Annotated in this window: 56 protein-coding genes, 2 pseudogenes and 1 riboswitch (1 of these 59 running past the window's edge); of the genes and pseudogenes, 50 read left to right on the top strand and 8 right to left on the bottom strand. The window is 41.4% G+C overall.

The window, feature by feature from the left end; all coding sequences use genetic code 11:
• Positions 1-84 precede the first annotated feature (84 nt).
• Positions 85-1458, bottom strand: coding sequence for a branched-chain amino acid transport system II carrier protein (gene brnQ, locus B3R79_RS00225; protein ID WP_293693118.1), 1374 nt, complete (start codon positions 1456-1458; stop codon positions 85-87).
• A 207-nt stretch (positions 1459-1665) separates the two neighbouring features.
• Here brnQ and sstT point away from each other — a divergent pair, with 207 nt between their 5' ends.
• The 6 genes and pseudogenes from sstT (at position 1666) to B3R79_RS00250 (ending at position 7033) form a co-directional block, all read left to right on the top strand.
• Positions 1666-2886, top strand: a complete 1221-nt coding sequence (gene sstT / locus B3R79_RS00230) for a serine/threonine transporter SstT (RefSeq protein ID WP_168260404.1) — start codon at positions 1666-1668, stop codon at positions 2884-2886.
• A 153-nt stretch (positions 2887-3039) separates the two neighbouring features.
• Positions 3040-3877: pseudogene (locus tag B3R79_RS00235) on the top strand (SAM hydrolase/SAM-dependent halogenase family protein).
• A 3-nt stretch (positions 3878-3880) separates the two neighbouring features.
• Entirely contained in the window at positions 3881-4429 is a 549-nt protein-coding gene (locus B3R79_RS00240) for an ECF-type riboflavin transporter substrate-binding protein (protein WP_154454773.1), read from the top strand.
• 100 nt (positions 4430-4529) lie between these two features.
• Positions 4530-5310 (top strand): annotated as a pseudogene (locus B3R79_RS07455) (DUF3744 domain-containing protein); the annotation flags it as partial.
• Complete coding sequence (locus tag B3R79_RS07460; RefSeq protein WP_414717721.1) at positions 5295-6206, top strand: ATP-binding cassette domain-containing protein; 912 nt, start codon at positions 5295-5297, stop codon at positions 6204-6206. The pseudogene B3R79_RS07455 and the gene B3R79_RS07460, both read left to right, overlap by 16 nt.
• Positions 6203-7033 (top strand): energy-coupling factor transporter transmembrane component T family protein, encoded by an 831-nt coding sequence (locus tag B3R79_RS00250; protein ID WP_293693119.1) that lies wholly within the window; start codon positions 6203-6205, stop codon positions 7031-7033. Before B3R79_RS07460 ends, B3R79_RS00250 begins: the two co-directional genes overlap by 4 nt.
• A gap of 49 nt (positions 7034-7082) precedes the next feature.
• On the opposite strand, the gene ktrA is transcribed toward B3R79_RS00250, so the two are convergent.
• The 3 genes from ktrA to rsmG are packed head-to-tail and all read right to left on the bottom strand — an operon-like array spanning position 7083 to position 9867.
• Complete coding sequence (gene ktrA / locus B3R79_RS00255) at positions 7083-7754, bottom strand: potassium uptake transporter gating subunit KtrA (protein WP_293693120.1); 672 nt, start codon at positions 7752-7754, stop codon at positions 7083-7085.
• 11 nt (positions 7755-7765) lie between these two features.
• Positions 7766-9142, bottom strand: a complete 1377-nt coding sequence (locus B3R79_RS00260; protein ID WP_293693121.1) for a TrkH family potassium uptake protein — start codon at positions 9140-9142, stop codon at positions 7766-7768.
• Between the two features lie 11 nt (positions 9143-9153).
• Complete coding sequence (rsmG, locus tag B3R79_RS00265) at positions 9154-9867, bottom strand: 16S rRNA (guanine(527)-N(7))-methyltransferase RsmG (RefSeq protein WP_154454768.1); 714 nt, start codon at positions 9865-9867, stop codon at positions 9154-9156.
• 250 nt (positions 9868-10117) lie between these two features.
• Between rsmG and B3R79_RS00270 the strand changes: the two genes are divergently transcribed.
• From B3R79_RS00270 to greA, 14 genes are all read left to right on the top strand, one after another.
• A complete protein-coding gene (locus B3R79_RS00270) occupies positions 10118-10669 on the top strand; it encodes a LemA family protein (protein ID WP_293693122.1) in 552 nt (183 codons plus the stop codon).
• A gap of 58 nt (positions 10670-10727) precedes the next feature.
• Complete coding sequence (htpX, locus tag B3R79_RS00275) at positions 10728-11621, top strand: zinc metalloprotease HtpX (RefSeq protein WP_168260410.1); 894 nt, start codon at positions 10728-10730, stop codon at positions 11619-11621.
• An 83-nt stretch (positions 11622-11704) separates the two neighbouring features.
• Positions 11705-12241, top strand: a complete 537-nt coding sequence (locus B3R79_RS00280) for a YceD family protein (protein WP_154454765.1) — start codon at positions 11705-11707, stop codon at positions 12239-12241.
• Positions 12242-12477: 236 nt separating this feature from the next.
• Positions 12478-13173, top strand: a complete 696-nt coding sequence (locus B3R79_RS00285) for a response regulator transcription factor (protein ID WP_168260411.1) — start codon at positions 12478-12480, stop codon at positions 13171-13173.
• Between the two features lie 68 nt (positions 13174-13241).
• Complete coding sequence (locus tag B3R79_RS00290) at positions 13242-14633, top strand: sensor histidine kinase (protein ID WP_293693156.1); 1392 nt, start codon at positions 13242-13244, stop codon at positions 14631-14633.
• A gap of 138 nt (positions 14634-14771) precedes the next feature.
• On the top strand, positions 14772-15269 hold the full coding sequence (gene nrdR, locus B3R79_RS00295) for a transcriptional regulator NrdR (protein ID WP_154454762.1): 498 nt from the start codon (positions 14772-14774) through the stop codon (positions 15267-15269).
• Entirely contained in the window at positions 15256-16404 is a 1149-nt protein-coding gene (locus B3R79_RS00300) for a DnaD domain protein (RefSeq protein ID WP_168260413.1), read from the top strand. The genes nrdR and B3R79_RS00300 overlap by 14 nt, the downstream gene beginning before the upstream one ends.
• Before the next feature lie 16 nt (positions 16405-16420).
• A complete protein-coding gene (gene dnaI, locus B3R79_RS00305) occupies positions 16421-17323 on the top strand; it encodes a primosomal protein DnaI (protein ID WP_293693123.1) in 903 nt (300 codons plus the stop codon).
• A gap of 97 nt (positions 17324-17420) precedes the next feature.
• Positions 17421-18731, top strand: a complete 1311-nt coding sequence (gene der / locus B3R79_RS00310; protein ID WP_293693124.1) for a ribosome biogenesis GTPase Der — start codon at positions 17421-17423, stop codon at positions 18729-18731.
• 128 nt (positions 18732-18859) lie between these two features.
• Positions 18860-21955: a DEAD/DEAH box helicase gene (locus tag B3R79_RS00315; RefSeq protein ID WP_293693125.1), complete on the top strand. Its 3096-nt coding sequence runs from the start codon at positions 18860-18862 to the stop codon at positions 21953-21955.
• 180 nt (positions 21956-22135) lie between these two features.
• A complete protein-coding gene (locus B3R79_RS00320; protein ID WP_167829274.1) occupies positions 22136-22729 on the top strand; it encodes a hypothetical protein in 594 nt (197 codons plus the stop codon).
• Between the two features lie 29 nt (positions 22730-22758).
• Positions 22759-24090: a UDP-N-acetylmuramate--L-alanine ligase gene (gene murC, locus B3R79_RS00325; RefSeq protein WP_204984235.1), complete on the top strand. Its 1332-nt coding sequence runs from the start codon at positions 22759-22761 to the stop codon at positions 24088-24090.
• A 160-nt stretch (positions 24091-24250) separates the two neighbouring features.
• Positions 24251-25930, top strand: a complete 1680-nt coding sequence (gene mltG, locus B3R79_RS00330; protein WP_154454757.1) for an endolytic transglycosylase MltG — start codon at positions 24251-24253, stop codon at positions 25928-25930.
• 79 nt (positions 25931-26009) lie between these two features.
• Complete coding sequence (gene greA / locus B3R79_RS00335; RefSeq protein ID WP_154454756.1) at positions 26010-26492, top strand: transcription elongation factor GreA; 483 nt, start codon at positions 26010-26012, stop codon at positions 26490-26492.
• An 81-nt stretch (positions 26493-26573) separates the two neighbouring features.
• Here greA and yidC read toward each other — a convergent pair whose 3' ends face one another.
• Together yidC and B3R79_RS00345 are read right to left on the bottom strand one after the other, a co-directional pair.
• Positions 26574-27503 (bottom strand): membrane protein insertase YidC, encoded by a 930-nt coding sequence (gene yidC / locus B3R79_RS00340; protein ID WP_168260416.1) that lies wholly within the window; start codon positions 27501-27503, stop codon positions 26574-26576.
• A gap of 103 nt (positions 27504-27606) precedes the next feature.
• On the bottom strand, positions 27607-27885 hold the full coding sequence (locus tag B3R79_RS00345) for an acylphosphatase (RefSeq protein WP_154454754.1): 279 nt from the start codon (positions 27883-27885) through the stop codon (positions 27607-27609).
• A 91-nt stretch (positions 27886-27976) separates the two neighbouring features.
• Here B3R79_RS00345 and B3R79_RS00350 point away from each other — a divergent pair, with 91 nt between their 5' ends.
• The 17 genes from B3R79_RS00350 to yidD all read left to right on the top strand — a co-directional run bounded on the left by B3R79_RS00350 (position 27977) and on the right by yidD (position 41717).
• Positions 27977-28975, top strand: a complete 999-nt coding sequence (locus tag B3R79_RS00350; RefSeq protein ID WP_168260417.1) for a LacI family DNA-binding transcriptional regulator — start codon at positions 27977-27979, stop codon at positions 28973-28975.
• A gap of 215 nt (positions 28976-29190) precedes the next feature.
• On the top strand, positions 29191-30567 hold the full coding sequence (locus tag B3R79_RS00355) for a glycoside hydrolase family 32 protein (protein ID WP_235280773.1): 1377 nt from the start codon (positions 29191-29193) through the stop codon (positions 30565-30567).
• A gap of 17 nt (positions 30568-30584) precedes the next feature.
• A complete protein-coding gene (locus B3R79_RS00360) occupies positions 30585-31859 on the top strand; it encodes an oligosaccharide MFS transporter (protein ID WP_293693126.1) in 1275 nt (424 codons plus the stop codon).
• A gap of 49 nt (positions 31860-31908) precedes the next feature.
• The gene (locus tag B3R79_RS00365; RefSeq protein ID WP_154454521.1) at positions 31909-32652 is read left to right on the top strand and encodes a TrmH family RNA methyltransferase; all 744 of its coding nucleotides are present in this window, start codon (positions 31909-31911) and stop codon (positions 32650-32652) included.
• A gap of 107 nt (positions 32653-32759) precedes the next feature.
• Entirely contained in the window at positions 32760-33233 is a 474-nt protein-coding gene (locus B3R79_RS00370; RefSeq protein ID WP_293693127.1) for an HD domain-containing protein, read from the top strand.
• A gap of 42 nt (positions 33234-33275) precedes the next feature.
• Positions 33276-33965 (top strand): Bax inhibitor-1/YccA family protein, encoded by a 690-nt coding sequence (locus B3R79_RS00375; RefSeq protein WP_293693128.1) that lies wholly within the window; start codon positions 33276-33278, stop codon positions 33963-33965.
• 115 nt (positions 33966-34080) lie between these two features.
• On the top strand, positions 34081-35322 hold the full coding sequence (locus B3R79_RS00380) for a diaminopimelate decarboxylase (protein ID WP_293693129.1): 1242 nt from the start codon (positions 34081-34083) through the stop codon (positions 35320-35322).
• A gap of 137 nt (positions 35323-35459) precedes the next feature.
• Positions 35460-35702, top strand: coding sequence for a YneF family protein (locus tag B3R79_RS00385; protein ID WP_154454525.1), 243 nt, complete (start codon positions 35460-35462; stop codon positions 35700-35702).
• 147 nt (positions 35703-35849) lie between these two features.
• Positions 35850-36683 (top strand): glutamate racemase, encoded by an 834-nt coding sequence (gene racE / locus B3R79_RS00390; RefSeq protein ID WP_235280770.1) that lies wholly within the window; start codon positions 35850-35852, stop codon positions 36681-36683.
• Positions 36673-37695 (top strand): nucleoside-triphosphate diphosphatase, encoded by a 1023-nt coding sequence (locus tag B3R79_RS00395; protein WP_168260422.1) that lies wholly within the window; start codon positions 36673-36675, stop codon positions 37693-37695. Before racE ends, B3R79_RS00395 begins: the two co-directional genes overlap by 11 nt.
• Positions 37674-38198 (top strand): metallophosphoesterase, encoded by a 525-nt coding sequence (locus B3R79_RS00400; RefSeq protein ID WP_168260423.1) that lies wholly within the window; start codon positions 37674-37676, stop codon positions 38196-38198. The genes B3R79_RS00395 and B3R79_RS00400 overlap by 22 nt, the downstream gene beginning before the upstream one ends.
• The gene (gene cbpB / locus B3R79_RS00405) at positions 38195-38668 is read left to right on the top strand and encodes a cyclic-di-AMP-binding protein CbpB (RefSeq protein ID WP_168260424.1); all 474 of its coding nucleotides are present in this window, start codon (positions 38195-38197) and stop codon (positions 38666-38668) included. The genes B3R79_RS00400 and cbpB overlap by 4 nt, the downstream gene beginning before the upstream one ends.
• Positions 38658-39398, top strand: a complete 741-nt coding sequence (gene xerD / locus B3R79_RS00410; protein ID WP_293693130.1) for a site-specific tyrosine recombinase XerD — start codon at positions 38658-38660, stop codon at positions 39396-39398. Before cbpB ends, xerD begins: the two co-directional genes overlap by 11 nt.
• Positions 39398-40132 (top strand): segregation/condensation protein A, encoded by a 735-nt coding sequence (locus B3R79_RS00415; protein ID WP_168260425.1) that lies wholly within the window; start codon positions 39398-39400, stop codon positions 40130-40132. The genes xerD and B3R79_RS00415 overlap by 1 nt, the downstream gene beginning before the upstream one ends.
• Positions 40133-40143: 11 nt before the next feature.
• Positions 40144-40710 (top strand): SMC-Scp complex subunit ScpB, encoded by a 567-nt coding sequence (gene scpB / locus B3R79_RS00420; protein WP_293693131.1) that lies wholly within the window; start codon positions 40144-40146, stop codon positions 40708-40710.
• Between the two features lie 33 nt (positions 40711-40743).
• Positions 40744-41469: a pseudouridine synthase gene (locus B3R79_RS00425; protein ID WP_168260427.1), complete on the top strand. Its 726-nt coding sequence runs from the start codon at positions 40744-40746 to the stop codon at positions 41467-41469.
• Positions 41466-41717 carry a membrane protein insertion efficiency factor YidD gene (yidD, locus tag B3R79_RS00430; protein ID WP_293693132.1) on the top strand — a complete coding sequence of 84 codons (252 nt, stop codon included), beginning with the start codon at positions 41466-41468 and terminating at the stop codon, positions 41715-41717. Before B3R79_RS00425 ends, yidD begins: the two co-directional genes overlap by 4 nt.
• Positions 41718-41788: 71 nt before the next feature.
• Here the strand turns inward: yidD and B3R79_RS00435 are convergent, their stop codons facing one another.
• Positions 41789-43228, bottom strand: a complete 1440-nt coding sequence (locus tag B3R79_RS00435; RefSeq protein ID WP_293693133.1) for a TrkH family potassium uptake protein — start codon at positions 43226-43228, stop codon at positions 41789-41791.
• Positions 43229-43230: 2 nt separating this feature from the next.
• Complete coding sequence (trkA, locus tag B3R79_RS00440; RefSeq protein WP_293693134.1) at positions 43231-44580, bottom strand: Trk system potassium transporter TrkA; 1350 nt, start codon at positions 44578-44580, stop codon at positions 43231-43233.
• A gap of 195 nt (positions 44581-44775) precedes the next feature.
• Here trkA and B3R79_RS00445 point away from each other — a divergent pair, with 195 nt between their 5' ends.
• The 13 genes from B3R79_RS00445 to B3R79_RS00505 all read left to right on the top strand — a co-directional run.
• Positions 44776-46623 carry an APC family permease gene (locus B3R79_RS00445; RefSeq protein ID WP_168260431.1) on the top strand — a complete coding sequence of 616 codons (1848 nt, stop codon included), beginning with the start codon at positions 44776-44778 and terminating at the stop codon, positions 46621-46623.
• A gap of 218 nt (positions 46624-46841) precedes the next feature.
• Positions 46842-47387: a tRNA (cytidine(34)-2'-O)-methyltransferase gene (locus B3R79_RS00450; protein WP_168260432.1), complete on the top strand. Its 546-nt coding sequence runs from the start codon at positions 46842-46844 to the stop codon at positions 47385-47387.
• Positions 47388-47467: 80 nt separating this feature from the next.
• Positions 47468-47608: riboswitch (FMN riboswitch) on the top strand.
• Between the two features lie 75 nt (positions 47609-47683).
• Positions 47684-48247: an ECF transporter S component gene (locus B3R79_RS00455; protein WP_168260433.1), complete on the top strand. Its 564-nt coding sequence runs from the start codon at positions 47684-47686 to the stop codon at positions 48245-48247.
• 30 nt (positions 48248-48277) lie between these two features.
• A complete protein-coding gene (locus B3R79_RS00460) occupies positions 48278-48934 on the top strand; it encodes a phosphatase PAP2 family protein (protein WP_293693157.1) in 657 nt (218 codons plus the stop codon).
• 101 nt (positions 48935-49035) lie between these two features.
• Positions 49036-49977: a TIGR01212 family radical SAM protein gene (locus B3R79_RS00465; protein ID WP_154454539.1), complete on the top strand. Its 942-nt coding sequence runs from the start codon at positions 49036-49038 to the stop codon at positions 49975-49977.
• Complete coding sequence (locus B3R79_RS00470) at positions 49974-50537, top strand: tRNA (mnm(5)s(2)U34)-methyltransferase (protein WP_168260435.1); 564 nt, start codon at positions 49974-49976, stop codon at positions 50535-50537. The genes B3R79_RS00465 and B3R79_RS00470 overlap by 4 nt, the downstream gene beginning before the upstream one ends.
• Positions 50538-50540: 3 nt before the next feature.
• Complete coding sequence (locus B3R79_RS00475) at positions 50541-50783, top strand: hypothetical protein (protein ID WP_154454541.1); 243 nt, start codon at positions 50541-50543, stop codon at positions 50781-50783.
• Between the two features lie 18 nt (positions 50784-50801).
• Positions 50802-52865, top strand: coding sequence for a cation:proton antiporter (locus tag B3R79_RS00480; protein ID WP_168260498.1), 2064 nt, complete (start codon positions 50802-50804; stop codon positions 52863-52865).
• 101 nt (positions 52866-52966) lie between these two features.
• A complete protein-coding gene (locus B3R79_RS00485) occupies positions 52967-54298 on the top strand; it encodes a hemolysin family protein (RefSeq protein ID WP_168260436.1) in 1332 nt (443 codons plus the stop codon).
• 66 nt (positions 54299-54364) lie between these two features.
• On the top strand, positions 54365-55159 hold the full coding sequence (gene pflA, locus B3R79_RS00490; RefSeq protein WP_293693135.1) for a pyruvate formate-lyase-activating protein: 795 nt from the start codon (positions 54365-54367) through the stop codon (positions 55157-55159).
• 54 nt (positions 55160-55213) lie between these two features.
• Entirely contained in the window at positions 55214-55846 is a 633-nt protein-coding gene (locus B3R79_RS00495; protein ID WP_204984238.1) for a hypothetical protein, read from the top strand.
• Between the two features lie 156 nt (positions 55847-56002).
• The gene (locus tag B3R79_RS00500; RefSeq protein ID WP_293693136.1) at positions 56003-56935 is read left to right on the top strand and encodes a manganese-dependent inorganic pyrophosphatase; all 933 of its coding nucleotides are present in this window, start codon (positions 56003-56005) and stop codon (positions 56933-56935) included.
• Positions 56936-57144: 209 nt separating this feature from the next.
• Positions 57145-57671, top strand: partial view of a hypothetical protein gene (locus B3R79_RS00505; protein ID WP_293693137.1) — the 5' portion only. It continues 223 nt past the right edge of the window; only the first 527 of its 750 coding nucleotides appear in the window; the start codon lies at positions 57145-57147; its stop codon lies beyond the right edge, outside the window.

Here is a 57671-nt window from a genome sequence, read left to right on the forward strand (position 1 = left end):
AACTTTTTGGGGTCAGTACATTGGCATCTTCTTTTTTGATGCACACAAAAACACCCAAGCGCCTTTAGCTTGGGTGTTAGCAGGTTAATTTTTTTGAACTCTTTGAACGATGACGCCAAGGATAAATCCAACGACGGAAAAGCTAATCCAACCCATTGAGAATTGACCAAGTGGGACAACGCTGGTAAAGAAGTATACCACTCCGTTTGGTAGGTTAAACAAACCAGTCATGGCTGAAAGGGTAGATAAGGCATCGTAAAGAGCAGGAATCATGGTGAATGCGATTGTCAAGCGATAGACAATCGGGCTATTTTGGAAGAATTTAGAGCAAAGCATCAAGAGAACGATAGCGATTGTTAATGGGTAAAGAAGGTAAAGCACAGGGAGTGACCATTTGATGAGTTCAGATAAGCCACCGAAGTAAAAGACTAAAGCAATCAAGGTAAAGATGGTTGCCCAGCTAACGTGCGATACTTTTGGTTGCAATTTATGGAAGTACTCCGCACAAGCTGTGATAAGTCCTGTTGCTGTTGTCAAACAAGCTAGGAAAATAGCCAAGGCTAATACCACTTGTCCGATGTTACCAAGGTAAAAATGCGCTGACTGACTAAGAACATTTCCACCGTCAACAGGGGCACCGTTAAGCATGAATTGACCATCAGTAAAGCTAAAAAGGCTTTGTGATGTTGCTCCGATGCGTGCCACAAAGATGTAGATAAGTGCCAAAAGAACAGTAGCAATGATACCTGATTTGAAGGTTAGTCCAGCGACTTCAGATTGAGTCTTAGCACCGTGTTGCTTGCTGGCATCAATAACGATAATGGCAAAGGCTAGTGAAGCAAGGGCGTCCATGGTACCGTAACCTTGGATAAGTCCAGCGACAAATGGCACATCTTTGAAAGCGTTGCTGATGTCATTAGCTGCATTGTGAGCTACTCCAATATCACCAGCTGGTTTGATAAAGGAAGCCACCACCAAAACAGCAATGATAATCAAAAGAGCAGGCGTCAAATATTTCCCAATACGGTCTGCGATTTTGCTTGGTCTGATCGCCAAGAGGTAAGATAAACCAAAGAAGAGCAAACCATAAACGATTTTGGCAATGAGATTGTCACCAAAGATGGGTTGGATACCAACTGAGAATGATGTTGCCCCCGTTCTTGGAATAGCAAAGAAGGGACCAATTGAAAGGTAAAGGGCAATTGAAAAGAGCAGGGCATAGCGTTTTGAAACAGGTCGAACGAAGTCCTCCACGTCACTCGCCCCAGAGCGTGCAACAGCCACCACACCCAGCAATGGCAAAGTAACTCCAGTCAAGCAAAAGCCGATAATGGCAAGCGCCAAATTGCTTCCAGAGTAAATCCCTAAAAAGGCTGGGTAAATCAAGTTAGCTGCCCCAAAAAACAGAGCAAATAACATAAATCCTATGATGACATAGATATTTTTAAAGGTTTTCATAATCTCCTCCTCGTTAAGAGATATATTAAAGTTGAGACAATTATAATTTAGAGAAATGTCTGACAATTATTATATCGAACGGATTCTTAACCGTCAATAGTCGTGAATTGGCAATTGCAAAATGGGGTATGAGGGGCAAGCATCGTTTGACGAAGCCCTTGTTTTATATTATGATAAGAAAGTTATTTCGTTATGAAGGGAGTTTCTATGAGACATTTTATCAGTGTTTGGAATAGGACCAGTTTAATCAAACGCATTGTCATCGGGGTGGTGCTTGGTTTGCTTTTGGGAATGCTGATTCCTAAGGTGAGTGTCATCGGTCTGTTGGGAGATTTATTTGTTGGTGGTTTGAAAGCTATTGCGCCTTTGCTTGTTTTTGCTTTGGTGGCAAATGCCTTGTCACAACACGAAAGAGGTAAGCGAACCAATATGTCCACCGTTATCGGACTTTATCTGATTGGGACCTTGGCGGCAGCCCTTGTGGCCGTTATGGTCAACTACCTTTTCCCGCTAACTTTGACTTTAGACGGCGTGAGCGATAGCAATTTATCGGCACCAGAAGGGATTGCACAGGTCTTTAAGGACTTGTTGCTCAAGATTGTGGATAACCCTGTGAATGCTGTGGCTTCTGCCAATTACATCGGGGTCTTGGCTTGGGCGGTCATTTTTGGTCTAGCCTTGCGAAATGTCAGCCCACAAACCAAAGAATTGCTTCAAACAACGGCAGAAGTGACGTCACAAGTGGTGCGTTGGATTATCAATTTAGCGCCGTTTGGTATTCTAGGTTTGGTGTTTAAAACCGTTTCTGACAATGGGGTTGGGATTTTGGCCAATTATGGGATGTTGATTGTGACCTTAGTTGGTACCATGCTTTTTGTTGCCTTGGTGGTCAATCCGCTCATCGCCTTTATCATGATTCGTGAAAATCCTTATCCGCTGGTCTTTTGTTGCCTGCGTGAATCGGGCTTGACTGCCTTTTTCACGAGAAGTTCAGCTGCCAACATTCCTGTCAATATGAAACTGTGTGAGGACTTGGGCTTGGATGAGGACACTTATTCGGTTTCTATTCCGCTGGGAGCAACGATTAACATGGCTGGTGCAGCGATTACCATCAATATTTTGACCTTGGCTGCTGTTAATACCTTGGGGATTCATGTTGATTTTCCAACTGCCTTTTTGCTCAGCGTGGTATCTGCCATTTCAGCTTGTGGGGCTTCAGGTGTTGCTGGCGGTTCTTTGTTGCTCATTCCCGTTGCTTGTAGCTTATTTGGCATTTCAAATGATATTGCCATGGAAGTTGTCGGCATTGGCTTTATCGTCGGTGTGGTACAAGATTCTTGCGAAACAGCTTTGAATTCATCAACCGACGTTTTATTTACCGCTGTGGCAGAAAAATCCGTTTGGGGCAAAGGAAAAGCCAACCAATAGAAAAAACGAACAATACTGTCTGAGATAGCTCTTATCTCAGGCTTTTTTTGTCTATTTGGCAAATGGCTAGCGCTTCTAAAATAAAATCTGCTTTAAAATAGCCCTAGTTTATGTTGAAATAAAGCAACATCAAAAAGGAGAAAAAAGACTATTTTGACAAATCATCTACTTGTTTTGCAATCAGATTTTGGTCTGGTTGACGGAGCCGTTGCGGCTATGGTTGGGGTAGCTTTGCAAGATGAAAATCCATAATTTAACGCACGAAATCACTCCTTACAATATTTTTGAAGCCTCTTACCGTTTGTTCCAAACGGTGGAATATTGGCCTGAAGGCACTACTTTTATCTCTGTTGTTGACCCTGGAGTTGGCTCAAAACGTAAAAGTGTGCTGGCTTTGACCGAAAACAATCAATACATCGTGACGCCTGACAACGGTACCTTGACGTACATCAAAACCCATGTGGGTATCAAGGCTATTCGTGAAATTTCAGAAGTCAAAAATAGACGCCAAAACACCGAGTATTCTTACACTTTCCACGGTCGTGATGTCTATGCCTATACAGATGCTAAATTAGCCAGCGGGCACATCACTTTTGAAGAAGTTGGACCAGAATTGCCCGTGGATGCTGTGCTCGAATTGCCTGTTGTTGAAACGGCGATTGGGGACAATTTTGTTCGTGGAGCTGTGGATATCTTAGATGTGCGTTTTGGGTCTTTGTGGACATCTATCAAACGTGAAGATTTCTACACCTTAGAACCTGAATTTGGTGACCGCTTTGAAGTGACCATTTCCAACAACGATATGTTGGTTTATCAAAATCAAGTCACCTATGGCAAATCTTTTGCGGATGTTCGCATTGGTCAGCCAATTCTCTATATCAATTCTCTTTACCGTGTTGGTTTAGCCATTAACCAAGGTTCTTTTGCCAAAGCTTATAATGTCGGTGTGGGTTCAAACTGGCATATCGAAATTAAAAAATTAGGAGGGTAGTTCATGACAAATCAATCAATCAAAACCGTTGTTGCGACAGGAATTGGGGCTGCTTTGTTTATCATCATCGGGACTTTAGTCAACATCCCAACGCCAATTCCAAACACGAATATCCAGCTGCAGTATGCTGTGATTGCCCTCTTTGCGATTATTTATGGTCCAACGGTTGGCTTTTTCTCAGCCTTTATCGGACACGCCCTAAAAGACGCCCTTCAATACGGTTCTCCGTGGTGGACTTGGGCTTTAGTTAGTGGCTTGATTGGACTAGCTATTGGTTTGTTGTCAAAACGCATCAATATTGAAAAAAATCCCTTAACTGCTAAGGATTACGTTTTGTTTAATGTGGTGCAAATTCTTGCGAATGTCGTGGGCTGGGGGATTATCGCACCTTATGGTGACATTTTGATTTACAGCGAACCAGCCAATAAAGTCTTTGCACAAGGATTTTTATCTGCTTTTATCAATAGTTTGACGATTGCTATCGGTGGTTCTTTACTGCTTGCTGTCTATTCACGTACACGGACACAATCAGGCAGTTTGACCAAAGACTAGACGGTCTGACAAGCTATTTTAGCTAACGAAGGAGTGGGGTGCACATTGATGGGTAAAATCATGACAACATCCCACTTTTATTATTTTTTAGGAGAATCATATGAAGCCCTTTATACAATTTAAGGATTTCACGTTTAAATACGATGTTCAAGCGGAGCCAACGTTAAAGGCCATTGACTTGACGATTGAAAAAGGTCAAAAGGTCTTGATTGTAGGTGCTTCAGGGTCAGGCAAATCCACTATTGGTCATTGTTTAAATGGCATTATCCCAAACATTCACCAAGGGGAAAAAATAGGTCAGCTACTTATTGATGGTCAGGATGTTTTTGACCAATCGGTTTATGATAAATCCCGCTTGGTTTCCACTGTGTTGCAGGATCCAGATGGGCAATTTATCGGTTTAACTGTGGCGGAGGACTTGGCTTTTTCACTGGAAAATGACTGTGTGCCTTTGCCAGAAATGCAGTCCAAGGTTCAATCTTGGGCGGAGCGCTTGGATTTGACGGCCTTTTTGCAGCATCGTCCACAAGATTTGTCAGGTGGGCAAAAGCAGCGCGTGAGTTTGGCTGGGGTCTTGATTGACGAAAGTCCGATTTTGCTATTTGACGAACCTTTGGCTAACCTTGACCCCAAGTCTGGTTAGGAAACCATTGATTTGATTGACCGCATTCACAAGGAAGAAGAAGCGACGACTATTATTATCGAGCATCGCTTGGAGGACGTGCTTTACCGACCTGTGGATAAGATTGTCTTGGTCAATGACGGACACATTCTTTTTGACGGCGATCCAGACAGCCTTTTAAAAACGGATTTGCTGATGGAAAATGGGATCCGCGAACCGCTTTACATCACGGCTTTGAAAGATTTGGGTGTGGATATTGAAGCCATGGACAATTTATCACGCATTGCAGATCTCAAACTTCCCCAAATCACCTTGGAGTCGCACGGATTTGCTGACAAGCAGCCAACGAAAGCACCGCTGCTCAGTGTGCAAAACCTAACCTTTGCCTACCAAAAAGACCAGCCAGTGCTAAAAGGAATGATCCTAGATGTCCACAAGGGGGAACGCATTGCCATTGTCGGCAAGAACGGTTCAGGCAAATCAACCCTTGCCAAAGCCATCTGCCAATTTATCACACCAGATGGGGATATTTTCTACCAAGGCCAATCCGTCATGTCTGATTCCATCAAGGAACGTGCTGAAAAGATTGGTTATGTCTTGCAAAATCCCAATCAAATGATTAGCCAAACCATGGTCTTTGACGAAGTAGCACTAGGCCTTAGCCTACGTGGGATTGACGAGGCTAGTGTGGAGCAGCGTGTCCTTGACACCTTGAAAATCTGTGGCTTATTTCCTTTTCGAAAATGGCCTATCTCAGCCTTGTCTTTTGGGCAAAAGAAACGCGTCACCATCGCTTCGGTCCTTGTGATGAATCCAGAAATTCTCTTGCTGGATGAACCAACAGCAGGGCAAGACAAGAAGAATTATACTGAGATTATGACCTTCTTGGACGAATTGAGCCAAGCAGGGCATACGATTATGATGATAACGCATGATATGCAACTGATGCTGGAACATTCAGACCGCAGTGTGGTGATTAGTGATGGGCAGATTATTGCAGATTGTTCCCCAGTCGCCTTATTTAGTCAACCGTCTATTTTAAAACAAGCCAATCTTAAAAAGACCAGCTTATTTAAGCTGGCTGAGGTTTTGGGTGTGGACCCCATTGATTTGACGCATTATTACATTGAACAACAAGGAGGCAATCCGCTATGACAAATCGCCTGATTGGTTTTCAAAGTGGTCGTGGTTTTCTCTACTCCCTGTCAGGTGCCAGCAAACTCATTTTCTTTATTTTGGTTTCTGTTGCCTGCATGACCACTTACGACACCCGTTTGATTTTGGCTATCGGTATTTTTTCGGTTTTACTATTTAAAATGGCGGGCATTCGTTGGCACCAAGTGTCCTTTGTCATCACCTTTGTTGCTGTTTTTGCCTTGTTAAATGTTTTGATGGTTTACCTGTTTGCCCCAGATTACGGGGAAATGATTTACGGTAGCAAGATCATTTTATGGCAAGGCATCGGGCGGTTTAACCTCACGGCTCAGGAACTTTTTTACCTGTTTAATTTGGCCTTGAAGTATTTTTGTACCGTACCGCTGGCCATCTTGTTCTTGATGACCACTCACCCCAGCCAATTTGCCTCTAGTCTTAATCAGATTGGGATGCCTTATAAAATTGCTTACGCGATTAGCTTGACTTTGCGTTATATTCCTGATGTGCAGGAAGAATTTTACATGATTCGTATGTCACAAGAAGCGCGTGGCTTGGAATTGTCTTCGAAAGAATCACTAGTTAAGCGCATAAAAGGCAACCTGCAAATCGTCATTCCCATTATCTTTAGTTCCCTAGAACGCATTGACACGGTATCGACAGCTATGGCGCTGCGCCGTTTTGGGAAAAATAAAAAACGCACTTGGTACACTTACAAGCAATTAACCAGAGATGATTTTCTAACCATTCTCTTGGCGCTCGTGATTGTTGGAGTGAGCCTTTGGCTCTTTCATCTCAACGGTGGCCGTTTTTACAATCCATGGCACTAAAAAGAATCTTATCATCATGCCCTTTTGGGACTGGTGATAAGATTCTTTTTTATTTCAAATACCCTAAATAATCGAATTTTTCAAAGGTGTTGTCACTAGCGATGGCAACCACTTTGGTATTAGGCTCAAAGACCTCACTAGGATTGATATCGGTATCAAGCGTGGTCAGATTTTTTCGGCGAATACCAATCAAGTTCAAGGCGTATTTGTTGCGTAAATCTAGTTGAATCAGACTTTTACCCACCCAAGAATCTGGAATGGAAAATTCAATCATAGACACCGTATCTTCCAAATGCACGATGTTATCAATGCGGTGGCGGAGCATATTTGAGGAAACGGTTTTTCCCGAATCACGCTCAGGAGTGATGACCTTGGTTGCTCCGATGCCATAAAGCACTTCTTCGTAAGTGGCATTTTTGGCCTTGGCTAAGATGGTTTTGACCCCTAATTTCTTACAATGCATGATGGCTAGGACAGAAGATTCTAAACTAGTTCCTGTCGCAATCACCACCTTGTCACATTGGGCGATGCCCACCGCTTTTAAAAATTCAATATCGGTGATGTCACCAACAGCGGCTTTGCTGACAAATTCTGCCACGTCTTGGACGCTGTTTTCCTTGCAATCCACGGCGATGACGTCTTGTTCAAATTTGCTGAGTTCTTCAGCGACTGTGCGACCAAAAATCCCTAAACCAAGGACACCAATAATTTTTTTCGTCATAGTTTTTCCTTCTATCCCATATTTATCGTTGTTTGTGCGTAATGAATATCTTTTCTCTTACGTTGCAAGAGGCTCAACAGAACCGTGATGGGACCGACACGCCCCACAAACATTAGCACCATGATGACAATGCGTCCCCCAGTTGACAATTGCGGGGTTAAATCCATTGACACCCCCACTGTCGCAATAGCAGAAATAGCTTCAAACAGTAGGGCTAAAGGATTGTGATGAGGTTCAAAGAGCAAGAGTGCCATGTAACCTACCGTCAAAATGGTGAAAAAGAAAATCAAGATGGTAAAGGTCTGTTTGATGACCTTGTTGGCAATGACGCGATTGCGGAAGGTCACTTCAGTTTGCCCTGTTAATTCTGCCTTAAAGAGCAAGAACGTAATAGCAGCTGCAGTGACCTTGACCCCACCAGCCGTACCGCCAGGAGCACCACCGATAATCATTTGAAGCATATACAAGACATTGGTAATAGGATGCGTATCGACATAAGAAATGGTTGAAAAACCAGCCGTTCTCATAGTAACGGATTGGAAGAAAGATACCATCCATTGTTGGAAAATATTGTAATGCCCGATGGTCTTTGGGTTTTTGTATTCCATGAGCCAGCTCAAGACGGTACCCAGTAGCAAAACAATCCCTGTTGTTGCTAAAACCAGCCGTGTTTGATTGCTCAAAGAACGTGAAAAAGTCGTGAAACGATAAGGCTTGTCAGTCAAAAAGCGTTTGACGGCATCTCTCAAATCCAGCAAAACCGCAAACCCAATCCCACCTGAGAAAATCAAAATAGCAAGGACTATATTGATCAAAGGGTTGAGAACAAAAGGTCTTAGACTAGCATCACCGAGGTTGTCAAAACCGGCATTACAAAAGGCGGAAACTGATAAAAAGATGGCATTGAAGATCCCATGCCCCACCCCAAAACGAGGAATGAAGTCAAATAGCAAGACCACCGCCATTGCCAACTCAAACACTAAGGTTAATTTATAAGCGCTAAACAAATATTGCCGCAAGTTATTGCTGTTGTCATAGTTCAGTGCAGATTGCAGCAAATGCTGCTCAGACAAATTCATGCGACGGCGCATGAGGTAAAGACTGACAGAAATTAAGGTCACCAAGCCTAAACCACCAATTTGCATGAGCAATATTACAATCACTTGCCCTAAACCATTATAAACAGAGGCTACGGGAAAGACCGATAGCCCTGTCACGCAAACCATGGATACAACATTGAATAAATGGTCAAGATAGGTCGTTGCAGGTGCGTCTGGATAATGCGTGATAGGCATAGAGAGCAAAAGGCTCCCGATAATAATAACAATAATAAAACTAAACGTTAACCGTTGTATGCTTGTTAAGGATTTAAAAAACGTAATCACCATTCATCTCCTTTTTAGAGTGGCTTTTTATTGGGCATTCCTGGCTTACGTGGGTACTTGTTTGGGGTTTCTTTTTTCTTTTCCAAAACGGTCATCTGACGAGGGTCACCATTTGGTAGGGTGTAGTGTTTGTTTTCGATAACCTTGGCAAAGAGCAGCTTCATAGCATTTTGAGCATCTGCCAATTCTTCCTCAGCAGCTGAGGCTTTCAAGGCAACCAATCGTCCCCCTACTTTTAAGAAAGGAATGGTCAATTCAGTCAAAACTTGCAAACGTGCAACAGCGCGTGCGGTTACGATATCGTAAGTGGCACGAAAGGTCTTGTCTTGTCCAAAATCTTCAGCGCGCCCATGGTAGAAATGCACGCCATCCAACTCCAAGGCTTCTGCCAAGAGATTGAGAAATTGAATGCGTTTGTTGAGCGAATCAATAATAGTGACATCAATCTCAGGACACAAAATCTTGATTGGGATACTTGGAAAACCAGCCCCAGCCCCAATATCTAAGAGGCGGATAGCTTGATTGGTAATATTACCCTGCAAAACAGGAGCCACGGAATCATAAAAATGCTTGAGGTAAACATCCTCTTTTTCAGTAATTGCTGTCAAATTGATTTTTTGATTCCACTCCACAAGCAAGTGAAAATAAGTTTCAAATTGCTGCTTTTGCTTATCACTCAAATCAAAGCCTTGCTGGCTCAATTGCTGGTAAAATTCTTCTGGTGTCATCTTTATCTTGTCGGAAAAAAGCCCGACTTTCCTTTCCTAGTAATTCTAAACAGTTCTTATTTTACCACAAATACGACTTGATAACAGGCTGAAAATGTCATTGCCTAAAAAGCCTTCTATTTCGTCACTTATCATTTTGAAAATGGTTTTAAAATTGGTATAATATGCCTAGTTAAAAGACATTGGAAATGTCTGATTATTGTTGTTAATATGCGTCCATTTGGATGCCTGACTGTTAAGGGAGAATGATATGGCTTTGATCATAGTTGTTGTAATTATCGTCTTAATTCTTTGGGGCATTGCCCTTTATAATGGCTTGGTTAGAAGCCGTATGCAAACCAAAGAATCTTGGAGTCAAATTGACGTGCAGTTGAAACGCCGAAATGACTTGATTCCTAATCTCATTGAAACGGTTAAGGGTTATGCTGCTTACGAGGAAAAAACCTTTGCTAAAATCACAGAATTGCGTCAACAAGTGGCAGATGCCAAAACACCAGCCGAAGCCATGCACGCTTCAAATGCCTTGACAAATCAATTGTCAAACCTCATTGCTGTGGCAGAAAACTACCCTGATTTGAAAGCCAACAACAGCTTTATCAAGCTCCAAGACGAGTTGACCAATACTGAAAATAAAATCGCTTATTCACGCCAGTTGTTTAACACCACAACGGCAAATTATAACGTGAAATTAGAAACCTTCCCAAGCAATCTTATTGCAGGAATGTTTGGGTTTAAACCAAGCCAATTTTTGGAAACACCTGAAGAAGAGAAAGATATTCCAAAAGTAACCTTTGATTTTTAAATCTGACGTCACAGAGAAAGGAATACAAAAAGCCTCATGTGAAGGCTTTTAACAAAATATGCTATATAATCAAATTTCCAGTAATAAAAGACGAACCGTTGTCTTGCTTATTGTGTTTTTCATGCTATTAGCGGCAATTGGTGCGGCGGTTGGTTACCTTTGGTTGGGAGATATGACTTTTGGGGTAGTCATTGCCGTGATTATCGGTGCTATTTATGCCATGAGCATGATTTTCCAATCCACCAATGTTGTCATGTCAATGAACCATGCGCGTGAGGTGACCGAGCAAGAAGCTCCGCAACTTTATCACATTGTTGAAGATATGGCGATGGTGGCGCAAATTCCTATGCCTCGTGTCTTTATCATCGAGGACCAATCGCTTAATGCCTTTGCAACAGGTTCTAGCCCTGAAAATGCAGCCGTTGCGGCTACGACAGGCCTCTTAGCCGTGATGAACCGTGAAGAATTAGAAGGAGTCATTGGGCATGAGGTGAGCCACATTCGCAATTATGATATCCGTATTTCCACCATTGCCGTGGCTTTAGCGAGTGCCATTACCTTGCTATCTAGCCTTGGTAGTCGGATGATTTGGTTTGGCGGTGGGCGTCGTCGTTCAGATGACCGTGACAATGGCACAGGGCTTTTGGTTTTTCTCTTTTCCATTTTGTCTTTAATCCTAGCTCCTTTGGCAGCGACCTTGGTTCAATTGGCTATTTCAAGGCAGCGTGAGTATTTGGCAGATGCTAGCTCGGTAGAATTAACCCGCAACCCACAAGGCATGATTAATGCCCTTCAAAAATTGCAACAATCTGCTCCAATGCAGCAACCTGTTGATGCAGCCAGCGCAGCATTGTACATCAATGACCCTATCAAGAAGGAAGAACGCTTGACCTCATTGTTTAGCACGCACCCATCTATTTCCGACCGCATCGAGCGCTTACGTCAGATGTGAGAATAAGGCATATCTGTGGTATAATGGTGTAAGGGAGGTTTTTAGGCTATCTCCCCGATACGACAAATAGAGGTTTTAAAGATATGTTTTCAATTTTAGAAATAAAGAAAAATAGTGACGGTATTGCTTTTGACCGTTCCTTAGATATTAAAGAAAAACTTCAAGCGCGTGACGAGGACATTTTAGATGTCAAAGACGTTCGTGCGACTGGTCATCTTTCTTACGATGACGGCTTGTATTTGCTCCAATACACGTTGGGCTATACGTTGACCTTGCCGTCTAGTCGTTCGATGCAGCCTGTTGAGTTTCATCAAGAAGAACTCGTTTCAGAGATTTTCGTTGAAGCATCAGACCTTGCGGACAAGGAAGAATTAGTCAGAGAAAATTTAGCCATGGTTATCGAAGATGGTTTTATCGATTTAGAAGAAAGCGTCATTGATAACATTTTGCTAGGTATTCCGATGCAAGTTTTGAGTGAAGAAGAGCAAGCTTCAGCAGAAATGCCATCAGGCAATCATTGGTCTGTTTTGACAGAAGAGCAATACGATGCTCTCCAAGACGAAAAGAAAAAGGCCAATAATCCTTTTGCCTCTTTAGGTGGCTTATTTGATGATGAGTAAATCACTTCATAAAAACGTAAGGGACGATGAAAAAGCTTCAGGAGAGGCTTTTTTGTCTGGTCGTTTTCAAATAACTTTTTAATAATATGAGATTATTTGAGAATTGTCTTGAAATTTCATAATCACTTTGATATACTTTTAAAGCTGTGCAACATGACTTATTTTTAGGGATTAGAGATAAGTGTTGCTGGAAAAAGTGAAAAAGAAAAAATAATAATAAATGGTAGGTTGGACACATGAGTAAAAAAATTTTAATCATTGAAGATGAAAAAAATCTAGCACGGTTTGTGTCTTTGGAATTACAACACGAAGGGTATTCGGTTGTTGCAGAAGAAAATGGTCGTCAAGGGTTGCAATTGGCTTTGAACGAAGACTTTGACCTTGTTTTGTTGGATTTGATGCTTCCAGATATGGACGGTTATGAAATCACACGCCGTCTTCGCTTGGAAAAAGAATACTTATCCATCATTATGATGACGGCTCGTCATTCAACAATGGATATCGTGGCTGGTTTGGACCGCGGTGCAGATGATTACATTGTAAAACCATTTGCAATTGAAGAATTGCTTGCTCGTATTCGTGCGGTTTTCCGTCGTCAAGATGCAGAGTACAAAGCCCTAAAAGAAGGTCAAAATAAAGAAGATGCTGTGGGCTTAAAACTAAACCCGCAAAACCGTTCAGTTATTCGAGGCCAAGAAGATATTCCATTGACCAAACGCGAATACGATTTGTTGTCAATTCTTTTGTCTAATACAAACCGTGTATTGACACGTAAAGAATTGTTGTCTAATGTTTGGAAGTACGACAAAGACGTTGAAACCAACGTTGTGGATGTTTACATTCGCTACCTTCGTGGAAAATTAGATATCCCAGGTAAGGATTCTTACATCCAAACTGTTCGAGGCATGGGTTATATTATTCGAGAAAATTAATGAATCGTTTGAAAGAAAAGCTTTTAAATAAGCGACTATCGCGATCGTCGATATTGCCACTGCTTTTGATGATAACGGCTTTCAATATTGTCCTTTATCAAGGATTTACGCAGCTTTTTTTGGCAAATGACCGTTATCAAATGAAAAAAGACCTCCGTTCAATGACAAAAGTCTTGTCTAAGGAATCTGAATTGACGACATCTGTCTTGGTATCCCTTTTTAATGCGGATCATTTGTCTAATGTAGATGGTGATGATCAAGACCAATCATCTGTTGTCCTTGAAAACGATGGTCTGTCTAAATATATTTCGAGTGAGCAGACGGTAGCTATTTTTGATGCGGACAAACACCTGCTGTTAACGACTGATTCGGATTCTAGTCAGTCAGAGGATCTGTTGGCCGAATCATCTAACTACCACAGAGTTGGGACGAGAGGGTATTATTTAACGACTAAGGTTGTATCCGAGAAAACCCATGGAACCATTGGTTACGTGATCGTTTTTCAAGACTTAAAACTGTATGAAAAAACGCGTCGTTATCTCTTGCTCTTCTTGATAGTGCTTGAAGTAGTTGCTCTTATTGTTATCTTATTGCTCTTTAAACGGATGACTAAGCCTTATTTGAAACCCTTGGAGGATCTTAAATCGTTGGCTGAAACCATTAGCAGTTCACCAGAAGAAACAGGTAATACCAAATGGAAGAATCCTTTGGAGCAGGAATTGGAATTGTTACAAAATGCCAATAATTATTTAGAAGTTGTGGCGGATTACACTAAACACCAATCGCAAGCCATCAGTGAAGTCAGCCATGAGCTTAGGACACCTGTTGCTATTATCAAGGGACACTTGGGCTTGCTTAAACGTTGGGGTAAAGAAGACTCAACGATTTTACAGGAGAGCTTGGACGTTGCCTATGATGAAACAGAAAAAATGTCCATGATGATCGATGAGATTTTGGATAGCATTCGTTTCCAAAATGAAGTTATTGAAAATAGGGATCAAAAGACTGATTTGAAAGCGTCTATTGAAAAACTATTGGAAAAAATCCGTGTCGTTTATCCAGATGTTTCCTTCAACGTTTCTCTTCCTGAGAACAAGAGCATTATGGCAAATATCTACCAGCATCATTTTGAACAGTTAATGCTCATTTTGATTGACAATGGGGTCAAGTACTCAACAAAAATCAAACGCATTCACATTACGTTGGAATTGTCAGACAAGCAACCTTTGCTTAAAATTCGAGATGAGGGAAATGGGATGGCGAAGGAAGAAATCAATTACATTTTCGAGCGCTTTTATCGTTCTGACACCTCGCAACCTGTTAGTGAAGTGGTGCAAGGGCTTGGCATTGGCTTAAATGTTCTCAAACAAATTGCCGAAGTTTACCGCTTAAAAGTGACAGTTAACAGTGTCATTGACGAGGGAACAGAGTTCAAGGTCTTGTTTCCTGAATGCCGCTAAGAGTTAGGTTTTAACCTAGCTCTTTTTGTCTGCCAAAGTTCTTGTTGATAGTAGCTCCCAAGGGTAATGCCTTTTATAATCTTCTATTTTATGGTAAAATAAAGTACTATATTACAATGGGTAGAATGGGGTGTGAGCATGCGTTGTCCAAAATGCAATTATCATAAATCGAGTGTTATTGATAGCCGTCAGGCTGAAGATGGCAATACCATAAGACGTCGTCGAGAATGTGAAAACTGTCATACGCGTTTTACAACTTTTGAACGCATCGAAGAGTTGCCTTTGTTGGTCATTAAAAAGGATGGAACGAGGGAACAATTTTCGCGTGAAAAGGTGCTAAATGGGATTTTCCAAAGTGCTCAAAAACGCCCAGTTTCTAGCGATGACCTCGAACAAGTGGTGTCGCGCATTGAAAAGAGCATTCGAAGCGATTATGATAGTGAGGTGCCAAGCACCGTCATCGGTAATTTGGTGATGGACGAGTTGGCAGAGCTAGATGAAATCACTTATGTCCGTTTTGCCTCAGTTTATAAGTCTTTCAAAGATGTCGATGAGATTGAGGAGTTGCTCCAACAAATCACTAATCGTGTTCGCAGCAAGAAAAAAAGAAGTGATAATGTAGATGAGACCGATTGAAGAGTTTTCGTATATCAAGAACAATAAGGTTGTCTTGGATTCAGATAGCCTAACGCAGCTCTATCTTCCTGTTATCGGTAATCAAGCGACAGCTCTTTATCATTATCTAAATGCCTTTTTTGATAATGGTGCTAAGCGTCATAAATTTAGTGAAATCCTCAATCACCTTCAGGTTAGCATGGGGGATTTGGAAGAAGCATTAGCTATTTTAACAGCGATTGATTTGCTGGTTTTGTACCAAACGCGTAACGGTTATGTGTTTAAATTAGTCCAGCCCTTGTCTCGCGAAGCTTTTTTGGGCAATCCCATTTACCGCCGTTTGTTAGAAAAAGAAATCGGTGAGGTTGCCGTGGCAGAATTGGATATGAGCCTTCCTCAGGATGCTAGGGACATTTCCAAAAACTTTTCGGATATTTTCTCTGCGGAAGCGCCAGCTATCAAGCGGCCAGTGTCTAAAAATCATTTTGATTTGGGGAGTTTCCAACGTTTAATGGCGCGTGATGGACTGCGTTTCAAGGACGAGCAATCAGATGTGTTGACCATTTACGGGATTGCAGATAAGCACCGTCTTAATTGGTTTGATACCTATCGTTTGGCTCAACAAACGGCTATCGGTGGTACTATTTCGCCTAAACGGATGCTGGTGCAATTGGAACAAAGCAAGGAAAATCCGGCTCCCGCTGGCGAAACCTTTAGTGCCAAAGAGCAGGTTATTCTCCGTGAAGCCAAGCAAGATAGTGCCAGCGATTTTCTGACTAAAATCAAATCGCCACGTCATGCGGTAGTCATTGCGAGTGAACGTCAACTCTTGGAAGAGTTGGCCAACATGGGCTTTTTGGATGAAGTGATTAACATCATGGTCTTGTACACTTTAAATAAAACGAAGTCAGCCAACCTCAACAAGGCTTATATCTTAAAATTGGCTAATGACTTTGCTTACCACAAGATTGCCACGGCCGAGGCGGCTATGTTGCAAATGCGGTCATTCTCACAACGACGCAAGGATCAAAAACAAACGGCCAAAGAAAGCAAGAAAAATATCCCTAAATGGGCTGAACAAGATTACAAACACGAGGCAACAGCTGAGGAAAAAGCCAAATTGGAAGCCCTCAAACGTAGCATGCTAGAAGATTAAAGGAAAGGAGCGAGCGATGGAAAAACTAGGAGATACTTTAGCAAAACAGCTTCACAACAAACGTCATGACTTGAATGCCTTGACGCAAAAGATTTTGATGGATACTGAAATTGTTGATTTTATTAGTTCTCATGGGCTCACACAAGAGCAAATCACACGCAGCTTGCCTAAATTTAATCAATTTATGGTGGAACGCGACAAGTTTCAACAAGGTGATGCTTCTTACGTTGCCAAGGGTTACAGGCCAGCCCTCAGCATGAATGAAGGCTATGCCGATGTGGTGTATTTGGAAACGCGTGAATTGGTTGAGGCCAAAAAGCAGCAAGATATCAAGAACCGTGTGACTTTGATGGGCTTGCCATCTAGCTTCAAGCAGATTTCAACGGATGACATTGATTTGGACGATCCCAATCGGATTGAGATTTACCATTATATCACCGAGTACATCAATCGTTTTGACATGACGACTCAAAAAGGTCTGTATGTTTTTGGGACGTTTGGGGTTGGTAAATCCTACTTGATGGCTTATTTGGCCAATCGTTTGTCTGCCAAGTACGGCAAATCAACAACCATGTTGCATTTTCCAACCTTTTGTGTTGGCATCAAGAGTGCGATCAATACAGGTACCGTCAAGGAAGAAATTGATCAGCTCAAAGCGGCAGAAATTTTGATTTTGGATGATATCGGGGCGGAACAATTTAGCCCGTGGATTCGTGACGATGTCTTGCAGGTGATCTTACAGTACCGCATGCAAGAAAATCTATTGACGTTTTTCACGTCTAACCTTGATTTTAAGGATTTAGAGGCTCATTTTGCTACATCACGCTCAGGTGATGAAACATGGCAAGCCAAACGAATTATGGAGCGGATTCGCTACCTTGCTAAAGAGATTCATTTACAAGGTGATAACAGACGTTGACAGCATAAATAACTCATAACGAAATGAACTAGAAAGGAAGGCTTGGCTAGGGTGTGTTTTGAAAAATGCCTCTAGCAAGAAGCAGGAAAGAAGAATTATGGCTTTACCTACCGTTGCTATTGTCGGTCGTCCAAATGTGGGCAAATCGACTTTGTTTAACCGTATTGCAGGTGAGCGTATTTCCATTGTGGAAGATGTCGAAGGCGTAACGCGTGACCGCATCTACACAACTGGAGAATGGCTGAACCGTAAGTTTTCATTGATTGATACAGGGGGAATTGACGACGTTGATGCCCCATTTATGGAGCAAATCAAGCACCAAGCTGATATCGCGATGAATGAGGCAGATGTGATTGTTTTTGTGGTTTCAGGAAAAGAAGGCGTTACAGACGCTGACGAATACGTTTCAAAAATCTTGTACCGCACTAACAAACCAGTAATTTTGGTGGTCAATAAAGTGGATAATCCTGAAATGCGTAGTGATATTTACGATTTCTATTCACTTGGTGTGGGTGATCCTTACCCAGTATCATCGGTTCACGGGATTGGAACAGGGGATGTTCTAGATGCGATTGTGGATAACCTCCCTGTTGAGGAAGAAGATGAAAATCCAGACATCATCAAGTTTAGTTTGATTGGACGCCCAAACGTTGGGAAATCAAGCCTTATCAATGCTATTCTTGGTGAAGAACGCGTGATTGCCAGCCCAATTGCAGGGACAACTCGTGACGCTATTGACACCAACTTTACAGATAGCGAAGGTCAAGAATATACCATGATTGACACTGCTGGTATGCGTAAATCTGGCAAAGTTTATGAAAACACAGAGAAATATTCTGTGATGCGTTCGATGCGTGCCATTGACCGCTCAGACATTGTGTTGATGGTTATTAATGCCGAAGAAGGTATTCGTGAGTATGACAAGCGTATTGCTGGTTTTGCTCATGAGGCTGGTAAGGGAATTATCATTGTGGTCAACAAGTGGGATACCATTGAAAAAAACAACCACACCGTGACGCGTTGGGAAGAGGATATTCGGGACCAATTCCAATTCTTATCTTATGCCCCTATTATCTTTGTTTCAGCAGCGACTAAGCAACGTTTGAATAAATTGCCTGAGATGATTAAAGCAATAAGTGCAAGCCAAAACAAACGCATTCCGTCAGCTGTGCTTAACGATGTGATTATGGATGCCATCGCGATCAACCCAACACCGACTGACAAGGGTAAACGTTTGAAAATTTTCTACGGTACCCAAGTTTCACTTAAACCACCGACATTTGTCATCTTTGTCAACGAAGAAGAGCTGATGCACTTCTCATATATGCGTTTCTTGGAAAATCAAATTCGTGCGGCCTTTGGTTTTGAAGGCACACCGATTCGTTTGATTGCTCGTAAACGCCAGTAATACCCTAATCTCTTGAGCAATTTGCTCGGGAGATCTTTTTGATTTCTGCTGCAAAAAAGGTATTTACTGGCTCAAAGGAAGTTTAATTTGATATAATTAAGAGATAAGAAAAAGGTGGGTGACTAACAGTGAGCAGAATGATTCCAGGTCGCATTCGTAATCAAGGTATTGAACTGTATGAAAAAGGTCTTGTGACCATTACCAGCACGCGTGATGGCGTAATCCAAGCCAGAATTGGGAAACATCACCTGCAATACGCCTTGGAAGATGACCAAACTCGATGTGATTGTGAACTTTTTGCCAAAAAAAGGTATTGCCAACATTTGGCTGCTTTGGAATATTTTTTAAAAAATAATCATCAAGGAAAAGAGTTGTCGATTAGCCTCAAAGACAAGCAAGAAAGTCAGGAAGAAGAGCAACGAAACACGTCTTTTGGCAGCATTTTTCTAGACCACTTGGAGATGAATAGCGATGACACGACCAAGTATCGCTTGTCGGCTTATGGTAACCAAAGTCCTTATTCTTCTAATTACTGGTGGACGCTTAAAATCAACCGCTTGCCTAGTGATAGGACCTATGTCATTCGCGATATCAAGTCCTTTTTAGCGCTTGTCAAAAAAGAAGGCCACTACCAAATCGGCAAGAATTATTTTGAGTCTTTATCTTTGATTCAATTTGATGAGGCCAGCCAAGAACTCATTCGGTTTTTGTGGCGGGTATTACCAGACAATGAAAAAGTGGACACGGACTACATTTTGCCAAATCATGGGCGGTATTTAGCCTTGACCAGCGGGCTTTTTGAAGAAGGCCTGTCCTTGCTAAACGACCTCTATCATTTTTCATTTGAGTACCATAAGCAACCCTATTCTGAGCTGGCTTTTCGTCAGTTGGATGGCAGCGAGGGGCTTATTCGCTTTCAAGTGGTGGTGCATCGTCAGTCTATCGAGTTGATTATTATGGAAGGTGATTTCCACATTTTTTTTGACAATGCTTTCTTGTTCACAAGAGGCACTGTCTATGCCTTGAATTTGAAACAGCAAAAAATGCTAACGGCTATCCGAAGCCTTCCGATTGAAGCGGATTTGGCCAAACATTTGTTCTTCAATTGGGAGGACCAAGACAAGCTGGCTTCTAGTTTGCTAGATTTCAAGGAATTAGGCAGTGTGGACGCACCAAAAAGCTTTGAAATCAAAGACTTCAGTCCTATTTTTAACCTGTCTTTAAATCATTATGATGAAGTGGAATTGCATCTGACTTTTGATTATGGCACGGTTCAAGTCAGCAGCAAGCAAGAACTGGAAAATTTGCCTTTTGCTAGTCATTTCAAACACGAGGAGCGTATTTTCAATGCCTTGAAAGCCAACGGCTTTTCAGCTGCTTTTGTGTCTTACCACGCACCTTTGACGCCTGAGGACCTGTATCCCTTCTTTACAAAGACCGTGACACAATTTCGAAAATTAGGGCAAGTCATTCTTTCAGACGACTTGAAAGCCTTGTACCATGTGGAAAATCCACGCGTTTCGGTTACAACTCAAAGTGGGTTGCTGGATATTTCGTTTGATTTTTCAACCATTGTTGAGGACCAAGTGGACGCCGCCTTGGAGGCTTTGACCAAAAATCAGCCTTATTTTATTGATTCGGCAGGGCGTTTGGTGGTTTTTGATGATGAGATTAAAAAAGTCAGCAAATCCTTGCAAGCATTGCGTGCCAAACCATTGAAAAATGGACATTTGCAGATGGATGCCGTGTCAACCTTCCAATTGGTCGATGTGTTGCAGGACAATGACCGCATCACCTTTTCAAAAGAATTTGAACAATTGGCCTATGATTTGACCCACCCAGAACAATTTGAGATGACCTTCCCACCTGTCAAGGCAGAATTGCACGCCTACCAAAAAACAGGGGTGCGGTGGTTGTCTATGCTGGACCATTATGGCTTTGGCGGTATTTTAGCGGATGACATGGGCCTTGGGAAAACCTTGCAGACCATTACCTTTCTTGCCAGTCGCCTAAAACCTGACATGCGGGTCTTGATTTTATCGCCGTCTAGCCTCATTTACAATTGGCTGGATGAATTCAAACGCTTTGCGCCTGAGATTGACGTGGTGGTGTCCTATGGCTTGAAATCTGTTCGTGATGACATTATTGCCCAAAATCACCAAGTGACCATCACCAGCTATTCGTCTTTCCGCCAAGATTTTGAGGAATACCAAAAGCATTCCTTTGATTACTTGATTTTGGACGAAGCGCAGGTCATGAAAAATACGCAAACCAAGATTGCGCATTACCTCAGACAATTTGACGTTGGGCATTGCTTTGCCCTTTCAGGAACGCCGATTGAAAATAAATTGCTGGAAATTTGGTCTATTTTCCAAATTGTCTTGCCAGGTTTATTGCCAGATAAAAAGACCTTTCTCAAAATGGACGCCAAAGAAGTGGCCCGTTTCATCAAGCCTTTTATCATGCGTCGTCGCAAGGAAGAAGTGCTTCCAGAATTGCCAGACCTGATTGAAATCAATTACCCTAATGAATTGGATGACAAGCAAAAAGCTATTTATCTCGCTCAATTGCGGCAAATGCAAGAAACACTTGTTGGGGCTAGTGATGAGGACATTAACCGTCACAAGATTGAAATCCTATCAGGGATTACGCGTCTGCGCCAAATCTGTGACACGCCAAGCTTGTTTATGGATTATAAGGGAAATAGTGGAAAGCTCGATAGCCTGCGTATTTTATTGGCACAAATCAAGGACAACGGTCACCGCGCTCTCGTCTTTTCACAGTTTAGAGGCATGTTGGATTTAGTTGAAGATGAAATGGCTGAGCTTGGCTTGACATCTTACAAGATTACAGGGTCAACCCCTGCGGATGCCCGTCAAGAAATGACGCGAGCCTTCAATAATGGCTCTAAGGATGCCGTTCTTATTTCCTTGAAAGCTGGAGGTGTCGGGCTTAATTTGACAGGAGCCGACACAGTGATTTTAGTAGATTTGTGGTGGAATCCTGCTGTTGAAATGCAAGCCATCAGCCGTGCGCACCGCCTTGGCCAAAAGGACAATGTGGAAGTTTACCGCTTGATTACGCGTGGGACCATTGAAGAGAAAATCTTGGAAATGCAAGAAAACAAGAAAAATCTTGTCACCACAGTACTTGACGGCAATGAAGCGCGTGCCAGCATGACCAATGAGGACATCAAGGAAATTCTGGGCATCAATCAGCTTTAACCCGCTGAAAATTTTGAAAAAAAGCTTGATTTAGTTTATAATAAACATGCTATGTTTAAGATGGGTTTTTCCGTGATTCTAAGGGAAAACCTACTGATAAACTAAGAGTCCATGCCAATTCTGATGACGATTGTTCTCAAAAGGTGCATGCGATACAACCATTAGAAAGGAAGTGAAATTGTGAAGAAAACGACAAGACGTTTTCCGTTAGTGGCTGATGATGAACCTGTCAGCAGTCCATCTAAAGCGATGGCTTTGTACGAGAATTCAGATTTAATTACCAATATTCATGGCGCTTATCGTGAAAAAGACTACAATGATGTGACAAATAACTATCATTTTGTGACTGAAAACGACCATGACAGCGAGCGTGTCAAAACACTCAATGAAGGCAAGTCTTATGCTGAACTGGCTCGCGATGAAGCCAGACAAGATGTGAAGAAAAAACGTCAAGCTTACGTATCAAACAATTTGGCTAAACCTTCAAAAATGGCAAATCAACAACCATTGCAAACGAAAAAACCAAACCCTCCTAAAAAAAGGGCTGGTAAATTCAGTCATTTGAGTGCTAACATGCGTCAAGATGACTACATTTTAGCTGAGATTCCCCTTAACCACCAACGCTCACAAAAGGAATCCACTCAAAAAGCCAAAAAGAATAGTTATGAATTCTTAAAACATAGTCAAATTTATAATAAGGATGCCAACCAAAAACAGAAAAAATATCAAAAAGCGCAAGAGATGAATTTGGCGCAATTGGATACAAACAAATAAGGCATCCGTTATGAAATAGAGGAGAAAACATGTCTAAAACCTATCATTTTATCGGAATTAAAGGGTCTGGTATGAGTGCGTTAGCATTGATGCTACATCAAATGGGACACACTGTTCAAGGAAGTGACGTTAGCAAATATTATTTTACCCAACGTGGATTAGAGCAAGCAGGCATTAAGATTTTGCCATTTTCTGAAGACAACATCACAGAAGATGTAGAATTGATTGCTGGTAATGCCTTTCGTGAAGACAACAATGTCGAGATTGCTTATGCCATGAAAAATGGTTTTGCCTTTAAACGCTACCATGAATTCTTGGGTGAATTTATGCGTCAATTTACCAGTTTTGGTGTGGCAGGTGCCCACGGAAAGACCTCAACCACAGGGTTATTATCACATGTTCTCAAAAATATCACAGATACCTCTTATTTGATTGGTGACGGTACAGGTCGTGGCTCAGCCAATAGCAATTATTTTGTCTTTGAAGCCGACGAATACCAACGCCACTTCATGCCATACCATCCAGAGTATTCCATCATCACGAATATTGACTTTGACCACCCAGACTATTTTGAAAGCATTGACGATGTGTTTGCAGCCTTCAACGATTATGCAAAACAAGTGCAAAAAGCTTTGTTCTTGTACGGTGATGACCTTTACTTGCGTCGTATCACGTCAGATGCTGCTATTTACTACTATGGCTTCAATGACACGGATGATTTCATCGCCTACGATATTGTTCGCACAACAAGTGGCTCATCTTTCAAAGTCAAACATGAAGGCAAAGAGATTGGTAGTTTCCATCTACCAGCTTTTGGACGTCACAATATCTTAAATGCGACAGCTGTTGTGGCTAACCTTTATGTGGCTGGCTTTGACATGGATTTGGTGGCAGAGCACATGCAATCATTTGTTGGGGTAAAACGTCGTTTCAGTGAAAAAATCATTAACGATGTGACTATTATTGATGACTTTGCACATCACCCAACTGAAATCATTGCTACACTTGATGCTGCTCGACAAAAATACCCAATCAAAGAAATTGTGGCGATTTTCCAACCACATACCTTCACTCGTACTATTGCCCTTTTGGATGAATTTGCTGACGCATTGAACCAAGCAGATGCGGTTTATTTGGCTAATATCTACGGTTCTGCGCGTGAAGTTGACCACGGCGATGTCAAAGTTGAAGACCTTGCGATGAAAATCAAGAAACCAGCTAAAGTAGTGAGCGTTGAGAATATGTCACCGTTGTTGGACCATGAAGATGCGGTTTATGTCTTTATGGGAGCTGGGGATATCCAACTCTACGAACGCTCATTTGAAGAGTTGCTTTCAAGCTTGACGAATAACAGACAGTAACGAAAAGAGAGAGCACTTGTTCTCTCTTTTTTCTGAAATAAAGTGGCTATTTTCAGGAAAAATGCTAATGTTAAAAATAGATAACAAGCGCTATCTTCTGTTGATTTTAAGCGCTTTTTAGGTTATAATGGCGATTGATTAAGTTTAGGAGGAGTAAGCTTTGACTGAACGTCACGACGATAAGCCAAAAACTCACAAGAAAAAAAGTTTTAAGGAGCAGATTTTAGCGGATTTGCAGGAAGCTAGGCAGTTGCGTCAGCAGCAACATTTAGCCGAGCAAGTCAAAGAAGCTGCAGCCAAATCAGAAGTTCAGGACAATCAGGATTCGGCACTTGCCAATAAGACCGATCAGTCACAACTTTTTGACGAAGATACGCATGAAGTCAAATGCCAGCTTGAAGAAAAGGCTCAGTCGGCTTTAGCTGAAAATCGCATTCAGACGGAAGTAGAACGTTCGAGCATTGACGAGGCTCTAGAAACGATTCAACAAGCCTTTACTCCTGAAACGCTGGAAAAACAGGAACAAGAAAGCTATTTTGTACGGGCGACAGATGGGGTTGGCTCTACGGGAATGCCAGATATCCCGATTGAGATGCTCTATGAGGAGGACTCATCCGAAGATAGCCAAGAAACAGACAACTCTTTTGAGCCTGAGCCAGAATCGCCAGCAGAAACAGAAGAACATTTGGAGAACACAGTGGGTAGAAAACGTCAACGAACAGATAATCTTGCCAAACGCATTGCTTTGGTACTCATCACAGTGATTATTATTGCACTCGGAGCTACCGGTTTTTTTGTTTACCATTATGTAGATAGTGCCATTAAACCTTTGGATAAAACCTCAATCAAATACATCACGGTTGATATTCCAGAAGGCTCTGGGAACAAATACATCGGACAAATCCTTGAAAAAGCAGGGGTTATCAAGAGTGCTACGGTGTTTAATTACTACACCAAGTTTAAAAATTATAGCAATTTCCAAAGCGGTTACTACAATTTGCAACCGAGCATGGATTTGGATGAGATTTGCAGCTTGTTGAAACAAGGCGGAACGGCAGAGCCTGAAAAACCAGCCCTTGGTAAGATCTTGATTCCAGAAGGTTATACCATTAAGCAAATCTCAGAAGCGATCACCAAAAACAAGGCGGACAAGGATGCCTTGACACCATTTAGCTCAGACGACTTTTTAAACGTTGTTCAAGATGAGAACTTCATCGCCAAAATGGTTGAAAAATACCCGCGCTTGTTAGGTGACTTACCAAGTGCCGACCAAGCCACTTATCGTTTGGAGGGCTACCTTTTCCCAGCAACGTATAGCTACTATAAAGAAACCAGCATGGAAGATTTGGTGGAACAAATGATTGCGACCATGGATTCTTATATGTCTAGCTACTACGATACCATTGCTGCAAAAGGCATGACAGTCAATGAAGTCTTAACCCTTGCTTCACTGGTGGAAAAAGAAGGCTCAACCGACGAGGACCGCCGCAACATTGCCAGCGTCTTTTACAACCGTCTAAATGCTGGCATGCCTTTACAAAGTAATATCGCTATCTTGTACGCCATGGGCAAACTCGGCGAGGAAACAACTCTGGAGGCAGACGCAAGTATTGACACAGGAATTGATTCGCCGTATAATATTTATACCCATACGGGCTTGATGCCTGGACCTGTGGATAACCCAGGATTATCAGCAATTGAAGCTGTGATAAATCCAGCAACAACCAATTACTATTACTTTGTTGCGGATGTCAAGACAGGTAATGTCTACTATTCGGAAAACTACGATGACCATGAAAAGAATGTTCACAAATACGTTAATAGTCAGTTATCTGAGTAATAAATACGTACAAGCATGATGTGTTTCGCATCATGTTTGTATTTGTTGTTTATATAAAATTATAGAAAAGAGATAGAAAATGGCAGAAAAAACTTATCCCATGACCCTAGCTGAAAAAGAGCAGCTAGAACAAGAATTAGAAAATCTTAAATTGGTTCGACGCCCAGAAGTCGTTGAACGTATTAAAATTGCTCGTTCTTACGGTGACTTGTCTGAAAACTCTGAGTACGATGCAGCCAAAGATGAACAAGCTTTCGTTGAAGGACAAATTCAAATTTTGGAAACTAAAATTCGTTATGCTGAAATTATTGATAGCGAAGCTGTTGCCAAAGACGAAGTTGCTATTGGTAAAACCGTTGTTGTTCAAGAAGTGAACACAACTGACCAAGATGTTTACCACATTGTTGGAGCTGCTGGTGCGGATATCTTCTCAGGTCGTATCTCTAACGAAAGCCCAATCGCTCAAGCTTTGATTGGTAAAAAGACAGGTGACATCGTTACAATTGAATCACCTGCTGGAAGCTATGACGTTGAAATTTTGAGCGTGGAAAAAACAGCTTAATGACAAGAAGGTTTACAAGCCTTCTTTTTATTGCAACAAAAAGGCCGCCATTCCTATCAGAATGACGGTCTTTTGAATGTTTTAGCGACGTTTTCGTTGTTTTCCAGCGTTACGTTTTGCCTTACGAGCTTGATTATTAGTGTTATTTAATTGTGCTTTGTTAGCGTTTGGTGTAACGTCTTTACGGCTGGTTGATTTGTAAGTTTTTGGAGGATTGTTTTTAAATTCCTCTTCAATGCGATGACGAAGTCTTGGTTTAATAACAAACATGGTAATTAATTGTTGGAAAATCGAGAAGATACCACCGACTAACCAGTAAAGTAAGACGCTGACTGACATTCCCATACCCATGAAGACCATCATCAATGGCATCACGTACATGGTACCACGCATAGCTGCACGTTGTTCTTCAGCTACACCTTGCATTGACAACCATGATTGGAAGAGGTACAAGATAGCGATGACTGCTGTTAACGGAATACTACGTGTTCCAAGGTCAATTCCCATGAAGGTACTTTCAGAAACCCCTTGAGTGTATTGGGCTGCGAAGTACAAGGCTGAGAAGAATGGCATTTGGATAAGCAGTGGCAAGCATCCCATGCCTCCAAGCATGTTAATACCGTTTTCTCTTTGAGCTGCCATCAATTCCATTTGGGCAGCAGCTTTTTCTTCCTGAGTTGTCGCATTTCGCATACGCTCATTGATTGGCTCAAAGATAGGTTTTAAGAAAGCCATCTTTTCAGATTGGTAACTTGCCTTCCAAGATTGGTAAAGCCCTAAAGGTAGGATAATGAGGCGGACAATAACGGTGACTAAGATAATGGCTAAGCCAAAACCAAGCCCCATGTTATTAGCGAAATACTGGATGAGTTTTGCCATCGGCTCCCCAAGAATGTTCCAAACGGTTCCTGTTGGGTTACCACTAGAATCGACACTGACACAGCCAGATAAAGTTAACAATAACGATAAACTAAGTCCCGATAAGAGGACACGATTTAATTTTTTGTTCAATTGATTATTCCTTTAAAAATATAATACCCTACTATTTTACTTTTTTTTAGGCAAATTCTCAATACATCTATGGTCCTAATTTTTGATAGCTTGGTGACAAAGATTAGTTGGCGATGCGAAAATCCTTAAAATCTTCAGAGTTATCCATTTTGACATCAACATAGGTCACTTTGGCCCATTGTGACGGCCCTTTGCGTACTTCCTGAATAAATTTTGCCATTTTAGCAGCATCTTGGGATTGAGCTAGGATTTCCACAGTGCCGTCATCATTATTCCAAACCCGCCCATAAATATCCCCAATTTGAAGGGCTATTGCATAAGTTGAGTAGCGAAAACCAACGCCTTGCACACGACCAGACACAATCAAACGCACTTTTTTCATCTCAAATTCCTCCCCTAATAATATTATAGTCTTCTTATGCGTTTATTATATCATAAAGCTGATTAGGCTGGCTTATGATATAATAGAAAGCATGAAAGATACGTCACATACTCGTCCAAAATTAGAAGATGTTGCTCGCCTAGCAGGTGTTTCTAAAACAACTGTTTCTAGGGTTTTAAATAATCGAGGTTACTTAAGCGAGAAAACCATTCAGAAGGTAAACGATGCCATGGCAGCGTTAGGCTATCAACCCAATATCATTGCTCGTCAATTGTTCCAACAAAAGACTTATCTAGTTGGTTTAATCTTTCCTACAGTCAATAATCCTTTTTTTGCACAATTAGAAGCTGAAATGGAGCGTTTATTGTATAAAAGAGGTTATAAGGTGTTGATGGGAAATTCACAAAACGATCCAGATAAGGAAGAAGACTACCTCAAACAACTCCTAACCCATCAAGTAGATGGTCTGATTGTAGGTGCTCATAATCAAGGCTTAAAGGAATATAGCCACCATAATCTTCCGATTGTTTCAATTGACCGCATTATGAACGATGACATTCCAGTCGTGTCGTCTGATAACTTTCAAGGTGGTAAACTAGCCACGGAGAGGTTACTAAAAAGAGGTTGTCGTTATGTGGTGCATACAAATGGTCCACTAAATCTGAATACGCCTGCCCAACAAAGACGGCTTGCTTATGAAAGTGTGATGGAAGCCCACGGTCTTAAACCGATTACTTATCACATTGATTTTAATATTAGTCAGGAAGAAAAAAGAGAAGTTCTACGTTGTATTTTTGAAGAACATCCACTGGTTGATGGCATATTTGCCTCTAACGATACCGATGCGGCTATTTTATTGTCTTTAGCAAGAGAGTATCATCGTGAAGTTCCTCGTGATTTAAAAATTATTGGATATGACGGTGCCGATATGACACAATTATTGTTGCCACATCTCTCAACAATCCAACAACCGATTAATCAAATGGCAAAAACAGCTGTAAACCTCTTAGAAAATCGCATGAATGGTAAAGTAAGTCAATCTAATACTCATATTTTACCTGTTAAACTCCTAGATAATGGCACTTGTTAACGGTAATAAGTCCTACAAGGCTTTCTAATATATAAAAGTATATAAAAGCAATTTATCATCAGGATAGGTTGTTTTTTCAGTTAATCACATAAAATTAAAAAATATTATATCAACCGGTTGACATATAAAAATGAAAGCGCTATAATTAATGTATTCCTTAAAGGAAAACGATTTCACAATATGTTAACCGGTTATCATATCAAGAGGAGAAAAAAATGGAAACAATGACTGTGAACAACGATCGCTATCGTCTTGGCTATCATGTTATGGCTAAAGCTGGCTGGATTAATGACCCAAATGGATTTTCGTATTTCAAAGGTTACTACCATATCTTCTATCAATATTACCCTTATGGATCAGATTGGGGTCCAATGCACTGGGGACATGCTAGAAGTAAAGATTTAGTGCATTGGGAAACGCTACCAATTGCTCTGGAACCCACTATTGAAGATGGTTGTTTTTCAGGAAGTGCTGTTGAGTATGATGGAAAACTGTGGTTGATTTATACTGGACATCATTATACAGATCCTAATGATCAAGAGCAATTCTACGAAGATCAAAATCTAGCTTACAGTACAGATGGCATTCATTTTACCAAATATGAAGGTAATCCAGTTTTAACGACACCAAGTGGTAATACAAAACATTTTAGAGATCCAAAAGTGTGGCAAGATGGTGATACTTTTTATATGGTTTTAGGAAGTCAAGGTGAAGATGGTTTAGGAAGAGCCTTGCTTTATCAATCACACAATCTGATTGACTGGAAGGAATTACCTATCCTTGATAAAGCAAGTAACTTGGAAGATGAAGGTTACATGTGGGAGTGTCCAGATTTCTTCCGTCTAAATGGTGAAGATATCTTGTTGATGTCGCCACAAGGTTTAGAGCCAAAAGGCGACAAATATCGCAACCTTAACCAAACAGGCTATCTTATGGGACAATTGAAAGAAGACTTTACCTTATCACGTAGTTCATTCATAGAAATTGATAATGGTCATGATTTCTATGCGACACAAACATTATTGACGCCAGATGGACGTCGCGTGATGATTGCATGGATGAATGCTTGGGATTCACCAATGTATGAAAAGGCAGATGGCTGGGCAGGAGCTCTCACTCTTCCGCGTGAATTGGTTATCCGTCATGGAAAAATCTATCAATTGCCAATCAAAGAGTTGAAATCGTTACGTGAAGCTTGTGAATTTAGTGGAACGTTGGAAGCTCATAGCAAATATGAATTGGCTCGTACCAGTGAATTCGAGATGGCTATAAAAGGAGTAACATCAGGAAAACTCCTAACCCTAAGTGACGGTGACAATCAGTTAGATTTAACAGTTGATTTGTCTGGACAACGCTTGATTCTAAATCGTAGCACAACCGATGGCGAACGTGTTGCTCATCTTGACTTGACCGATGAAATGACGTTACAAGTCTATATTGATAAGAGTTCAGTGGAAATTTTTGTGAATGAAGGTAGCGTTACCTTTACAGAAAGAATTTACTGGAATCATGCAATTGAACTTTCTTTAGACCAAGCATGTGATAATCAAACCCACATCTATCGATTGGAAGAAGAAGCTAATACCTACTAATTTGGAGGCTAGGAGTCATGAAGTCTTTGAAAAAACAATTTGACAATCCCTTTTATGCAAGTAATTCCTTGTCAATCTTGCTCTTCTTCACAGGTTGGGGAATTTGGTGGTCATTCTTCCAGATATGGTTGACCAGCAAGCAAGGCTTTTCAGGTTCACAAGTTGGAACCATTTATTCTTTTAACTCTGCTATTACCTTGATTTTGATGTTTGTCTATGGTTCTATTCAAGACAAATTGGGAATCAAAAAGACACTTTTGATGTTTTGTGTAGGATGTGAGATTTTCTTAGGACCTTTCTTCACATGGATTTACGTTCCTATGCTAAAAAGTCAGTTTTATGTGGGAGTTTTACTAGGATCTTTATACTTATCCGTTGCATTTTTAGCGACTTCGCCGACATTTGAAGCTTTGGCAGAACGTATGGGAAGACGTTTTAACTTTGAATACGGTCAAGCGCGTGCTTGGGGTTCATTTGGTTATGCTGTGGCGGCTTTGGTGGCAGGTTTCCTATTTACTATAAATGCTTATTTGATTTTCTGGGTAGGATCTGCTTTTGCAGTTGTGTTGCTCTTGGTCCTTATTTTCTTTAGACCAGAAGATGATGAAGAAAAACTCCAGCAATTTGAGAATTTGGCTGAAAATCAAAAAGAAGATAAATGCCCTTCTATGGCTGAAATTTTAAACGTGTTTAAGATGATTGATTTGTGGAAAATTATCATTTTTATCATGATGAGTTGGACTTTCTATACCGTATTTGACCAACAGATGTTCCCTGACTTCTTTACTAAATTCTTTAGTACACCTGCCATTGGTCAACAGGCATATGGGGTTCTCAATTCAATGGAAGTCTTTTTAGAATCCATTATGATGGGATTGGTTCCTATCATGATGCGCAAAACAGGTGTTCGTAAAAGCCTTCTTATTGGACTGGTTATCATGGTTTTGCGTATCGGTAGTTGTGGTTTAGTGACCAATCCTTTAGGCGTTTCTATTATTAAACTTCTACACGCACCAGAAACGGCCATCTTTATTCTAGCGATGTTCCGTTACTTCACACTTCACTTTGATACACGTATTTCAACAACGCTTTACATGGTTGGTTTCCAAATTGCGGCTCAGGTAGGACAAATTATTTTCTCTACGCCATTTGGAGCCTTACATGATAAGATTGGTTATCAAAAAACCTTCTTGGTGGTATCTGGTATTGTGACGTTGTCTGCTATTTATGCCTTCTTTATTCTCAAAAAAGACGATAAAGATGTTAATGGACAACCATTAGAAATGAGCTAAAATAGTGCTGAAATCTCCTTTTTGGGAGATTTTTTGTTATAATAGCAACATGCTAACGATAACTTCTAAATCCAATAATCTCATTAAAAAAACGAAAAAATTATTGCAAAAGAAATACCGGCAGTCGTCTTATTTGATTGAGGGCTGGCATTTGTTTGAAGAGGCGGAAAAAGCAGGGGCGACTTTTGTGAATGTCTTTGTTTTGGAAGCTTTTGTTGAGCGCATCAGCCATTTGCCAAAGGTAACAGTGGTGACTCCTGAAGTATTGAGGGAGTTGACTGATTCTAAGGCACCACAGGGCATTATTGCTGAAGTTGCGATGCCGCAGTTGCCCCTTGAAGCGCTAAAAGCAGGACGCTACTTGGTCTTGGAGGATGTTCAGGACCCTGGAAATGTCGGGACCATGATTCGGACAGCAGATGCGGCTGGCTTAGATGGTGTGATTATTTCGGAAAAATCAGCCGATATTTACAATCAAAAAACGCTGCGTTCTATGCAGGGCAGCCATTTTCACCTACCTGTTTGGCGAATGGATATGGCGGTTGCTTGCGAGCAGTTCCACACATTAAACCTACCTGTGCTGGCTAGCACCTTGTCATCAGATTCGATTGACTACAAGGACTTTGCGGCTCCGCAGCAGTTTGCTTTGGTCATGGGCAATGAAGGCAATGGCATTTCGGAAAATATGGCGCAACAAGCAACCCATTTGGTTCACATTAGCATGCCTGGTCAAGCAGAGAGTTTGAATGTGGCTGTGGCAGCTGGTATTTTGCTTTTTCACTTGATAGCTTAGGTCTTAAGCATTCTCTTATTTCACTTTAATTTAAGATATTATGCTATAATTAAGTTGAGAGAAAGGGGGCGGGTTACACGGAAGCCTATAAAAAAGACAAAGAATTTATGGACCTTGTTGGTTATATCATCCAACATCCTCGTTTTCAAAAATTAGATAAGATTATCCAACACCACTATTCAACTCGGATGGAGCATTCCATCGACGTGGCTTATACGAGTTATCGTATTGCTAAAAAATTGGGTTGGGATGCAAAAGCTACCGCACGTGGCGGACTCTTGCATGACTTTTTCTATTACGATTGGAGAGTTACAAAATTTAACAAAGGGCACGCTTGGGTTCACCCTCGAATCGCTGTTCGTAACGCACGGAAATTGGTGGACTTAACAAAACGTGAAGAGGATATTATTTTAAAACACATGTGGGGGGCTACTATTGCGCCACCACGCTACAAAGAAGGTTATATTGTTACGATGGTTGACAAATATTGTGCGGTTAAAGAAGCGATGACGCCTTTGCGAAAACGATTTACCAAACGCAGACGTTACAGCCGCAAGATTTTACCAAGCAATCATCGTTAATATAGAATAGACATTATCTCTTTATTACAGAAAGGAAAGTATATGGATAATAATGTTATTTATGCTCAAAATGACGGGGCATTAAGTCGCTTTTTTGCTAAGATTTATGGATTAGTCGGTATGGGAATTGGGCTATCAGCCTTTGTCTCATACCTCATGCTTTATGTCTTTTCAGACAATATGGTAAATATTATCACTTATCATCCAATGGTTTATTACGTTGCTATCTTTTTAGAACTTGCCCTAGTATTTATGGCAAGTAACGCTGCGCGTCGCAACACACCTGCGGCCTTGCCACTATTTCTATTTTATTCGGCCTTAAACGGCTTTACCTTGAGCTTTGTTTTAGCAGCTTACACGCAGGCGACTGTTTTCCAAGCCTTTATCTCATCAGCTTTAGTCTTTTTTGCTATGTCAATGGTTGGTTTCTTTACGAAACGTGATTTATCAGGCATGACCAAGGCTTTGATGGCGGCTTTGATTGGGATTATCATCGCTAGCTTTGTGAATCTCTTCATTGGTTCTGGCGGTATGAGTTACATCATCAGCATTGTATCTGTGTTGATTTTCTCAGTTTTAATTGCTTATGACAATCAAATGATTAAGCGTGTGTTTGCAAGCACTGGTGGTCAAGTCAATGACGGTTGGGCTATCTCAATGGCCTTGAGCCTTTACCTCGACTTCATTAACTTGTTCTTAAACTTGCTTCGTATTTTCGGAAACGACGATTAATACCTTAACTGACAAGCTGGCACCATTGGTGCTGGCTTTTTTTAGCTATCTTTTGGTGATTTTGTGGCTTTATGATATAATAATCATAATATTTTGACAATTTAGAGGAGTCCTGATGAAAACACCGTTTATTTCAGCTAAAGAACTTGAAACTATTACCGATACTTACCCAACTCCCTTTCATTTGTATGATGAAAAGGGCATTCGTGAAAAAGCGCGTGCTGTCAATAAGGCATTTGCTTGGAATAAGGGATTTAAAGAGTATTTTGCCGTTAAAGCTACCCCAACACCTGCGATTTTGAAGATTTTGCAAGAGGAAAATTGTGGCGTGGATTGTGCAACGGAAGTGGAATTGTTGATGAGCCATAAACTGGGATTTACGGATATCATGTTTTCATCAAACGACACCCCAGCTCGTGAATTTCAATATGCTAAAAAAATCGGTGCGACAATCAATTTAGACGCGTATGAGCACATTGCTTTCTTGAAAGAAGTGGCAGGTTTGCCTGACACGATTTCCCTTCGCTACAATCCTGGTGGCGTCTTTGCCCTTGGGACAGACATCATGGACAATCCCAACGAATCTAAATTTGGGATGACCAAGGAGCAATTGCTCAAAGGGATTCAGGAACTCAAAGCCCAAGGTGTGAAGCATTTTGGTGTGCATTCCTTCTTGGCGTCAAATACCGTCACAAACGATTACTACCCAGAATTAGCTCGCCAACTGTTTGAATTGGCTGTTGAAATCCAGGAAAAAACAGGTGTTGCCATTGATTTTGTCAATTTGTCAGGAGGAATTGGGGTCAATTATCTACCAAGTCAAGAAGCCAATGACATTGCGGTTATAGGGGAAGGTGTGCATCGTGCTTTTGATGATGTCTTGGTTCCAGCGGGACTTGGTGAGGTCAAGATTTTCACAGAATTAGGGCGTTTCATGTTGGCACCGCATGGGTTGTTGGTCACAAAAGTATTGCATCGTAAACAAACCTACCGTACCTATATCGGCGTTGATGCCTCTGCGGTGAATTTAATGCGTCCTGCTATGTATGATGCTTACCATCACATTACCAACATGAGCAATCCAAATGGCAAACTGGAAGCCGTTGATGTGGTGGGGTCTTTGTGTGAAAACAACGATAAATTTGCGAAACAAAGGGAATTGCCTGAGGCGCGTGTCGGGGATATCTTGGTTATTCATGACACAGGGGCACATGGCTTTTCAATGGGTTACCAATACAACGGTCGCTTGCGTTCGGCTGAAATTCTTTACCAAGAGGACGGCACTGCTCGTTTGATTCGTCGTGCGGAAATCCCAGAGGATTACTTTGCGACCATTGAAGGATTTGATTTTGACTAGAGCGATAGCCATTTTGAGCCAAAACTTTTAAGGGAAAAAGAAAGGGGATAAAAGCGCTTAGGCGTTTGTAAACTCTTTCTATTTTTCCCTATTTTTGCTATAATGAGTGGTGTAAAAAATTTAGGAGAAAGATAATCATGACAACATTTCTTTGGATTCTGTTAATTTTGGTTGCCCTTCTTGGTGGGCTTGTTGGTGGTGTTTTCATTGCTCGTCGACAATTTGAAAGAGAAGTGGCTGAACACCCACGTTTAACGCCAGACGCTATTCGTGAAATGATGAGCCAAATGGGTCAAAAACCGAGCGAAGCTAAAATTCAACAGACTTATCGAAATATTATTAAACAATCAAAAGCAGCAGCTGCTAAAAATAGACGATAAGCTAGCGTTTCATCCCTTATGAGAAGTGGCAAGAGACCATAACTCTTAAGGGCTGATTGACTTTTCGAGCACAGAGCTCAGAAATGAATGACTCAGTTGCCTCGCCAACTGGGTTTTTTATAAGTCCATGATTAGAAAGAAGATGTTATGGATAATAGACCAATTGGTTTTTTAGATTCTGGTGTTGGTGGCTTGACCGTGGTGCGTGAGTTGATGCGTCAACTTCCGTATGAAGAAATTGTCTATATTGGGGACTCTGCTAGAGCGCCTTATGGGCCACGACCAGCCGAGCAAATTCGAGAATACACGTGGGAATTGGTGCAGTTTTTATTGACACAAAACGTCAAGATGATTGTTTTTGCTTGCAATACTGCAACAGCAGTCGCTTGGGAAGAAGTGAAGGAAAAATTGGATATTCCTGTCTTGGGTGTGATTTTGCCAGGGTCTAGCGCAGCCATTAAATCAACGCGCAGCGGCAAAATCGGGATCATTGGCACGCCGATGACAATCAAATCGGATATTTACCGCCAAAAAATTATGTCCCTAGCCCCACAAATGACCGTTTTGAGTCTATCTTGCCCTAAATTTGCTCCCTTGGTGGAATCAAACGAAATGGCGTCAAGTGTCGCCAAAAAAGTGGTTTATGAAACGCTGGCATCGCTTGTTGGCAAAGTGGATACCTTGGTGCTTGGTTGCACACATTACCCTTTGTTGCGTCCTATCATTCAAAATGTCATGGGGCCAGAGGTTAAGTTAATTGATAGCGGAGCAGAGTGTGTGCGGGATGTTTCCGTGCTGCTTAATTATTTTCAAATCAATCACAGCCGTATCCCAAATCAATCCATACCCGTTTTTTATACCACAGCCAGCACGCAAAGTTTTAGAGAAATCGCCATGAATTGGCTAAATACAGATATTGACGTCAGACACGTTGATTTGCAAGCACAAGATGAAGGAGTTGGATTAGAAAATGACGGATAAGATTTATGAATACAAAGATGCGGACAATTGGTTTATCGGTGAATGGGGTGGCGCCAATGTGCTTCGTGGTTTTGAAGGCATTTGTGCCAACCACCTAGCTCGATTGAACTCAGAATTGTCAAAACTGACTAAGCATAAGCCTTGTCATAAAGATCATGGTAAGTGCCATTCTGACCAAGCCAAAAATGGCTATAACGTCACGGTTATCAAAAAAGCGTCTGATTTTCAGTTGATTCGTTTTGTGGTTGACATGATTAACCAAGAAAGCGATCGTCAGTTTGAAGTGGCACAACGAGCTGGTGCCGTCGTGGTGACTGAAGCTGATCATTTGCTCTTGGTGCACTTGCCTAAAGGGGGCGTGGACGCCAAAGCTTTCTTTGGGAATGCTTCTGAAACTGCTTTTGGTGATACCATTTTGATTGCCACACGCAACGAAGGCAAGACCAAAGAATTCCGCAAAATGTTTGAAAAACTAGGTATCAAGGTGGAAAATCTTAATGATTACCCTGATTTGCCTGAGGTCGCAGAAACTGGCACAACTTTTGAAGAAAATGCTCGTTTGAAAGCAGAAACCATTTCCAATTTAACGGGTAAGATGGTCTTGGCGGATGATTCTGGTTTGAAAGTGGATGCCCTAGGTGGCCTTCCAGGTGTTTGGTCAGCACGTTTTTCAGGACCAGACGCAACAGATGAATCCAATAATGCCAAACTCTTGCACGAACTGGCGATGGTTTTTGACCACAAAGACCGTTCTGCCCAATTCCACACAACCTTAGTGGTTGCAGCACCAGGCAAGGAAAGCCTAGTGGTTGAAGCGGATTGGCCGGGTTACATCGCTATGGAACCTAAGGGAGACAATGGTTTTGGTTATGACCCTTTGTTTATGGTCGGTGAAACAGGGCGTCATGCAGCTGAATTGACAGCTGAAGAAAAAAATAGCATCTCACACAGAGGATTGGCTGTTAAGAAATTAATGGAGGCATTCTCAGTATGGCAAGCAAAACAATCATAGTAATGAGTGACTCTCATGGGGACCGTGAGATTGTCGAGGACATCAAAAAAACGTATCAAGGCAAAGTAGATGCCATTTTCCACAATGGGGATTCTGAATTACCAAGTTCGGACCCTGTTTGGGAAGGAGGCATCCATGTGGTTCGTGGCAATTGTGATTATGACAATGGTTATCCTGAACGTTTGGTTACCCAACTTGGGGACATTACCATTGCTCAGACACATGGTCATTTGTATAATATCAATTTCACGTGGGATAGATTGGATTTATTTGCCCAAGAAGCAGATGCGGATATTTGCCTTTATGGGCATTTGCACCGCCCTGCCGCTTGGCGAAATGGTAAAACCATTTTTATCAACCCAGGAAGCGTGTCACAACCACGTGGCGATGTACAAGAAAAATTGTACGCCAAAGTTGAGATTACACAGGATACTATCAAGGTGACTTACTACACACGTCACCATGACCTTTACCCTGCACTTTCTAAGGAATTTGACAGATGATAGCAAAAGAATTTGAAGATTTTCTGCTCAGCCATTTGGACCACTACCTCATTCCAGCAGATGAGTTAGCCATTTTTATTGATACGCATAATTCAGACCATGTTATGCTGCTGTTGGTCAATAATGGTTACTCTCGCGTGCCTGTTATTACCAAGGACAAGAAGTACGTGGGAACCATTAGCATCGCAGATATCATGTCTTATCAGGTCAAGCACCAGCTGACAGAATGGGAACTCAACCAGATGGATATTGGTCAAATGGTCAATACCAAAATCAAAACCATTCGCAAAGAGGCTGATTTGACTGAAATTATGCACTTGTTGGTGGATTATCCTTTCTTGCCAGTTTTAGATGATGACCAACAATTTTTGGGCATTATCACACGCCGCTCAATTTTAAAAGCGGTCAACAGCTTGTTGCACGATTTTACCAACCATTACACCATTACGCCAAAAGATGATGAAGAATGATATCACACGCTTTATAGCAAGTAAGCAACTGTCTGAGAGTTCTAAGAAGGCTTACTATTATGACTTGCAGCAGTTTGTTGAGGTGGTGGCTGGCAAAATCACACCTGAAAAATTGTCCTTGTATGAGCATTCTTTAGCAGACTTGAAAGTGTCGGCTAAAAAACGCAAACTATCAGCAGTTAATCAATTTCTGTATTTTCTGTATGAACAAGGCAAACTGGAGCGGTTTTATAAGCTGAACAATCAAGAAAAAATGGTAACTCAGTCAGCGGACTGTTCACTGTTAGATTACGGTTGTTTTTATCAGGAAACGAGCCAAAAAGCAGGGCAATTGATTGCCTTGTTGATAGTTGAATTGGGCTTGTTGCCTCAAGAAATTCAGCACTTAACCCCAGCCGATGTGGACAGTCAATTTGCGGTCTTGCGTCTGAAACGCTCTGGGATGGTGAGGATTTTGCAAGTGCCAGAACGGCTTTTGCCCTATTTAGTGGCACAATTGTCAGAAGGTCAGTATCTTTTTGACCATAAAGGAAAGCCTTATTCACGGCAATGGTTTTTCACTCAGCTCAAGGCTTTTTTAAGCACATACGGTTTTGAGACCTTATCCGCACAAGATTTACGGCAGCAGTACATTCTTCACCAAAAAGAGGCTGGCAAGTCTATTCTAGAAATCAGTAAGCAATTGGGGTTAAAAAGCCCGATAACATTAGAGAAATATTACACATCATAATGGATATTAAATTAAAAGATTTTGAAGGTCCTTTGGATCTGCTCTTGCATTTGGTGTCAAAATATCAGGTGGATGTTTATGACGTTCCGATTGTAGAGGTGATTGAACAATATTTGGCTTATATTTCGACCTTGCAAGCTATGAAGCTAGAAGTGGCGGGGGAGTACATGGTTATGGCGAGTCAGCTCATGCTCATCAAAAGTCGTAAGCTATTACCAAAAGTTGTGGAGCAAACGCCAGTAGAGGATGACCCCGAGCAAGAGCTTTTGTCGCAGATTGAGGAGTACCGTCGCTTTAAAGCCATCAGCGAGGAAATGTCTGCCCAGCACGACGAACGCTCTAAATTTTATTCCAAACCTAAGGAAGAGCTTATTTTTGAAGATGCAGTGCTGAATCATGACAAGACGGTTATGGATTTGTTTTTGTCCTTTTCGCAAGTCATGTCTGAAAAGCAAAAACGAATGGCAAGCACTCACACGGTCATTGAACGTGATGATTACCGTATCGAAGACATGATGATGACTCTTTCTGAGCGTTTGAATCAAACGCCGAGCCTATGTTTGGAGAGTATTTTTCAGGAATGTCAGACACGTTTGGAGATGGTGACGGTGTTTCTAGCGACTTTGGAATTGGTTAAGGTGCATGAAATCACGGTGGAACAAGACGAAACGTTTGGTAGTATTGTGGTGAAAAAGGCTGATAAACAGGTGCCATCTGATGCGTCAGCCATTTAAGAGGAGGCTATATGAATGATTTGGCACAATTAGAAGCGCTTCTTTTTGTGGCAGGAGAAGAGGGGCTGAGCTTGAGGTATTTGGCAGGAATGCTCCAGCTGACTCCTAGTCAGCTAAAAGAGCTCTTGCAGACCTTGGCTCAAAAATACGAGTCAGACGACACAACAGCCTTGTGCTTGATTGAAACGGCTGGACGTTATAAAATGGCTACCAAGGAGACATTTTCAGACTTGCTACGTGAATTTGCCAAGGCGCCTGTCAATCAGAGCTTGTCGCGTGCGAGTTTGGAAGTTCTGTCTATTATTGCCTATAAGCAGCCCATTACGCGTATTGAGATTGACGACATTCGTGGGGTCAATTCTAGCAGTGCGGTGAGTAAACTCTTGTCTTTGGGCTTGATTCAAGAAGCGGGGAAAAAAGAGGTTATTGGACGTCCCAATCTCTATGCCACAACAGATTATTTCTTGGATTTTATGGGGATTAATGACTTGACAGAATTGGTGGACGCCTCTCACATTGAGTTGGTGGATGAGGAAGTGTCGCTTTTTGGAGAAACAAAGCAGACAGATGACGCTTAGGCAGTCATTATTTTTGAGGATAGGAGTAATAGCATGAGAATTAATAAATACATTGCCCATGCAGGTGTTGCCAGTCGACGCAAAGCCGAAGAATTGATTAAGCAAGGATTGGTGACATTAAATGGTCAGGTAGTGACAGAACTAGCGACCACCGTTAAAAATGGGGATAGAGTCGAAGTGGAAGGCACACCGATTTACAATGAAGAAAAGGTTTATTATGTGCTCAATAAACCGCGTGGGGTCATTTCAAGCGTGTCAGATGAGAAGGGACGCAAGACAGTTGTGGATTTGTTGCCTGATGTCAAAGAACGCATTTACCCTGTTGGGCGTTTGGACTGGGATACTACAGGTTTGTTGATTTTAACCAATGATGGGGATTTTACAGATGAGATGATCCACCCAAGAAATGAAATTGACAAGGTTTATTTGGCGCGTGTGAAAGGCATTGCGACCAAGGAAAACCTACGTCCTTTGACGCGTGGTGTGGTCATTGACGGTAAGAAAACCAAACCAGCTCGCTACAACATTATCAAAGTAGATCCTGACAAAAACCGTTCTGTTGTGGAATTAACCATTCATGAAGGACGCAATCATCAAGTCAAAAAGATGTTTGAATCTGTTGGGCTTTTGGTGGATAAATTGTCCCGCACACGCTTTGGAAATCTAGATGTGAGGGGCTTGCGTCCTGGGGAATCTCGCCGTTTGAATAAAAAAGAAATCAGCCAGCTACATAATTTAGCGGTGACTAAGACCAAATGATTAAAAAAAGCTTGATTGCTTTGGTGCGGGGCTATCAGAAATTCATTTCCCCACTGACCCCACCGTCTTGCCGCTATGAGCCGACCTGTTCTAGTTATATGATTGTGGCGATTGAAAAGCATGGCATTAAGGGTGTTTTGATGGGGATTGCACGTATTTTACGGTGCAACCCATTTGTCGAGGGTGGCAAAGACCCTGTCCCAGATTATTTCACCCTACGCCGTCATAAAGATTTTCATCATAACTAAGAAGCGACTTCAGGCCTGAGGTCGTTTTTTTTTCTCCAAAAAAGCTCCCTTTTTGAAAGGGAGCGGTATGATTAGTATTTAGACCATGTTTTGGGGATGAAAAGCAGTAAGATTGGGAAAATCTCAAGACGTCCCGCAATCATGGCAAAGGACATGAGCAGTTTTGAAAAAGGACTGAAAATGTTGAAGGTTTGGTCGGTGCCAAGCAGTGGGCCGATGTTATTGAACGTTGAAGCCGCGGCACTGGCAACCACCATAAAGTCGCTATTATCAAGTGATAGGAAGAGTGTCAAGACAAGTAAACAGGTCACGTATAGCGACAGGTATTTTAAAACGCTGTGCTGGGTTTCCTTGTCCAGCGGCTGTTGATTAACATGAATGGTCATGACACGGTTAGGATAAAGACTTGAGAGCACTTGATTTTTGGAAATTTTCGTCAAAATCAAGGCGCGCATTACCTTAAAACCACCTGCAGTTGACCCAGCCGACCCACCGATAAACATCAGTATCAGAAGAATGACTTGCGAAAAGAGCGGCCAAACGGTTAAATCGGTGATACCAAAACCAGTGGTCGTGATAACATTGGATACTTCAAAGAAAACAATCTCTAACCCTTTACCAGCACTGGCATAAAGTCCACTGACATTGAGCCAAATCAAAGCTGTTGCCACGATGATAATACTAATGTAGGTACGCAATTCTTCGTCCTTGAAAAAGGCTTTGAATTTACGCAAGAGCAAGAAGTAGTAAAGGTTGAAATTGATTCCGAAAAGCAGCACCGCGATAGAAACAATATTGGTAATGAGAGAGCTATGGTAGTGGGCGATGGAGTCGTTGTAAACGGCAAATCCCCCAGTTCCCGCACATCCCATGGCGGTAATCAGACTGTCAAACAGCGGCATTCCCGCACCAACTAAAATAACGCAAATTACGGCAAACATACTGAGGTAGATGACGTAGAGAATTTGAGCGGTTTCCCTTAGTTTTGATACCACTTTACCAAAAACAGGTCCTGGAACTTCTGCTCGCATGACTTCAAGATGACTGTTCTTACTGTTTTCCATAATGGCAAGGGCAAAAACCAGAACCCCCATTCCTCCGATAAGGTGAGCAAAACTGCGCCAAAACAGCATCGAATGCGATAAGACGCTAACGTCGGGTAAAATGGTTGCCCCTGTCGTGGTAAAACCTGAACTCATTTCAAAGAAAGCATCGATAATGCTAGGAATTTGGCCAGATAGCACAAAAGGCAGAGCTCCAAAGAAGGACCACAAAATCCAACAAAGAGCGACAATCAACAGCCCTTCCTTGGTATAGATATGGTAATTTTGGGGTTTAAAAGCAATTCCAAGTAAACCGATAAGCAGTAAAATCGCAATCGTCATGATAATGCTACTGACCACGCGAGAAGGTTCATGGTAAATAAAAGCGACAACCAAAGGAACCAAAAGCAAACCAGATTCAATCAGGAGCAATTTGGATAGGAGGTAGCGAACCATACTTTTATTCATAACTACCTCGCTAACAAATCATAGATACGTGTCACATTTTTGAGAAATGTGACCACAACAATTTTGTCGCCAACTTGCAAGATGTCTTCACCAGTTGGGTAAATGGTTTTCCCCTTGCGGATAATGGCAGCAATCAAAATATCGTCTTTAAATTTAAGCGAAGAGAGACTCTTGCCAGCCATTTTATTGGATTCGCGGATTTCAAACTGCAAGGATTCGATGCGCCCATTAGCAATGTGGTGCATGGCATCAAGGTTTGAGTCTTGGGCGTTGACGCGTCCACGAATGAAGTGCATCATGGTGTCTACGGCGATATTTTTAGGTGTGACGATGCTTGAAAAACGGCTGGTATCGATGATTTCAAGCAAGCTAGTGCGATTGACCTTGGTAATCGTTTTTGGCACGCCTAAGGTTTCAAGGAATATTGACGTGATGATGTTTTCCTCATCGACTCCAGTCAAGGTAGCCACGGCATCAAAATTTTCCACACTTTCTTCTAGAAGAACGCTTTTTTCCGTACCGTCCCCTTGCACAACATGAACATGAGGAAATTCACGACTGAAAAAGGCAGCACCTTCAGGGTTATTTTCAATAATTTTTAAGCTTATGCGTGTATTTTTTAAGATGTTCAATACATAATAAGCAATGCGTCCAGCTCCGATAATCATCATGTTTTTGATGATTTTAGTTTTCACAGAATTATGGAATTGAATCATCTCGTTACGATTACCAGTGACAAAAATACGATCACCAAGACGTAGCGTGGTATCCCCGTCAGGGATAATAAGCTTGCCCTGACGCTCAATGACACAGACCACCAAGTTTCCAAATTTCTTGCGGAATTGACTGAGCGACAATTGGCACAACTTGCTGCCATCGGCAATGATAAATTCCATTAACATGACGCGCCCATTGGCAAAGTGCTCAACAGACAAGGCATTTGGAAAATCAACCGAGTTGGCAATGTAGCGAGCCGTCAGCAATTCTGGATTGAGCACGAGGGAAAAGCCAAGAAAATCATTATCCTTGAAATAGGTGTTGGAATATTCTGGGTTTCGCACACGAACAACCGTTTCTTTTGCCCCCATTTTTTTAGCCAAGACAGCAGAAATCATATTGACCTCGTCTTTTGCCGTCAAGGCGATAAAAATATCACAGTTTCGAATATTGGCCTGTTCAAGAATTTTAAAGTTGGCACCATTGCCAACAATTCCCATAATATCATGGCGTTTGGTAACTTTTTTTAAAACAGACTCTTTTTCCTCAATTAAAATAACATCATGTTTTTCTTCTACTAAAGAACGGCAAAGGGCAGTTCCGACCTTACCTCCACCGACAACAATTATTTTCATCCTGAACCTCCGAAAAGTATCACTTCTATAATACTCCTTTTTTGTAAAAATTTCTAGACAAAACTGAAAGTCCCGATAAGCATTAGCACTCTACTGTTAGAATTGTTACAAATAGATAACATTTACCCAAAATACTTGCGAAATGAGAACAAGAGAACTATAATAAACCGTTATTTAGATTAAGGGAGAATTTCAATGTTTGAAAAGTTAAGGAATCTTTTTATCGGTTATCCATTGAAATCAGCTGGTGATTCCGATGAAGAGCATTTGTTGTCCAAGTCGCAGGCTTTAGCTATGCTCTCAAGTGATGCTTTGTCATCTATTGCTTATGGACCAGAACAAGTGATTTTGGTGTTGACAACCATTTCAGCGGCAGCTATTTGGTGGTCTTTGCCAATCGGGCTATTGGTTCTTGTCTTGTTAGCCAGTCTGACGATTTCTTACCAACAAGTGATTCATGCCTACCCCAAAGGTGGTGGAGCTTATATTGTTTCCAATGAAAATTTATCGCCCAGCATGGGCTTATTAGCTGGTGGAAGCCTTTTGATTGACTATATGTTGACCGTAGCGGTGTCTGTTTCTTCAGGAGCAGATGCCATCACCTCTGCCTTTCCAGCTTTCAAAAATTTCAATTTGGAAATTGCGATTGCCTTGGTATTGCTCTTGATGTTAATGAATTTGCGGGGCTTGCGCGAATCGGCTAGGTCCTTGATGGTACCTGTGTACCTCTTTATCATTAGCACCATGTTTTTGATTGTGTACGGTGCCTTCCAGATTGTAACGGGTCAATTGCCTTACCACGCAACAGCACACGTCGGTGCGGTGGTTCCTGGGGTATCCATTATCTTGTTATTAAGGGCATTTACAAGTGGTTCCGCCTCTTTGACAGGGGTTGAGGCTATCTCAAACGCAGTACCATTTTTCAAAAAACCAAAAGAAAATAACGCTGCTGGTACCTTGGCTATCATGTCTTTGATTTTGGGAATCATGTTTGCAGGCATTACCTTCTTGAACTACTGGTTGGGGATTTTGCCTAATGCTCATGTGACCGTTTTAGCTCAAATTGCCAAGGAAATTTTTGGCGATTCTCTTGTGGGAAATGCCCTCTTTTACGTTTTCCAATTATCTACAGCCTTGATTTTGGCCGTGGCAGCCAATACTGGTTTTTCAGCCTTTCCAATGTTGTCATTTAACATGGCTCAAAACAAGTACATGCCGCATCTCTTTATGGAAAAAGGGGCACGTTTAGGTTATTCAAACGGTATCATCACTCTAGCCGTCGGTGCTATTGCCTTGTTATTCATTTTCAATGGTTCAACCGAACGTCTCATTCCACTTTACACCATTGGGGTCTTTATTCCATTTGCCTTGTCACAAACGGGCATGGTTGTTCACTGGAAACGCAAAATTGGTAAGGGCTTTTTGAGGCACTCTTTAGCCAATATTTTAGGGGCTATTATCTGCTATGTCATCATTTTAATTCTTCTTATCTTTAGATTAAATGAGATTTGGCCATTCTTCCCAATCATTATTGCCTTGATGATTTTGTTTTATTCTATTAAAAATCACTACAACAACGTGGCCATGCAATTGCGTTTGACAGAGGATGTGACCAACGTTCATTACGATGGCAATACCGTCTTGATTTTAGTGGGAAATCTGACCCAAGCCAGCATTCGTGCCATCAATTATGCCAAAAGCATTGGGCAAACCGTCGTTGCTATGCACGTGTCCACCCTTGAAACCAAACAAAAAGACTTGGAAATTGAAAAAGAATTTAAAACCTATTTCCCAGAAGTGACCTTTGTCAATATCGAATCCAATTACCGTGATATTGTTAAACCGACCATGTTGTTTGTCAACAAGATGAACCGTGAAGCCCAAAAACAAAACCACACCATGACGGTCATCATTCCAAAATTTATTCCAAAACACAGCTGGCAAAACGTTCTTCACAACCAAATGAGCCTACGCTTACGTGTCCGCTTGCGTTGGTATGAGGATATTATCATTGCCACTTATTCTTATCATTTGAAAAAATAGAGCCTTATCTTTGAAAAAGACTGGTAAAAAAGGCTATAAAATCTTATCAAATCCGTTGACTTTACAGGGCAAAGTGTTATAATAGTTAGCGAAGATTCGTTAGTTTAAATCAAACCTGTTATGATTTAAGTTAATGAACCACCACCAACCACATTGTTTGCTGAGCGCGACTCCGAGCAGTGTGGTTTTCTTTTTATGTCAAAATGAAGGGGAAATCTATGAATATCGAAGAATTGGATTATCACGAAGAAGGTAGCAAAGCGATTAACCATGTCGTGCTTTTTCAACCTCAAATCCCGCAAAATACAGGAAATATCGCAAGAACCTGTGCCGCAACCAACGCTCCCTTGCACATCATTCGTCCTATGGGATTTCCCATTGACGACCGCAAAATGAAGCGTGCAGGACTTGACTATTGGGACAAGCTGGACGTGACCTTTTACGATAGTTTGGAAGAATTTTTGGATAAATGCGATGGAGAATTGCATTTAATTAGCAAATTTGCTGACAAGGTGTATTCGGACGTTGATTACAATGACGGCAAGCACCATTATTTCCTTTTTGGACGTGAAGATAAAGGCTTGCCAGAATCCTTTATGCGTGCCCATGCGGATGAAGCCTTGCGTATTCCCATGAATGATGAGCACGTTCGCAGCCTTAACTTGTCTAATACCGTCTGCATGATTGTCTATGAAGCCCTTCGCCAACAATCCTTCCCAAGCCTTGAATTGAGCCACACATATACACATGACAAATTAAAATAACCCTGTAAGATAGCTAGTTCTAGCTATCTTTTTTTTTCTGTCACATCTATTGCGTCAGGGGCGTTTTTTTGTTATGCTAAAGATGTCTTCAGGGCAGGGTGAGATTCCCGACCGGCGGTGCTTTGTGTCGCAACAAAGCGAAAAGTCCGCGAGCTACGTGAAGTAGTTGACCTAGTGCGATTCTAGGACCGACAGTATAGTCTGGATGGGAGAAGACCAAGGATTAGCCACGCTTTTTTGGTGTCGCTTAATACCTTAGTGCTTCTTTCAATTTGAAAAAATTGGAGGAATTTTTTATGTTTAACACAATGTCTAGGACAAGAAAACTGTCGTATATTGCCATTTTATCAGCCCTTTCCTTTTTGCTGATGTATGTGCAATTTCCTTTAATTCCAGCAGCAAGCTTTTTGCAGTTTGATTTTTCCATTATGCCTATTTTGATAGGCTTGGTGGTTTTGGATTTAAGAAGCGCTATGTGCATTTTAGTGCTGCGGACCTTTTTAAAGCTCTTGCTTAATAATGGGGGCATTTCCAGTCTGATTGGCTTACCCATGAATGTGGTGGCTCTTGGTGTGTTTGTCTTAGCCTTGGCTTTGCTGTGGAATAAGAAACGAACAACTAAAAATTACATCATTGCCTCTGTTGTAGGAACACTTGGTTTGACAGTTGCCATGTTCTGCTTAAATTATATCTATGCCGTGCCATTTTACGCCATGTTTGCGAATTTTGATATTCAGGCTGTTTTGGGACTGGGCAATTATTTATTTGCTATGGTTATTCCGTTTAACCTCATTGAAGGGGTGATTTTCTCGGTTTGCTTTTTCCTTTTGTACCGATGTATCACCTTTCTTAAACTCTAACCCATTTTTTGTGGTATAATGACTCTTATGATGAAACATAAACAATCTTATTTTCTAGGTGGCTCATTTGCATTAGTCCTTTTCATGATGCTAGGCTACTTGGTGAAATTTTACCCAGCAGATTTAGTCCGTATTGATGCTGATATTCAAATCGCTTTGCGTGCGGATTTGCCTCGGCACTGGATCGCATTTTTCAAAATCATTACCAACTTTGGGCATGAAATCTATATCTTTATCTATGTTTTTGTCCTCGCTTCTCTCTTTTATGTTTGGAAGAAATGGAAGATGGAAGCTTTCTTATTGGTTGGTAACCTCTTGTTGATGGGCGTTTTATCAACAGGTTTTAAATACCTTTACAACCGCCCACGTCCAGATATTCCTTATCTTATTGCCAAGCCAATGGGAGCTTCATTCCCAAGTTGGCACGCAGCAGCAACCATGGTTGTTGCCCTTAGCTTGGTCGTTATTGTCAACCAACACCTGACACAGACCTTTGTTAAACGTTGCTTGCAAGTGCTATTCATCGCCTTGGCTTTTGCCACTGCCTTGTCACGCATTTATCTAGGGGTACACTACCCATCAGATATCTTGGGTGGCTGGCTCTTAGCCTTTACTATCGTTTTATTTGTCTATCCTTTTTATGCCGAAAAACGATTTGAATGGCGTTTCCAAGGCAAACAAGATTAAAAAACATCATAAGATGGAAAGACCTTTTGGGTCTTTTTTCGATGAATTAAAGTAAGCAATAAGAGTTTGTTTGTTTTTTGTAAAATGTTATAATAGGTGCTATGAAAAAACGTTATAATACATTAAATGATTATTATCGTCAGCTTTTTGGGGAGAAGATTTTCAAAGTTCCCATTGATGCGGGCTTTGATTGTCCCAACCGTGATGGAACGGTAGCCCACGGTGGGTGTACTTTTTGTACGGTATCGGGTTCAGGTGATGCCATCGTTGCCCCTGAGGCACCGATTCGCGACCAATTTTATAAAGAAATTGATTTTATGCATCGTAAATGGCCCAGCGTTCAGAAATATTTGGTGTATTTTCAAAATTTCACCAACACCCATGATAGGGTTGAAGTGATTCGAGAGCGTTACGAGCAAGCCATCAATGAACCTGGCGTGGTCGGTATTAACATTGGGACTCGTCCAGATTGTTTGCCAGATGAAACCATTGCTTATTTGGCGGAATTGTCTGAGCGCATGCATGTGACTGTTGAGCTAGGCTTACAGACCACTTATGAAAAAACGTCCCAGCTCATCAACCGAGCCCACACTTACCAATTGTACGTGGAAACGGTCAAACGCCTACACCAACAAGCTCCCAAGGTGGAAATCGTGTCGCATTTAATCAATGGCTTGCCAGGGGAAACGCCTGAGATGATGCTGGAAAATGTCAGACGTTGCGTGACGGATAACGATATTGACGGCATTAAACTGCATTTATTGCATCTCATGACCAATACCAGAATGCAACGCGATTATCACGAAGGGCGTCTGAAATTGCTCTCAATGGACGAATATGTCCAAATCATTTGCAATCAATTGGAAATCATTCCAAAATCTATCATCATTCACCGAATTACGGGTGATGCCCCGCGCGATATGCTTATTGGTCCAATGTGGAGCCTTAAAAAATGGGAAGTTTTAAACGCCATTGACGAAGAAATGGAGCGCCGAGGCAGTTATCAAGGCTGCAAGCTAGAAAATCAAGAGGTGTCTGTATGATAAAACGTCCTTTGCAGGTGTCACATACCTTTTTGGCGGAAGTTTTAGATAAAGAAGCCATTGCTGTGGATGCAACCATGGGAAATGGCAATGACACAGCCTTTTTGGCTGGCTTGTCAAAAAACGTTTATGCTTTTGATATTCAAGAACAAGCCCTAAAAAGTACGGCCCAGCGTTTGGAAAAAGCAGGTATCTGCAATGCCCACTTGATTTTAGCGGGGCATGAGCAGGTGGACCAGTACGTCACAGAGCCTATCCGTGCGGCTATTTTCAACTTGGGTTATTTACCAAGTGCTGATAAAACAGTGGTTACAAAGCCCGACACAACCCTTGTGGCTATTGAGAAAATCTTGGCCCAGCTCGAAGTTGGCGGTCGCTTAGCCATCATGATTTATTATGGACATGAGGGCGGTGACCAAGAAAAAGATGCTGTGTTGCACTTTGTGCAAAACCTTGACCAAAGGCTCTTTACAGCGATGTTGTACCAACCATTAAATCAAATCAATCAACCACCTTTTCTTGTGATGATTGAAAAATTAAAGAAAGTGAAAGAGGACTAATTTATGCATCCCCTAACGGTTCATGAAACCATTCAGCGTATGCACCAAAAATACTTGGAAACAGAAACGCCAACCGTTTACACTTTAGAAGAAGTGAGCGACCGTGTTTTGCTTATCAAAAGAAGATTGGCAAACTTGGAAAAAGAGCGCTGCATTTGCTTGAGAGAGGGCAGAGATGTCACACGAATTGACCAAAAAATTGCCAAACAAAAGGAACAATTTATGGTGAATTGTTTGCAAAAATAAGAATCAGAGGTGATGCTTATCGAGAGTTCTATCTTACTTATCGCATTTTTCTTAATGCTGATTGTATCTAATATCATCAATCGTCTATACCCTAAAATTCCCTTGCCTTTTATTCAGATTGTCTTGGGAATTTTGGTGGGTGTTTTAGCTAGAGAAAGCACATTAACACTCAATTCGGAGCTGTTTTTGGCTTTGGTTATTGGTCCGCTGAACTTTTGTGAGGGGCAAGAAAGTGATGTCATGACCTTTGTCAAATACAAGTCCATCTTGGCTTATTTGATTTTGCCAACGGTGTTTATCACCATGTTGACCGTTGGTTATGTGACTGGAAAATTATTGCCAGTTGATATTCCCTTGGCAGCTAGTTTTGCCTTGGGAGCTGCTTTAGCCCCAACAGATGCCGTCGCCTTTCTTTCCATTGCCAAACGGTTTAAATTTCCCAAACGAGTGGAGTCTATCCTGACCCTAGAAGGGCTCTTAAATGACGCCAGCGGTTTGATTTCCTTTGAATTTGCCGTTGCGGCTTTGATGACGGGAACCTTTTCGTTGCTTACGGCGAGTTTTAGCCTCTTTTGGGCTATTATCGGCGGTATTTTAGTCGGTATCTTATTTGCCTTGCTAAACCGTGGCGTTTTGTCTTTCCTTGAAAAGATTGATATTGCAGACGTGACAGGGGCGCTGTTGCTAGAATTATCCCTGCCAATTGTGTCTTATTTTGTTGCCAGTCTTTTTGGGGTGTCAGGTATCATCGCCGTGGTTATTGCGGGGTTATCTCAAGCCCGCCGTTTCAAACGCATTCGGCTATTTGATGCTGAGTTGGACCGCGTTAGTCAGATTATTTGGGAAACAGTCAGCTTTATGCTAAACGGCTTGGTTTTTACGGTCTTTGGTTACGAATTAACCCGCATCGTTGAGCCAGCCTTGGTCAATCCTCTAGTCAACAATTACCGTTTGCTGGCTATCGTTTTGACGGTGACGGTCTTGCTCTTTTTAGTGCGTTTTGTGATGATTAGCCTTTACTATGCTTTTCATTACCGTACCATGGTGCGTTCGCTAAGAGCAGCAATCAGAGAAATTCTCCTTTTGACCTTTTCAGGTGTTAAAGGAACGGTATCTATGGCAACCATTTTGCTTTTGCCACAATTCAACGCTTATGCTTACAGTTTGATTTTGTTTACCGTAGCAGCGGTTACCTTATTGAGTTTTGTGACGGGCTTGGTGGTTTTACCTTATCTTGCTCAGAGTTCAGATGGTGAAGAAAAGACCGATTACCTCACGCAAATCGCCATTTTGCACGAGGTGGTGCAAACCTTGGAAGATGATTTGAAAAACACTAAAGACGAAGACAAAGGAGCCCTGTATGCCGCTATTGACAATTACAATAGCCGTATCAAGCACTTGGTTTTGGAACAAGAACCCACGAGTGTCAAACGGGAATTGGTGTATTTGCGTTTGATGATTTTAGGAATTGAAAGTGACGGTTTGGAACATGCCTTTTCAGAAGGCCGCATTGAGTTGGTGGAATACCGCTTGTACCAACGTTATTTGCAAAATCTAGAACGTCAAATCAACCGTGGTTTCATCTCGACCTTTACGTATTTCTTTACCATTAGCATGCGAGGCATTCGCCGTTTGATTCGGGAAAGTTTGAGCTTGTGGCCGACCTTGCGTCGTTTCTTGTCAGGGCAGCCAAGAGAAATTCGCTTGACCGAAGAAAATCGAGAACGCCTGACTGAACTCTACCTCAGCAATACCGAATTGGTGCTAGAAGGTCTGCAAGATTTGGAAGGGGTTTACAACAGCGATTTGATTGCCTTTATGAAACGCTCTCGCTTGCAGGAAGTCGAAATCATCGAAACAGGTGTTTTTGTCGAACGTGTTATCGCTCATATGCGCTCAGACAATATTGATGAAATGTTGCGTGGCTATTATTTGGAGCGAAAAGTCATTGCGGAGTACGAAAGCCGTGGGGACATCACCCCAAGTTATGCGACCTTTTTACGCCGCAATGTTAACAAACTTGAAAGTTATTCCCTCAAAGATGACCTAGCCGAACCTTATAATCACGTTATTATTCAGTAATGATTACATAAAAAATAAAATATGTTATAATATAATCACTGTATTATTTTGATGCAGTGATTTATTCATATTAGTTTTTGAAGAACAGGAGTACATGTAATATGGAAGACCCCAGTCAGAACTTAGCATTACAATTTGTTTTATTATTGATTTTGACGCTCCTAAATGCCTTTTTCTCAGCTTCTGAGATGGCTTTAGTTTCCCTAAACCGTTCCCGTGTTGAGCAAAAAGCAGCAGAAGGCGACCGGAGATATACAAGATTATTGTCTGTTCTGGACAATCCCAACAATTTCTTATCAACCATCCAAGTTGGTATTACCTTTATTGGTCTGCTCCAAGGTGCGAGCTTGTCAGCTTCTCTAGGAAGTGTGATTGCGTCTTGGTTTGGTAATTTTGTTTGGGCTCAAACGGCAGGTAGTGTGATTTCACTTGTCTTTTTGACCTATATTTCCATTGTTCTTGGTGAGCTTTACCCTAAACGAATTGCCCTCAACCTCAAGGAAAATTTAGCGGTTGTTTCTGCCCCAGTCATTATCTTAATAGGAAAAATTGTAAGTCCGTTTGTTTGGCTACTCTCAGCATCAACCAATCTCTTGTCGCGTCTGACTCCAATGCAATTTGACGATGCAGATGAGAAGATGACCCGTGATGAGATTGCTTATATGTTGTCTAATAGTGAAGAAACGTTAGGCGCAGAAGAAATTGAGATGCTCCAAGGTGTTTTCTCTTTGGACGAATTGATGGCGCGTGAAGTGATGGTGCCCCGTACCGACTCCTTCATGATTGACATTAACGACGATACCCAAGACAATATTCAAGAAATTCTGAAACAAAACTTTTCACGTATCCCAGTCTATGACGACGATAAGGACAAGATTATCGGTATCTTGCATACCAAACGTTTGTTAGCTGCTGGTTTTTGCGATGGATTTGACAAAGTGGCTTTGCGTAAAATTTTACAAGAACCTTTGTTTGTTCCAGAAACTATCTTTGTGGATGATTTGTTGCGTCAATTGCGTAATACCCAAAATCAAATGGCTATCTTGCTAGATGAGTACGGTGGGGTTGCTGGTTTGGTCACCTTAGAAGACCTTCTTGAAGAAATTGTCGGTGAAATCGATGATGAAACCGATATGGCTGAACAATTTGTTCGCGAAATTGGTGATAATACCTATATTGTTCTTGGGACAATGACTCTAAACGAGTTTAACGATTATTTTGATGTGCAGCTAGAAAGCGATGATGTGGATACCATTGCTGGTTTCTACCTGACAGGTGTGGGCAATATCCCAACCCAAGAGAGTCGTGAAACCTTTGAAATCGACACCAAAGAAAAACATATTGCTATTACCAACGATAAAGTGAAAGATGGCCGTGTCACGAAATTGAAGGTTGTCTTTTCTGATATAGAACAGAGTATTGAAGAAGACTGAGCTAAACCTTAGTCTTTTTTCTTATGAAAATGCTATAATAATATTAGAAAAACGGTTACAAAGGAAATGACAATGACAGAAATAGATTATGGTAAAGTAACAGGAATGGTGCATTCCACAGAGAGTTTCGGTTCTGTTGATGGGCCAGGGGTACGATTTGTGATTTTCATGCAGGGCTGCAAGATGCGCTGCCAGTATTGCCACAACCCTGATACCTGGGCAATGGAAACCAACAAATCAAGAGAACGCACGGTTGATGATGTGTTAGAAGAAGCCCTTCGTTACCGCCATTATTGGGGGAAAAATGGAGGGATTACTGTTTCTGGTGGTGAGGCTATGTTGCAAATTGATTTTGTGACGGCTCTCTTTACCAAGGCTAAAGCTATGGGGATTCATTGTACCTTGGATACGTGTGGATTTAGTTTTCGCGATACGCCAGAATACCACGAGGTTGTGGATAAGTTGTTAGCAGTGACAGATTTGGTCTTGTTGGATTTGAAGGAAATCAATCCCAAACAACACATCGTGGTGACGCGTCAACCTAACACTAATATTTTAGCCTTCGCACGCTACTTGTCTGACAAGGGAGTGCCAGTGTGGATTCGCCATGTGCTAGTACCTGGCTTGACGGATTTTGATGAGGATTTGACTGAGCTAGGAAAATTTGTCGCGACGCTGAAAAATGTGGATAAGTTTGAAATCTTGCCTTATCATACCTTGGGTGAGTTTAAGTGGCGTGAATTGGGGATTCCTTATACCCTTGAAGGCGTCAAACCGCCAACCAAGGAACGCGTCCAAAATGCCAAAGAATTGATGCACACCGAATCTTATACCGAGTACATGAAACGCATCCACCAATGAGATATTGACATTGCCTCAAAACTTTGATAAGTTATAGCATAAGGTGAAAAAAGCATGAATAGTTACAAAGTTTTAAAATTTGATGAGGCCTTTGTTTACCTGATTCAAGATGGTAAGATTAAAAAAGTGGCGCGTGATTTATTTGATTTTGATATTAAATTGGGTGATACGGTTGATTATATTCAAGATGGAGATATCGTAGTGGTTTTGCCTAGCCAAAAAGCCACAGATAAGGTTGTGTATGATGAGGCTTCGACCAAATCAGCTCTTTTACAGGGCATTTTGAACCTCTTTTTAGAAACCCTAGCCATCCACAATAATGATTTGGGCAATCTCAAGAAAATCTTTTCGCAGTTGCTCGTAACTCTCTTTATGGCGTGGAGTTTAATTGGCGTCATTTTGATTGAGTTTTTGCTGCTGCTAGAATCGCTTATCGTTTTTGTATGGTGGTTATTGGTCAAGGGCGTTCGGAGTTTGCATTTGGTGGATAACAGCCGCCGCTACATGGCTTACCGTAAGGAAAAGAAAGCCACACAAAATCGTGAAAACCGCGAGGAAGAAGAACGTTTGTTGCGTTTGGCTTTGGCACAAGAAAAAACCAAACAAACAGAAACTAAAGCTACCGATGACGCTTCAGCTTCTGAAGAACAAGCACCAACTTCCAAAGAGGACACAGAGGAAAACTAAGAACTTCTATAGTCAGAGGATTACTGACCTAGGAGTTTTTTCTTTTGTTGCAACCTTCTAGGAAGTTGAAAGTATTACGCCTCGCATATAGCCTTTTTTGCTTTTTTTTGCTAAAATGAGAGAGAGAAGTAAAATAATAATGATGAGGTAGAAAACATGTCTAAAATTTTAGTTTTTGGTCACCAAAATCCAGACTCTGATGCTATCGGTTCATCAGTTGCTTATGCATATTTGAAACGTGAACTTGGTGTTGATGCTAAAGCTGTTGCCCTAGGCACTCCAAATGAAGAAACTGCTTTTGCTTTAGACTACTTTGGCGTAGAAGCACCACGCGTTGTGGAATCTGCAAAAGCTGAAGGGGCTGACCAAGTTATTTTGACAGACCACAACGAATTCCAACAATCAATCTCTGATATTCGTGACGTTGAAGTTATCGAAGTTGTTGATCACCACCGTGTTGCAAATTTTGAAACAGCTAACCCACTTTACATGCGTTTAGAACCAGTTGGTTCAGCTTCATCAATCGTTTACCGCCTATACAAAGAAAATAACGTTGTTATTCCTAAAGAAATGGCTGGTTTGCTTTTGTCTGGTTTGATTTCAGATACCCTTCTTCTTAAATCACCAACAACTCATGCCACAGACCCAGCTGTTGCTGCTGACTTGGCAGAAATCGCAGGTGTAAATCTTGAAGAATATGGTTTGGCTTTGCTTAAAGCTGGTACAAACTTGGCAACAAAATCTGCTGAAGAATTGATTGACATTGACGCCAAAACATTTGAACTTAATGGAAACCAAGTTCGTGTAGCACAAGTTAACACAGTTGATATTAACGAAGTTCTTGAACGCCAAGCAGAAATCGAAGCAGCTATTACAGCAGCAAATACTGCAAATGGTTACTCTGACTTTGTACTTATGATTACTGATATTCTTAACTCAAACTCAGAAATCTTGGCACTTGGTTCAAACATGGACAAAGTCGAAGCAGCTTTCAACTTCACACTTGAAAACAACCACGCTTTCTTAGCAGGCGCTGTTTCACGTAAAAAACAAGTGGTACCACAATTAACAGAAAGCTTTAACGCTTAATTAATAAGGGATAATAAAAAAGCGACGTGAGTCGTCTAAAAATCTTAGAATTTTATATTAAAACTAAAGTGAGATAATTATTGTATCTCGCTTTTTTTCTGGGTTTGTCCCATAATTTTTAACGTTTTTAGAAAGTTACTATAATCTATTCAGAGGAGTATTTGTTATGATATAATGAGCACAAAGCGAAAGAAAAATGAGAGATTATTATGAAAAAAGCTTGTTTTATTTTTTCTTGTTTATTATTAGTAGGCTGTCATCAGGAATCAAATAATACTAAAACAACGCAAAGTAGTGAGAGAATACAAACTTCTAGCAGTAGTAATATATCATCACAAGAAGAGAGTAAAGATTATAGTGAATGGTACCTAAATTATAAGTATTATTATGTTCAATCTAATACATCATCATTAATGTTTGGAGGCTTGTCATTAAATAATGATGGTACCGCAATATTATGTAGATCTGGTGCAGAGCTAATGGCATATAATCAAGGAAGTCCTCTGATAGGGACATACACAATCAAAGAGTATAAAGGATCGGATTCTATTCAAACCTATGTCACTTCGGGAAATATGACCGTAAATGGTGAAGAACCTAGTCGAACAGCAGTTATGCCGAGTATTAAGATTGTAATTAATATTTCTTCTGAAGACATTCAGCGAGTTAATGGTACAGTTGAATTTTCAGAAGATCAAACGACAGAGGTATTATATGGCTATGCCAATGATGAAGG

Source organism: Streptococcus sp. UBA3373 (genome assembly GCF_002360305.1).
Lineage (GTDB): Bacteria > Bacillota > Bacilli > Lactobacillales > Streptococcaceae > Streptococcus > Streptococcus alactolyticus.

Excerpts from the sequence above, each read along its gene's own strand:
- brnQ (WP_293693118.1), bottom strand. The coding sequence starts at position 1,458 with ATGAAAACCTTTAAAAATATCTATGTCATCATAGGATTTATGTTATTT.
- sstT (WP_168260404.1), top strand. The coding sequence starts at position 1,666 with ATGAGACATTTTATCAGTGTTTGGAATAGGACCAGTTTAATCAAACGC.
- B3R79_RS00240 (WP_154454773.1), top strand. The coding sequence starts at position 3,881 with ATGACAAATCAATCAATCAAAACCGTTGTTGCGACAGGAATTGGGGCT.
- B3R79_RS00250 (WP_293693119.1), top strand. The coding sequence starts at position 6,203 with ATGACAAATCGCCTGATTGGTTTTCAAAGTGGTCGTGGTTTTCTCTAC.
- ktrA (WP_293693120.1), bottom strand. The coding sequence starts at position 7,754 with ATGACGAAAAAAATTATTGGTGTCCTTGGTTTAGGGATTTTTGGTCGC.
- B3R79_RS00260 (WP_293693121.1), bottom strand. The coding sequence starts at position 9,142 with ATGGTGATTACGTTTTTTAAATCCTTAACAAGCATACAACGGTTAACG.
- rsmG (WP_154454768.1), bottom strand. The coding sequence starts at position 9,867 with ATGACACCAGAAGAATTTTACCAGCAATTGAGCCAGCAAGGCTTTGAT.
- B3R79_RS00270 (WP_293693122.1), top strand. The coding sequence starts at position 10,118 with ATGGCTTTGATCATAGTTGTTGTAATTATCGTCTTAATTCTTTGGGGC.
- htpX (WP_168260410.1), top strand. The coding sequence starts at position 10,728 with ATGCTATATAATCAAATTTCCAGTAATAAAAGACGAACCGTTGTCTTG.
- B3R79_RS00280 (WP_154454765.1), top strand. The coding sequence starts at position 11,705 with ATGTTTTCAATTTTAGAAATAAAGAAAAATAGTGACGGTATTGCTTTT.
- B3R79_RS00285 (WP_168260411.1), top strand. The coding sequence starts at position 12,478 with ATGAGTAAAAAAATTTTAATCATTGAAGATGAAAAAAATCTAGCACGG.
- B3R79_RS00290 (WP_293693156.1), top strand. The coding sequence starts at position 13,242 with ATGATAACGGCTTTCAATATTGTCCTTTATCAAGGATTTACGCAGCTT.
- nrdR (WP_154454762.1), top strand. The coding sequence starts at position 14,772 with ATGCGTTGTCCAAAATGCAATTATCATAAATCGAGTGTTATTGATAGC.
- B3R79_RS00300 (WP_168260413.1), top strand. The coding sequence starts at position 15,256 with ATGAGACCGATTGAAGAGTTTTCGTATATCAAGAACAATAAGGTTGTC.
- dnaI (WP_293693123.1), top strand. The coding sequence starts at position 16,421 with ATGGAAAAACTAGGAGATACTTTAGCAAAACAGCTTCACAACAAACGT.
- der (WP_293693124.1), top strand. The coding sequence starts at position 17,421 with ATGGCTTTACCTACCGTTGCTATTGTCGGTCGTCCAAATGTGGGCAAA.
- murC (WP_204984235.1), top strand. The coding sequence starts at position 22,759 with ATGTCTAAAACCTATCATTTTATCGGAATTAAAGGGTCTGGTATGAGT.
- greA (WP_154454756.1), top strand. The coding sequence starts at position 26,010 with ATGGCAGAAAAAACTTATCCCATGACCCTAGCTGAAAAAGAGCAGCTA.
- B3R79_RS00345 (WP_154454754.1), bottom strand. The coding sequence starts at position 27,885 with ATGAAAAAAGTGCGTTTGATTGTGTCTGGTCGTGTGCAAGGCGTTGGT.
- B3R79_RS00350 (WP_168260417.1), top strand. The coding sequence starts at position 27,977 with ATGAAAGATACGTCACATACTCGTCCAAAATTAGAAGATGTTGCTCGC.
- B3R79_RS00355 (WP_235280773.1), top strand. The coding sequence starts at position 29,191 with ATGGAAACAATGACTGTGAACAACGATCGCTATCGTCTTGGCTATCAT.
- B3R79_RS00360 (WP_293693126.1), top strand. The coding sequence starts at position 30,585 with ATGAAGTCTTTGAAAAAACAATTTGACAATCCCTTTTATGCAAGTAAT.
- B3R79_RS00365 (WP_154454521.1), top strand. The coding sequence starts at position 31,909 with ATGCTAACGATAACTTCTAAATCCAATAATCTCATTAAAAAAACGAAA.
- B3R79_RS00370 (WP_293693127.1), top strand. The coding sequence starts at position 32,760 with ATGGACCTTGTTGGTTATATCATCCAACATCCTCGTTTTCAAAAATTA.
- B3R79_RS00375 (WP_293693128.1), top strand. The coding sequence starts at position 33,276 with ATGGATAATAATGTTATTTATGCTCAAAATGACGGGGCATTAAGTCGC.
- B3R79_RS00380 (WP_293693129.1), top strand. The coding sequence starts at position 34,081 with ATGAAAACACCGTTTATTTCAGCTAAAGAACTTGAAACTATTACCGAT.
- B3R79_RS00385 (WP_154454525.1), top strand. The coding sequence starts at position 35,460 with ATGACAACATTTCTTTGGATTCTGTTAATTTTGGTTGCCCTTCTTGGT.
- racE (WP_235280770.1), top strand. The coding sequence starts at position 35,850 with ATGGATAATAGACCAATTGGTTTTTTAGATTCTGGTGTTGGTGGCTTG.
- B3R79_RS00395 (WP_168260422.1), top strand. The coding sequence starts at position 36,673 with ATGACGGATAAGATTTATGAATACAAAGATGCGGACAATTGGTTTATC.
- B3R79_RS00400 (WP_168260423.1), top strand. The coding sequence starts at position 37,674 with ATGGCAAGCAAAACAATCATAGTAATGAGTGACTCTCATGGGGACCGT.
- cbpB (WP_168260424.1), top strand. The coding sequence starts at position 38,195 with ATGATAGCAAAAGAATTTGAAGATTTTCTGCTCAGCCATTTGGACCAC.
- xerD (WP_293693130.1), top strand. The coding sequence starts at position 38,658 with ATGAAGAATGATATCACACGCTTTATAGCAAGTAAGCAACTGTCTGAG.
- B3R79_RS00415 (WP_168260425.1), top strand. The coding sequence starts at position 39,398 with ATGGATATTAAATTAAAAGATTTTGAAGGTCCTTTGGATCTGCTCTTG.
- scpB (WP_293693131.1), top strand. The coding sequence starts at position 40,144 with ATGAATGATTTGGCACAATTAGAAGCGCTTCTTTTTGTGGCAGGAGAA.
- B3R79_RS00425 (WP_168260427.1), top strand. The coding sequence starts at position 40,744 with ATGAGAATTAATAAATACATTGCCCATGCAGGTGTTGCCAGTCGACGC.
- yidD (WP_293693132.1), top strand. The coding sequence starts at position 41,466 with ATGATTAAAAAAAGCTTGATTGCTTTGGTGCGGGGCTATCAGAAATTC.
- B3R79_RS00435 (WP_293693133.1), bottom strand. The coding sequence starts at position 43,228 with ATGAATAAAAGTATGGTTCGCTACCTCCTATCCAAATTGCTCCTGATT.
- trkA (WP_293693134.1), bottom strand. The coding sequence starts at position 44,580 with ATGAAAATAATTGTTGTCGGTGGAGGTAAGGTCGGAACTGCCCTTTGC.
- B3R79_RS00445 (WP_168260431.1), top strand. The coding sequence starts at position 44,776 with ATGTTTGAAAAGTTAAGGAATCTTTTTATCGGTTATCCATTGAAATCA.
- B3R79_RS00450 (WP_168260432.1), top strand. The coding sequence starts at position 46,842 with ATGAATATCGAAGAATTGGATTATCACGAAGAAGGTAGCAAAGCGATT.
- B3R79_RS00455 (WP_168260433.1), top strand. The coding sequence starts at position 47,684 with ATGTTTAACACAATGTCTAGGACAAGAAAACTGTCGTATATTGCCATT.
- B3R79_RS00460 (WP_293693157.1), top strand. The coding sequence starts at position 48,278 with ATGAAACATAAACAATCTTATTTTCTAGGTGGCTCATTTGCATTAGTC.
- B3R79_RS00465 (WP_154454539.1), top strand. The coding sequence starts at position 49,036 with ATGAAAAAACGTTATAATACATTAAATGATTATTATCGTCAGCTTTTT.
- B3R79_RS00470 (WP_168260435.1), top strand. The coding sequence starts at position 49,974 with ATGATAAAACGTCCTTTGCAGGTGTCACATACCTTTTTGGCGGAAGTT.
- B3R79_RS00475 (WP_154454541.1), top strand. The coding sequence starts at position 50,541 with ATGCATCCCCTAACGGTTCATGAAACCATTCAGCGTATGCACCAAAAA.
- B3R79_RS00485 (WP_168260436.1), top strand. The coding sequence starts at position 52,967 with ATGGAAGACCCCAGTCAGAACTTAGCATTACAATTTGTTTTATTATTG.
- pflA (WP_293693135.1), top strand. The coding sequence starts at position 54,365 with ATGACAATGACAGAAATAGATTATGGTAAAGTAACAGGAATGGTGCAT.
- B3R79_RS00495 (WP_204984238.1), top strand. The coding sequence starts at position 55,214 with ATGAATAGTTACAAAGTTTTAAAATTTGATGAGGCCTTTGTTTACCTG.
- B3R79_RS00500 (WP_293693136.1), top strand. The coding sequence starts at position 56,003 with ATGTCTAAAATTTTAGTTTTTGGTCACCAAAATCCAGACTCTGATGCT.